This window comes from Dyadobacter sp. CY345, assembly GCF_021502725.1.
Lineage (GTDB): Bacteria > Bacteroidota > Bacteroidia > Cytophagales > Spirosomataceae > Dyadobacter.
In genome coordinates this window covers 403700-461370 of sequence record NZ_JAKFFS010000003.1, presented here as the reverse complement: position 1 = coordinate 461370, position 57671 = coordinate 403700, and the positions used below count along the sequence as shown (strand labels likewise).

Here is a 57671-nt window from a genome sequence, read left to right as displayed (position 1 = left end):
GTGGTAATGGCCTAGCTTACACTTTCATAAATGCAGCTTCGGCACAAAACTATGGTATCGAACTTGAAGCGCGCAAAGGGTTTGCAAATGCAACAAGTCCATTTATCCAAAACCTTTCATTGGTTGGTAATGTGTCCTTTATCAAGAGTACTGTAAACCTTGGAGATTTTATTCAAGGACCTGATTTGGGCGGAGAAATTCAGAATTATGACCTGACTGGTCTTACTGACAAAAAACGTCCGATGGCAAACCAGTCTCCATATCTTATCAATGCTGGACTATACTACGCTGATCCGGCATCCGGATGGCAGTGGAATATTCTTTACAATGTTTTTGGACAACGCATTTTTGCAGTTGGAAACCAAAACAACCCGACAGTTTACGAGACGCCAAGAAATGTGATTGATCTGAATATCAGCAAAAGAATAAAGGAAAATCTGGAAATCAGACTTGGTATTCAGGACATACTCAACCAACCGGTTCGCTTTGCACAAGACTTCAATCGTGATGGTAAAATCGGAAAAGACGTTACTTCGACTACTGCAAACGCAGATCAGGACATACGCAAATTTAAACGCGGAAGTTATTTCACCCTGACTGCTGCTTACACATTCGGAAGAAGAACAGTAATTCCTTAATAAGTACTTCAATCAAATTAATTCAACCAGTCAATAATAATTATCCTTTTTGCAAACCAATTTAAATTCCCTATGAAGATTTTAAAAAAACAGTTGTACTTTTTATTCCTCCTGGGAGGTATGTTTGCCGCAACGACGTCATGTAAAAATGATGATGAACCAACTGCAAGTGAAGAAGTACTTGCTGTTAAATCCATTGCTCCCGCTAATGGACCGGCTGGTACAAAGGTGACAATCACAGGTACAAAATTTGACCCGACACCTGCAAACAATACGGTGTTATTTAATACAACACCAGCAGTAGTTAGCGCTGCAACAACGACAACTCTTGAAGTTACAGTTCCTGCGGGAGCTACAAGTGGTCTTGTATCAGTAACAGTAGGTGGAAAAACAGTTAAAAGTGCTTCTAACTTTGAACCAACAGCTCGCGCAGTTGTAGAAAAAACAGGTGAGATCGCAGCTAACGAAACTTGGACTAAAAACAATATCTATTTGTTGAGAGGTTTTGTGTACGTCAAAAGTGGTGTAACATTGAAAATCGAAGCTGGTACAATCATTAAAGGTGGTGGTATCGCATTGGATCCAGCCGGACAGGGCAAAGGTGGTACGCTTATCATCAATGCTGGCGCTAAAATCGATGCAGTTGGAACTGCAACTGAACCAATCGTATTTACTTCAAATGCAGCACCGGGTGCACGTAAGTATGGTGACTGGGGAGGAATTGTAATCTTTGGAAAAGCCCCTCACAACCAGTTGGCTAGTAAAGGAGCAGAAGGTGGAATTTCAGGACAGTTAGGTGCTGATAACATCGCTGATGACAACTCAGGTAAATTACAATATGTACGTATCGAATTCCCAGGTATTGCACTTACAGCTGGTAATGAGATCAACGGTTTAACACTTTATGCAGTTGGTTCAGGTACAACAATTGACCACGTTCAGGTTTCATATGCTGGTGATGATTCTTTCGAATGGTTTGGTGGAACAGTAAACGCTAAAAATTTGGTTGCTTTCCGTGGCTTTGATGACGATTGGGATACTGACTGGGGTTTCACTGGTAAAGTACAATATGCTTTGTCATTACGTGACCCTGAGTATGCGGATCAGTCTGGTTCGAATGGTTTTGAATCTGATAACTTCTCTGGATCAGGTGAACCTGCAACCGGACCTAACAACGGTATGCCGTTAACTGCTCCTGTATTTGCTAACGTAAGTAACTTTGCTTTCTCTGGTACGCCAAGCAATACACAGGCATCAGGAAGTGGTCCATACCAATCAGCAATGCACCTTCGTCGTAATACGAATATCTCCATCCTTAACTCTGTTTTTGCAGGATATCCAGAAGGTCTTCGTCTTGACGGCGCAAACACATTGGCACATGCGACAGCAGGAACATTGGATCTGAGAGGAATTGTTTTGGCAAACACTACAATACCAGTACGCGGAGATCGTGGAGCAACTGGGGTATCTGATGCACAAGCAACAGCTTATTTCAGCGATGCAGTTCGTAAAAATACTATTCTTACGGACGCTTCTACATTGCTTTTGAATGCTGATAACTTCAAACTTGCAACTCCTAAATTCTTGCCACAAGCAACATCTCCTCTATTGAAGGACGCTGTTTGGGATGGCAAAGGAGCTGATGCATTCTTTACAAAAGAAGTGTTCAGAGGTGCGTTTGGAACAACAGACTGGACTACAGGCTGGACAAATTTCGATCCACAGAACACAGTTTACAACTAATCAGAATATTAATAATCTTATATAATTGGTGTCAGAATTTAAAAAAACCGGAGGCGTTTGCTTCCGGTTTTTTTTGTTGTTTGATAAACCCTGTAACTTCCAATTTCTCTCAAACTTGTTTTCCTCTGCCGAATGAAATAACTTCGGAACTTTGTTTTAACAAGTATGCGAATGGCTACATTCCTTCTCACCTAACCCATCAAATAAATTCCTTTTCATGTCCGAATTTCAAGCCTACCTGCAATTGGGTTTCGATCATATTACAGATTCCAATGGTTACGACCATATCCTGTTCATCGTTGCGCTTTGTACCATTTACACGCTGATTGACTGGAAAAAAGTTATCATTCTTGTTACAGCTTTTACGATCGGGCATTCCATCACGCTGGCATTGTCGACCATGGGTATGATTTCGATCCGCCCTGATGTGATCGAATTGTTGATTCCGATCACGATACTTTTTACGGCTACCCTAAACTTCTTTCACAAAAACCCTAAAAGCTCTTACGTAAGAGAAAAAACGTACAGTTCACGTTATCCGATCGCGCTGACTTTCGGACTTATTCACGGTCTTGGATTTTCCAATTATCTCCGAGCACTGCTTGGTAAGGAAGCCGATATTGTTGAGCCGCTTTTAGGTTTCAATGTCGGACTGGAATTAGGACAACTCATTATCGTATTTGTAATTTTGGCAATCGCTTTTGTAGCCATAGAATTACTCCGGTTATCCAAACTAAGATGGAATGATATTATCTCGGGAATTATTGTTGGTATGGCAATATCATTGATCATTAATAATCAGCTTTTTAGAGAAATCTTAGGATTATCCGTAAATTAATCGCACAATTAATAACACTCCAATTATTTATGAAAAACCTGTTTCTACCCTTTTTACTGCTGCTATCTCTGGCAATTAATGCTCAGCAGTTTCCCACTTCACCAAACTACAAGGCCAACGACCGCTTCGAGCAGTTGGGGACAGTACTTCCAACACCAAATACCTACCGGGCAGCATCTGGAGCACCAGGAAAAGAGTACTGGCAGATGCGTGCGGATTATGACATCAAAGTAGAACTGGATGATGACAAACGTCGCATCATCGGTTCTGAAAACATTACATTTTACAATAATTCTCCGGATGAACTGAAATACATCTGGCTGCAATTGGAGCAAAACCTGTTCAAAAAAGACGGTATCGGCGCGACAAGCCGCACGGGAACGATCAATGAAAAAGGGATGAGCACTACCCAGCTTCAGGGATTAAATAACGGTCGTGGTTCTAATCTTGATCCTAAAACTGAATACGGTTACGAAATCTCGAAAGTAAAAGACAAGGCAGGAAATCCGCTAAAATATACCATCAACAACACGATGATGCGTATCGATTTGCCGACTCCTCTAAAACCAGGTATGAGCGTTGTTTTTGGTGTGGATTGGGCTTACAATATCACCGAATACTATGGCCGCAGCGGATATGAGTTTTTCCCGAAAGACGGAAATGCAAATTATTTCATCGCACACTGGTTCCCTCGTCTGGCACCTTATGATGATGTAAACGGATGGACCCACAAGCAGTTTTTAGGACAAGGTGAATTTGCTTTGATCTTCGGAAATTATAAAGTTGCGATTACCGCGCCAGCCGATCATATCGTGGCAGCTTCCGGTGAATGCCAAAACTACGCGCAGGTATTGACCGCTACGCAGAAACAACGTTTGAAGCAGGCTGAAACTTCAAAAACACCTGTAATTATTGTTACGCAGGCTGAGGCTGAGAAAGCTGAGAAACGTGAAAATAAATCGGTTGGTAAAAAAACATGGTTATACAAAGCGGACAACGTTCGTGATTTCGCGTTTTCAAGTAGCCGTAAATTTATCTGGGATGCTATGCAAAGCGACGTTTATAAAAACGGTAAGAAAATCTGGTGTATGTCATTTTATCCAAAAGAAGGAAATCCGCTTTGGGAACAATATTCGACCCGTGCCGTTGCCCATACTTTGAAATCTTACGGTAACCGTACTTTTGAATATCCTTATCCGGTTGCGATTTCCTGCCATTCCACATCTGGCGGTGGTATGGAATATCCGATGATCAGCTTTAATGGTGGTCGCCCGGAAGAGGACGGAACTTATAGCGAGCAGGTAAAATATGGTATGATCGGGGTAATTATTCACGAAGTTGGTCACAACTTTTTCCCGATGATCGTGAACTCTGACGAACGTCAGTGGGCCTGGATGGACGAAGGTTTGAATACTTTTTGCCAATATCTGGCTGAAAAAGAATGGGATTTCAATTATCCGACACGCCGCGGCGAGCCGATGTTTATCACAGACTATATGTCTTCCGACAAATCGGTATTATCTCCGATTATGTCATCTGCCGAAAATGTGATCGGTCTTGGGCCAAATGCGTATGCGAAACCTGCAACGGCTTTGAATATTTTGCGTGAAACCGTCATGGGCCGTGAATTGTTTGATCATGCTTTCAAGGAATATGCAACACGCTGGAGATTTAAAAGCCCGACGCCATCAGACTTTTTCCGTACTATGGAAGATGCTTCCGGTGTTGATCTTGACTGGTTCTGGAAAGGCTGGTTTTATGGTGTAGAACCTGTTGATCAGGATTTGGTAAGTGTTAATTGGTTTAGTGTGGATACGCAAAATCCTGAAATTGAAAAGGAAATTGCGCGTAAAGAAGCCATGGCGAAAGGACAGACGATCAGTAAAATCCGTGATGCGGCTGATAAGTCCAAAACCGTAGTTGCACAGGATTCAACGATGAATGATTTTTACAATTCATACGATCCATATAAAGTGACTGAGGCAGACAAGCAGAAATACGAACAATATCTTGCTTCATTATCACCTGCGGAAAAGGACCTGGTTCAGAAACATACCAATTTTTATACGCTTGCAATCAAAAATAAAGGTGGTTTACCAATGCCTGTAATCGTTAAAATGGGCTTTGAAGATGGAACAGATTCATTGGTAACTTTCCCTGCCGAAATCTGGCGCTTCAACGATCAGCAGATTAATAAAGTTGTTTCGACATCTAAAAAAGTGGTGCAGTGGACATTGGACCCTTACTATCAGATCGCCGATATCGACACTGAAAATAATTCATTCCCTCGTGTTGCAAAACCAACGCGCTTCCAGATCTTCAAACAATCACAAATGCGCCGTCCGCAAAATCCTATGCAGCAGCAGGGAGCAGGTGCGGGCAAGGTTGGCGGAGAGCCTAAAAATTAGTAGAACTTATTTCAATTAATAAAAAAATCCCTTTTGGTGCTGATCATACCAGAAGGGATTTTTTATGTAATTTCAAAGTTGTACTTATGTAATTTCAAAATAGATTTTATGTAATTTCAAAGTAGAAGCTATGTAATTTCAAAATAAGAACCTATCTTTATGAAAAGAAGCAGGACCCATGAGCTTTATAACCAGAGATATAACATCAGTAATCAATCAACAAAAGGACAAATATCCTGTCATTGCTGTAACTGGTCCACGGCAATCAGGAAAGACAACACTTTTAAAAAATATATTTAAGGATTACGAATATATTTCCCTCGAAAATCCGAATAACAGATCCTTCGCAACAGATGACCCGGTTGGATTTTTGAATCGGTATAACAAGAATGTAATCATTGACGAAGCTCAGCAAGTGCCGGTTTTATTTTCTTATATACAAACCCTGGTTGACGAAAGTCAAATAATGGGTCAGTTTATAATTTCCGGATCTCAGAACTTTCAACTGTTGAATAATATAACCCAAAGCCTGGCCGGCAGAGTTGCGTTATTCAAATTACTACCATTTGATTTCGGAGAGATGAAGTCAGAAAATTTGCTTGCAGATAATTATTTGGACGTTTGTATCAATGGATTTTACCCTGCAATCTATGACCGTTCCATTAATCCGACAATTTTCTATGCCAACTATATTCAAACCTATGTAGAGCGCGATGTCACAAAGCTGGTAAATATCAGAGACACCAGGCAATTCAGAGTATTTTTAGGTTTGTGTGCTGCCCGTACCGGACAATTATTGAACCTCAATTCCCTGGCCAACGAATGCGGCATTTCGCAACCAACTGCCCGGGCATGGGTTTCCATTTTAGAAAGCAGTTATATTATTTTTCAGCTTCAGCCATTTTACCAGAACTTCAATAAACGAATTGTGAAAAGTCCCAAGCTTTATTTTTATGATACAGGCCTGCTTTGTCACATTTTAGGAATTAAATCAAGCGACGTATTAAGCAATAATCCGTTAAAAGGCAATATATTCGAAAACCTGATCGTGGCAGAATTCCATAAGAAAAACGAGCATAAGTATCTTCACAAAGACTACTGGTTCTGGCGCGATTCTAACGGACACGAAGTTGATCTTTTGAATCAAAATGGAAATTCGTTTGACATTTTTGAAATTAAATCAACCGAAACGATCATGTCTGAACAGTTTAAGGCTATGAACTATTTCGAAGAAATTGCCCGTCCAAATGTGGGGAAAAAAACCCTTATATATGGCGGAAATGAAAATCAAGAAAGAACGAATCATCTAGTTTTAGGATGGAAAAATATTTAAAACGCCAATCAGCTACCCTATGAACATTGTTATCCTCGACGGCTATACATTAAATCCGGGCGACCAGGACTGGGCGCCCATTCAATCTTTGGGAAATGTAACAGTTTACGATCGCTCTGCCCCTGAACAGATTGTTGAAAGAGCAATTGATGCCGATGCTGTTTTGGTCAATAAGGTAATTATGAACGATAATATTTTAAGTCACTTACCCAAGCTGAAATATATCGGCGTTTGCGCCACTGGATATAACAATATCGACATAAAATCAACGAGCAAACTTGGGATCGTTGTCACAAATGTCAAGGCGTATGGCACTAAATCAGTCGCGCAGCATACTTTTGCTTTACTCTTAGCGCTGGTAAACCATATCGAACTACATAGTCAAAGTGTCAGAGATGGCGACTGGGCAGCCTCCGCGGACTTTTGTTATTGGAAAACGCCTTTGGTAGAGTTAGCAGGAAAAACAATCGGTTTGGTTGGATTGGGAGATATTGGTTCACAGGTAGCGAAGATTGCGCTAGCCTTTGGAATGAACGTGATTGCTTATCGCAAAAATCCTGAACAGACTCACGATACCGATATAGAAATGGTATCTCTTGAAACGCTCTTTAAACAAAGTGATGTGATAAGCCTGCACTGTCCACTGACTGAAGAAACTAAAAACCTGATCAATGCAGAAAGGTTATCATGGATGAAACCGACTTCGTATTTATTAAATACCGGGCGCGGCCCACTGATCAATGAAGAAGATCTTGCAAAAGCACTAAACAACAAAACGATCGCAGGCGCAGGACTGGATGTGCTTTCCTCGGAACCACCAAAAGCCGACAATCCATTATTAACAGCTCCGAATTGCATCATCACGCCACATATCGCCTGGGCGTCATTTGAAGCAAGAAAAAGGTTATTGCAAATGGTAGCAGATAATCTGGCTGCTTTTATAAGTGGAGAAACTACTAATGTCGTGGAATAAGAGCAGAAAATGATACGGATCAGTTAACTATTCGTATCATTTCCTCCATCCACTTTTTGGTTATATGGCAGACTGACGATGAATTCAGAACCTACATTTTCTGTACTATTTGCGGTGATCGTTCCGTTATGTTTGTCCAAAATCTTTTTCGTAATAGCAAGACCGATACCTGATCCTTCGTATTTGTCTTTGGTATTCAGTCTCTGAAATAACGAAAATATTTTATCCCCATACTTCTCATCAAAGCCAATACCATTGTCGGAAACGGAAATCCTGCAAATAGCTTCTTCAAAGCCTGACTGCTTATTTTCTTCGACAGTTTTGATTTTAATAACAGGTAATCTATCAGGTTTTGAGAATTTCAGTGCATTCCCGATAAGGTTCTGAAAGACCTGTCTGATCTGACCTTTGTTTGCTTCAATGGAAGGAAGTTCTCCTACTTCAAAAGTCGCTCCTTTTTCCGCAATCAGAATCTCAAAATCTTCTAAAACTTCATTGATAACGACATTTAATTCAACCGGTTCAAAGTGATTGTAATTCACTGATAATCCAGAGTAAGTCAAGATATCAATGATCATGGTTTTCATTCTGCCCGACGAAGCGATGATTTTTTCCAGATATAGACGGCTTTCTTCCGGCAACTCGTGCGTATGGCGACTTTTTAATAACCCGGAAAAAATAAGAATTTTTCTCAGAGGCTCTTGTAAGTCATGTGAAGCTACGGAAGCAAACTGCTGCAAATCATGATTACTTATCTCCAGCGCAGCATTCGTACTTTCCAGTCTTTCATTGTTCAGTTTAAGTAAACGCTGAATCTCTTTTTGGTAAGAAAGATCTGTAATAATGATACTCAGGGAAACTCCTTCGTCCAGTTCAAGCGTCGTCACAGAAAGCTGACAAGGGATCAGGCTGTCGTGGCTGCTGATAGAAATCTCGAATTTCCCGTCCTGCGACCAGCCTTTTCTAAATATTTCCTTATAAACGTCCAAACACTCCGGCGCTATAAAATTGTCGAATGAAAGTCCGATTACCTTGGAAAGTGGAACGTTAACCATCGTCGCGAACATGGAATTACAGTACATAATAATTCCATCGTGATTTAACGTAACAGCCCCCTCGTTCATTTTTTCTATAAATACCCGGTAAGTCTGATCAGCCGTTTTAAGCGTATAGAGTTCGTGCCCATCTTCCTTTTTAACAACCAGTGCATCGATCTGGCCTGTGCGTATAGCATGAATTATATCGGTAGCTTCTTCAAGTTGCCAATGCAGGCTTGAATTTTCCTCTAAAAGCTGATCGTACGTTTTTACTGGATTCATTAAATATTACTAAAAAGTCCTAACCCGTTTAGCACCCTCTTGGTGTCAGACATATCGCCAATAAGCCTCCTCTCGGGTAAAGGAAAACTTTTTATCAATAACGGTAATGCAATTAACTGTTCTCTCTCTGCAACCTCTTTTTGCTGATAAACATCAATTATTTCTAATGTATATCGATCTGCAATGTACTCCTCACATATCTGTTTAATATTACTGATCGCCCTGACAGAATTTGTCGAGGCTCCGGTTATAAATAACCGTAAAACATATTTGTCGTCTTCGCCGATAATATCGTCCATTTGATATGGGCCTAGAGGTTCATTCATTCAATTCTCCTCGCAGGGCGGTTTTCGCCGGGCGGATATTCAAGCCGACCAGCACCTTTTCCTCATTAGACAGGTCACCAATAATCTTTCTGATCGGTTCCGGTACTTTTTTTACCAACGTCGGAATGGCCAGAATCTGGTCTCCTTCCGCAAGCTGAGGGTGAACCAGCAAATCTATAACTTCAATGATATATTTATCTTTTAAATGCTCTTCGCAGTATTTTTTCAAATTGCTTAAAGCATTGACCGACTTTGTTGTCTTACCGGCTACATAGAGTCGTAACTCCCAAATTTCTTCTGTTGATTCCATAGGTTTTTCTGACTGCCAAAATTATTCTTCTTCGCCAGCTTTACGGATTGTTTGCTCTTTTTGTTTTTCTATTATTTCCTTTTTAAGCTGATCCTCGACATAGCTTTTATTCAGCTGATCCTGCACCGAGTCAAACTCTTCCATTAAACTGGCGATTTTTGCTTCCAGTACTTTTCTCTTCCTGTCAATTTCTATGTCTTTCATATTTAGGGCATGCTTGCGTAAAACGTCGCCCGTTACTTCCTGTAAGCGTTGCGCTTCTCTCGCCGATCCTGTCAAAACACCTTCCGGGCCCAGATAAACATCAACCAGACTCAATCCTTCATCAGAAATAACAAACTCCCGTACCTGGTTTGAGTGTTTCATCCCTCTTGATTTCATTACATACATACCGCGGTTCCGCTCACCGTTAAATTCAAGATCTCTGACCAAAAGCCAGGCATCAACCAATGATGATACACCTTCATCCGTCTGTTCATTGATGATATTGTTGAGCGTAAGCGCTGTAAACATCACTGTAATTTGCTCCGATTGTAGAAAATCGATCAACCGGATCAGCATTGTTTTCACTTCACTGACCGATCCAACCGTAATGAGATTGGTTATTGGGTCTAGTATAACCGTTTGAGGTTTGAACTCTTCGACCAGATTATGAATCACAACCAAGTGCATTTCCAGTCCATTCAATGTCGGCCGAGCAGCATGAAATTTAAGCAGTCCATTATCTACATGATCTTGAAGCTGTATGCCTATTGACTTCATATTTCGGATAATCTGCTTCGGCGATTCTTCAAAAGCAAAAAAGATACATCGCTCTCCGCGGTTGCATGTCTGATTAGCGAAATAGCCTGCAATACTCGTTTTTCCAGTACCAGCCGTTCCCGAAACCAGTATACTGCTCCCCTTAAAAAAGCCCAACCCTCCCAGCATAGAATCGAGAGAAGGAATTCCAGAAGATATCCTTTCAGCTGAAACTTCATGATTTAAGGTCAGCGACGTGACCGGCAAAACAGAAATACCATTTTGATCAATCAGGAATGGATATTCATTGGTTCCATGTACCGAACCTCTATATTTTACAATACGCAATAATCGCGTCGAGATCTGATTGGTTACCCGATGGTCCAAAAGAATTACACAGTCCGAGACATATTCCTCCAAACCATGACGTGTGTATGTTCCGTCGCCTTTTTCTCCTGTAATGATTGTCGTGACATTCTTACTTTTTAACCATTGAAACAGGCGTCGCAATTCTGCCCTGATTATTGCCTGATTATTTAAACTGGCAAAAAGATTCTCAATAGTATCCAAAACCACCCTTTTCGCACCAATGCTATCAATAGCATGGCCTAGACGGATAAAAATCCCATCCAGATCATACTCTCCGGTTTCTTCAATTTCGCTTCTTTCGATGTAAACGTGATCAAGTTTAACCAACTTATCTTCCTGTAATTTTTCAAGATCGAAACCTAACGACGCCACATTTACAGCAAGCTCGTCAGCCTTTTCTTCAAAAGCCATAAACACACCCGGTTCGCCAAACTCCATAGCTCCGCGAACAATGAATTCCATGGAGAACAAAGTTTTCCCACAGCCTGCTCCGCCACAAACCAAAGTTGGACGATCCTTTGGGAGACCTCCCTCTGTGATTTTATCAAACCCAACAATACCCGTTGGAGATTTCGGCAACAGCTTCACCGTTGCGTCTGGATTATGAGAATATTTTAAACTCATTTAAGTCAGAATTTTGCAGTTTTAGAAAGGCTTACGCGTTGTAACAATTCATTGAACCCTGTGGCAATAATTATGCCTGGAGAAGATCAGCCGCATAAAAAGACCAATACGGTGAGATTCGAAAATACTGTTAACGAGTTTTAATCTGAGTTTCAACAGCTATTGATAAACCTAAACGTTCGCCAATTTGTCTTGATATTTGCTTTTGAAGTTCAAATTCGAAAAATATGGCCGTTCCGGTTGATTATTCTGTTAAATAAAACGCTTTCTCGATTTTTCTGAGGCATATTGTTTGGCAAGACAATGGTAAATAATCAACTCATATGCCCGCGGCTTAGATGGGAACAACCGATTAACCGTCATGTGAATTAGGCTTCCTATAATCGCCGACAGTTGAGTTTTTTCAGGAACGTTTTCTACCAGCTGTTTTAAGTAACGGTTTTCACTATTTGTAACCTGCTGATCTTTTATCAAAATTGTCTCCATCATAGGTCTGAAGAATCTGTACTTCTCACCTAATTGCTTCCTCAGATCGCTATGGCCATTAAATTCATTGAAAAAACTTTCTTTCAATTTTTCTAACAGCTCATATCGTGCAGCAAAAGTGAAGTCAGCACCTGATAATAATTGATTGATCTGTTTTATCGCGAAAAGGAAGCGCTCATGCTCGTCAAAACCGATGTCAGAATAATGCAAGAATTCTAAAATAGTCATACTGTCCTGGTGGAATAGCGTTTCGCATAATGCTATTTGTTCTTTCCCATACCGTTCTAACTCTCTCGTATAGGTGTCTACCTGAATTTTGTAGACAATTTCCCCAGTTAAATTTTTTTGTAACGCATTCTCGATAACATTGATTACCTGCTGGTAAAAATCCTTCCGATGACTGTTATAAAAGCGTAATCTTAAATGCGAATCGGGATCAGCGAAGCGTATAAAGAAAAATTTTTCTATGATGTTTTCATCCAACAACTGTTTGATAACAGGATACAAATCACGGATTAAAATAGCTTCGCCTGTTTTCTCGCCGGAATAAATTTTTAGGTATAACCATTCGCTTCCGATCGAAAATCTTCGCTGCACTTCGTTATTATTTTGGATTGAAAAACCAGGAATTGGCGCAGCCTGATCGTTCCAGAACGGGATAACAATTTCACTTACATATTTACGTCCATTATGTTCAAGAAAACAATTTTCCCGAATACCCAAAAACTCTTTGATCGAGACTATTTTTTCTCTCTGAAAAGCCTGAATAAGTAATTGCAACGAGAAAGGAATAGCCCTATCGACAAACAATTCATTATCTCCTGAAACAATTACAAACCTTTCCGGTACTCGCTTCTGAGCCAGTTTTTGAACAACCTCTGCCAGGCTTATGCCTTTAAATTCACTTGCGCTTAAAACCCAACTGGCCCGGTTTAAAATAGTTCCCTGATATTTTACTTGCGGAAGAAAATTCTGGTCCGACAAAAAATCCCAGTCAAATTTTAAGTTTAAATGCGCATCCTGATGCTGCAAATCGCATAAGAAACGATAGATTGGCAAGCCCGTTTTGTAGTTATGCGCATTTGACAACCGAGGTATAACCCGTTTATTCAGCCGCTTCGACCTTAAAACCACTGTTCCCCGCCGAACTGAAACCAATAAATCCTGAACTGGTATTTGATAATCGGTCTCTACAGAAGCTTTTCCCATATACGGAATCTCATATTGATACAAGGATGGCCGTGCCATGATGTTGCCCGCGCGGGAATCCGGGCAATAGATAATTTCAGCAAAGATCACATCAGGATTCTGAAATTGCTCCTGTTTTGCACATTGCTCCAAATGAGCCAGCAAATCCGTACTTCCCTCGTAAAACCTACTGATAATGTTAACCGCCGAAGGTCCGTTGCAAACAACCAAATTAAATGTGAAATCGCCTTCATCCAGATTCTCAGAAGAGTTGGCTAACAGATTGCCAAACGCATAAAAGTTATGGGCTTCCGGTATTTTATCTGCCTTGTGTCTGGCAATAAAAGAAAGATCTTCATCCGTCAATTCTACAATAGCCGAATTTTCTTTAATGGCTCTGGTATACTTTTCGAGAACAAATTTTTGCCACCAGCCAGCGGTATTTTTAGTTTGAGAATTTTCTGCGGACGGGAATATCAGGTCGTCAATCATGGGTGTATATCCAGCTCCCAAAGCTGATAAAGAGCCATATCCAACCCCTGTTTCCTGGTCAAGAACTGTTACAAGCGAAATTTCCTCATCCTCATACCGAGCACTGAATTTTTGTTTAAAGTCCTGCAAATCCTCATTTAAATATGGCTGATTCAGAACCATTAATTTGGCCAGTGAACGCTGAATCTGCTCAATAACAATCGTCTTTATCTGGCTTTTTGAATAAGAGAAAAAAGTATCTACCTGAATAAAATCCTGTTTAATTGGTCCGGAAATCAGGTTGGTAATGTCCTTCTCGATCTGACGATACATTGCGATCCGATCGCTCTGTTGAGTCAGCGCGGTTTTAACATTTTTTAGTTCAGTAACAATCCCACCGGTATTTTGGAGTGAAGCAAGTTTTGATATGAGCACGTCCAGAAATGCGGGACCGGTAAGGACAGTCTCCAGATCAAAAACGAGAATTTTATTATCTACAAGTTCCTGTATAAATGCCACAGCCTCCGCCGGGTCAATTTCTTCGATAACCAATAAATTCGTTAATTCCCCGATTGTAACTCCATCAGTTGCAGCATTAAAAATCTTTTCTAAATATTCATTCCCCTCAATTGAACTAATAAAATACGTCCGCTGCGAATCCTGAAGAAGCTCTTCAACATATCGAAAATTCTGGCCAATTTTATAGAGCGATGAATTGGGGAAAAGTTTAAGCTGAGACTGAATCAGAGGTTGCTGAAGAATCCATTCCTTGATAGCAATAAGGCATTCAAAATCAATACGTGAGTTTCTTAATAGATGGCTTGATTCTGAAATTTGAAACTGAGTATCAGACCCGATTGCACCTAAAACGCAACCTGAGAATAGGCCATAAGGAGTGCTGCGCGTGCTTGACCTGACAAAATATTTGTATAAGGTACTTTGCAGCTTATCATTTTCAGAAATTTCTCCACCGTTCAGCCAAATCTGGAAGCGCTCGAATAACGCCGGCGAGGCTACAAAAATAGATTCTTGCGCCAGTGGATCCAGATAGTACTTTTTTAATAACGTCTCGGAAGAATTGTCTGAGAGTTGCTTATGAAATTCGTAGAGCTGATCAGCTGACAACGCCGGGCGTCGCAGCAAAAAGAATCCAAAGTGGCGAATCATAACGTTTGAAGTTTATCACCACTAAGTAACAGATATATCTTGTCATTTGTAAACTCAGCAAAGCATAAATGCTGACCTAACTACAAGATACCAGATTTTGAAATTTTCCGATGGCCGACTGAAAGTTGGCCATCGGAAAAGGTTCTTTTAAAAAACATATAGGATTTAAATCATATCCGGTAAAAACATACTCCGGATACGAGGCAGTGATCACTAAGGATTGTTGTCTTCGGAATTCAAATAACATATCTTCTGTAATGATACGGTCCGGCGATGGCAAACTGGCAAAAACCAGGTCATAATCATCCGATTTTAGCATTTGTAGCGCTTCCTCCGAGTATGCCCCTGACCAAACCAGGTCAAGACAATACGTCCGGCGAATATATTTTTCTAAAAGGCTGTCAGCTAGCCACCATCGATTAATCAGAATACAGCGATACATATAATAGTGAGAAAGCTATCCCTTTTATTAGTATAAGAATGAACTCATTGTTGTGATATCCGGCTGTTTCTTACCATTGTTTGAAGCGCTAAGATTTACCAGTCTTTCTTTTTTCAAAACAAGACGGGAAGAAGTAATAACGGGAGTAGCTGATTTGGTTTGCATCGTTTCTTTGGGTTGAATGGGTTGAATAATAAAATGAACGTATATCAGCAGAACCATTTCCGCTGGTTGATGAATCAAATTTATTGGACGTGGTTCCCGATTTCAACTTATTTAGACCTGTGGGTATACGTTTTTCGACCAACTGGGAGGAAATTGGGTTGGTTGATTCGTCGATAGGTCAAAGCTCAGGCCCTGTCGAGTCTGATTCCCATCATAACTTCATACTCATCAGCGGTGTGACGAATGTTAAGGTCATGACGACTTGAATAGAGGAGATTTAATCGCTTCCGGGTGTTGACGAGACCAATTCCACCGGATTTTTTAATTGAAGCCCCGACCGTAAAACTTTTGACACGATCGGGTAAACTGTTTTGTACTGTAAAATATAATATATCATCTTCAATAACGGCAGATACATAGACGTAGGATGATTTTCGACTCAGATTGACACCGTGCTTAAATGCATTTTCAACAAATGAGATTAGTAAAAGTGGTGCGATTTTCAGACCTGCAACGTCTCCATCCATAGCAAAGGAAATCTCAACAAGATTCTGAGGGTGTCTATATTTTTCCAACTCGAGATAGTTTTCAATATATTCGAGCTCTTCCTTCAATGGCACTTTTTCTTCATTCACGCCATACAAACTATATCGCATAAGGTCTGAAAGTTTCAAGACAAGGTCCGAGGCCTGTTCATCAACATCAACTGTTCTGGTATAAATGCTATTGAGCGTATTAAAAAGAAAATGAGGATTGATCTGCGACTTTAAGAAATCCAGCTCCAGGGCCAGGTTATCACGTTCGAGGATCAGGTTTTTTGTCTGGATAAACAAAATATCAGCAAATGCCTTAACACATAAATAGAAAGTTACAATTCCAAAGCTGAAACTGTAATTCCAAAAAGCTATCTTCTGATCCGTGAAACATCCAAACCAGCCATTGTTTTTAATATAACCATAAACATTTTTTACCCAGGTTTCCTGCGTTTTATTAGTCAGATCAAACTTATCGCTATATGGATAAAGCTTGATTATTGAGGCATAATTTGTCCAGTAAATGATAAGAAAGCTCACCAGAAGCCAAATTAAAAAGGGGATGACTTTCTTTTGATAAAGAAATCTTGGAAATACAAAAACGCTTAGGAAATAGTAAATAGTGATAGTTTGAGCAAAAAAGAGAACGCAAAGGAAATTTGTTACAAAGGCATTGTCTTTTGTCAACGGCCCCACTGCCAGGTATTTGCCAATAATCCACGTAAGGATTATCAACAAACCATGCGGTATGATCCGATAAAGATTTTTTTTTGTAAATGCAAAACTCCTCAAACGGGCCATCTTCAGCATTTGGGATCAGAATTGTTTATTTTTTCAATGTTTCCATTACAATTTCCCTGTAGGTAATCCCGATATCAACCTTTTTGCTGTCTGTCGTTACGATCTGGTTACCATCAATTTCTCTGATTGCATTAATTCGAACAATAAAAGACCGGTTGATTCTTAAAAACCTGCCTTCTGGCAGCATACTTTCCATTTTCGACATAGTACTGTGCGTGATAATGGTTCGCTGCGGCAAATGAATTTTTATATAGTCTTTCATTGCCTCTATCAACACAATTTCGTCGGCGATAATCCTTACAAGTTTTTTATCTTCTTTGATAAGCAGGAAATCTCTCCCCGAATTTGTTTCTTTTTTTTGTTGGTTCAAAACTCTTTCCGCTTCTAAAGTATTGGCGTTATAAGATTTTGAAGGAGAGCTTTCACTGGAAAACGCGGGTAACAGTTCTGTCACTTTATTAACAGCGCGTATGAAACGTTCGAATGATACAGGTTTCAGAAGATAGTCTGTTACATGGTATTCAAAACCTTCCACTGCATATTGCGGATAAGCTGTGACCATAATAATCTTGGGATTGTGCCCCTGCATAGCCCTCAAAAACTCAAATCCGGTCATTTCCGGCATTTCAACGTCGAGAAAAATAAGTTCAGGTTTACTAACCTGAACTTGAAACAAAGCATCCACTGCATTGCCAAATTCCCCGGCTAGTTCAAGGTAAGGCACGCGGGAAATAAACTTTTTTAGTAGCTCTCTTGCATCCGGCTCGTCGTCAATGATAAAGCAGTGTATTGTTTTATTCATCGCTTGATTTAGTGTATTCATCTATATTTTTATGGCTATTGATCGAAAACCGTTATAAATCAGTCGAAATAGTTATAAAAAGGCTTCCACAGTAGCTTTCTTTGAATCAGAACTCAGAAGCTACATTAAAATACTTAAGGTCATGAACACTATGAACTCAGTTAGCGTAAATAATACATCAAGTCCTTTTACGATGAACTTGATGGGTCTTAAAGTCCGTAAGTTACGCGAGATATATGGATACTCCCAGGAGTTTGTTGCTTTTCAAATTGGAATTAGTCAGGCTGCTTACAGCAAGAAAGAATCAGGAAGAACTGACCTTTCTCTAAGTTGCCTAAGCAAGCTTGCAAATATCTATTGCATATCCATGATCGATCTTATAAGTTTAAATACTCAAGAACTACTGTTAAAAGTGATACAGACTGACTCTAAGATGGGCAGCCTTGTATAAACTAATAATTTATAGAATTTGATTGGGGAAAGATGGCAAATCTTACAGCTTCCTCAGCAACCACTTAATCAACGTTTTTATTACATTTGGAACAGCAATATCTGAAAAGGGTAACGGGAAATATTCCGATTACCCTTTTTAGTTTTTAAACTACACTGCTATTATTTAACGCTTTGGTAATCTTATACCTTAACCATGGAAAATTAGCTACGAACGGGTCGGAGCTTTTCTCCGTCTGCGGTTGGTGGTCTTCCCTAGGCATTCGACTGGCCTCTTCGCTTTGTAATGAGGTTATGAATGAAGCTGGTTTTTTTATAATAACACATCCAGATAGATTTTTAGACAAATAACAGGCTTGTCGCTTGTCGATCACTGCGTAAAACTTAATCTGGAAAAATTCCTTAGGTAATATTTGTCCTGACTCCCCCCTGCTGTTGTCCGTTTTGAGGGTTATAAAAAACAGACAGGTATTTTAATTTTGGATCATAGTTTTAAGCTAATAAAACCAAATTAATCTTTTAGTCATGCCGAAAATAAACACTTACCTTAACTTCGATGGAAAATCGGAGGAGGCTTTCAATTTTTACAAATCTGTTTTTGGTGGAGAGTTTTTAATGATAAGCCGCATGTCAGATATGCCGGGCGCTGAAGAGCTGGCTGACAACGAAAAAAATCGTCTTATGCATATTTCTCTCCCGATTGGCAAAGATGATGTGTTGATGGCATCTGATATTGTGCCTTCTATGGGACATACATTAAAAATCGGCAACTATTCTTACATATCTGTATTTACAGAAAACAGAGAAGAGGCCGATCGTCTTTTTGCAGGATTGTCGGAAGGAGGCACCATTGAAATGGCTTTGGAGGATACTTTCTGGGGTGATTATTTTGGAAGTTTTCAGGATAAATACGGAATAAACTGGATGATCAATTATCCTCAGCAGCCGGATTAATCAACTAACTAAAATAGGCAGGCTAAGAGATATTATCTGAGCCTGCCTGATTTAATTGTTATAATTTCTCTGCCTTAATGCATTTATTTCAAATCCAGCTCAATATTTTCATGTTCGGAAATGATTGATAATATTATATCAAAATAAGTTTCCCCTGTCCCGTTTTCCAGAGCCGCCAGTTTTTCCTGAAACATTTCTTTATTGAAACGAGAATTGGGTTTCAGTTTTTCTTCATAGTAAAGTTTAGTTGTTTGATAGCCAAGCGCTTCCCTGCTTTGGTTCGAATCAAGCCAGACCAGTTTTATTGGTTCCTTACCCTTTATTATCCCAAATCCTCCATATAACAAATCATTGAACGCATCCAGACTACAGCCTAACGTCCAATCCTCTTTCGACATAAATATGCGATTAATTTCTTCATAAAAAGTCGCTATATCTTTGACCGAGCTGCCATTAATAAATATTTCTTTCTTCATTCAGCTTTTCGGATTCAAAATATTCGGTTCCTGATATTAGGTTAACTAATGTTGCACTTTTATTAAAACAAATAATCTCAGCAAAAAAACTAACGTAGAATATAACGCAATCAATATCACTACCCCATTCGCAGATTGTCAAATAGCTGAATTTCAGTCTCAATGATGGACTAGATGACTCTGTAATAAAAGGAAATAACCTCCTGCCTACCGCCTAAAATCAACTGAGCCGTACAGACAAGTTATTTGAGCCGTAGAGGAAAATTATTACGGAGCCCATCGACCACCTTTGTATCGTTAAATTTATAAAAACAACAGCAATGACAACGATAACAAAAATAAATCTGGGAGTAAACGGACCACTTGTATCTAAACTAGGCCTTGGCTGCATGCGCATGTCGCCAGTCTGGGGAAGCGCATTGGGCGACGAAACTGAAAGTATTGCTACCATGCGAGAAGCACTGGACAATGGTATCAATTTTTTAAACACAGGAGACTTTTACGGCAGCGGCCACAATGAAATGCTGATAGGCAAGGCCATTAAAGGCCGGCGGGACGACGCGTTTATAAGTGTCAAATTTGGAGCTATTTTTTATAATAGCCAATGGATAGGGCTGGATTTGCGCCCTGTTGCTATCAAAAACTTTATCAATTATTCTCTGGTGCGCCTCGGAATTGATACCATTGATCTTTATCAGCCATGCAGACTTGATGGCAGCGTCCCTGTGGAAGATGTGATTGGAACAATTGCTGATTTGATCACAGAGGGAAAGGTCAGGCATTTGGGTGTCTCAGAAATTACCGCCGATCAGCTGCGCGAAGCAAATAGTATTCATCCTGTCACTGCGTTGGAAATCGCCTATTCACTTGCCGACCGTCAGATTGAAAATGATCTGCTTCCGACGGCCAAAGCGCTGGGTATCGGTGTCGTGGCGTTTGCCAATACCGCCGAAGGATTATTGACCGGCCAAATGAAATCGCCGCTTCCTGCTGACGCTTACCAAAATCATTTCTCACGTTTCCAGGGAGAAAATCTGATCAAAAATCTGGAAAAAGTAGATTTATTGAAACAAATGGCCAACGAAAAGGGATATTCCCCAACACAACTCGCGATCGCCTGGGTCAATGCTCAAGGCGACCATATTATGCCTTTGGTGAGCATGAGCAAAAGATCACGGTTACCGGAAAATATGCAGGCAATGCAGATCCAGTTTACGCCCGCTGAAATTCGTACACTTAATGACCATTTTTCCGCCGGTAAAATTTTGGGCGACACTTACCTTCAGAGGTAGTGCCCAACATCATCTCGTTTTTGATATCTTTACTTCATGACGAATCCTAATGAAATCCTTCCGGGAGTGATCTTTTTTTCTTATCTCTCAACCAAGAGAAAAGAAAAAGTGGCATTCCTGGAACACACCACTTTGGTATTGCAGGTTTCAGGAAGTTTTTCAATGGAAACTTCCAGTGAAAAAATTTCCATGAGGCGCGGTCAAATGCTGCTGATACAAAAAAATCAGCTGGCAGAAATTACTAAAACTCCGTTGGAAGACAATCAATACCAGACCATTGTAATCAGGTTGCAGGAAAACCTGCTCAGGCAGATAGCCCTGGAAGAACAGATTGAGACGGGAAGCAAGTATACGGGTCCACCGAATATTCTAATTCCCGGAAACGAATATCTTAAAGCTTTCTTCCAGTCTATTCTTCCGTATGTCCGCAATCCGGAGGAAAAAATTATCCGTTCAATGGGCATGCTTAAAGTGAGGGAAGCTGTTCATCTTTTACTTTACTCAATGCCGGAATTACAGGAATATCTGTTCGACTTTTCTGAACCTTACAAGATGGATCTGGAAAGATTTATGCTCAGTAACTTCCACTACAACATCCCGGTAGAAAAGTTCGCAGCACTTACCGGGAGAAGTCTGGCTGGATTCAAACGCGATTTTCAAAAAATATTTGGTATGCCGCCACGTCACTGGCTCCTTGAAAAAAGACTGATCGAAGCAAAGCATCTGATCGAAAATAAACATAAAAAACCATCTGCTATTTACTTAGACCTGGGTTTTGAAAGCCTGTCTCATTTTTCGCATTCCTTTAAGAAAAAATTCGGTAAGACGCCAACGGAATAGTCCGTTTAAAATTCTTATCACTGGGTTTTCATTTTTTCAATGGCTTCCCAGCCTTCCGGAGTAATGCCCATAATTTCGATAGCGACACCCAGCGTTTGATATGTATCAAAGAAAATCATTCTTGCAATTGGATGATCGACTTCACTAATAACGGCATAACCTTGCTCGCGCAAATTGCTGGTAACTTTTTCAAAATCGCTGACTGGCAACCTAAATGCGAGGTGCTGAGTGCCCCCGGCAGGGTACTTTTCAAGGTAATCGTGAAACATGCTTTGACCTGAAAGAGGCTGAACAAGTTCGATGAAGGAACCGCCGTTAAAAGTTTGGGTTGTGAGCCATTCACCTGCCACAACTGTTCCGTGATAATGCATGTCTAAATCCTGCGCACGAACGTGTTCCGGCTCCGGAAAGCCTGCGATACCCATGACACCTGAAAGGAATTTCAAAGCGACATAAATATCCGGCACGACCCATCCGATCTGGGCAAATTCAAGTTCTGCGATGGTCTTATTAATATCGTTCATTTTTCTTATCTTTTCAGATTGTTATTCACCAAAGTTACGATCAACAGATTTCTTATTTAAGGGGTATTTAAGCCGAATAAGATGGCTATTTATGACTTAATAAAATAACCAGAAGGCATCTCTATTTCTTTTATCATCTTTGTTTAGAAAATGACGACCAAATGCAAGAGACTACGGGATTATTAGAAAAGATCAAACACCATGATAAATTATCATTGACGGTGAATGAGAATTGCAAGATTGGCTTACCGGATGACATTTTAAAAAAACTTCTGAGGCCACACAAACTGGCTCATTATTCTTTTGTTTTCTTAGCACAAGGTTCGGAAACATACAAAGTTGATCTAAAAGATATTGATATTTCCGATGGCCAGATGATCATTGGGCTCCCCAATCAGATTTTCCTGAATCCTGCTAAAAGCGGTCAAAACTTAAATTACAAAATTGCCTTTGATGAAAATATTCTGGTGCTGCTTCCTAATTCATTTCCCTTCCTGTTAAACCCGCTTAATACAAATAAGATAACTTTTAATATGGATGCAAGGGAACGCGTAAAGTCGATTTTTTCACATCTATTCCACCTGCTTCATACGCCTGGAAAGCCAAAAAGCACGGAGATCATTTTAGCACATTTTAATACGCTGCTGACCGAGATTAACAGTGCTTATTTTGAGCAAAGCGATCATCACGTCACACCAAATTCTAAGTTATCCAAATACATTGCGTTTAAACTTGCTGTGGAAACACATCTGACCGAGCAGCACGATGTGCACACAATTGCAGAAAAACTAGCCATGACCACAAGCAGTCTTTATGGCGTCGTGAAAGAATTTTCAGGTGTTTCTCCAAAAGAATGGATGACAAACCGGCTTATGCTCGAGGCTCAACGGAAGCTTCAATATTCTACATTGTCTGTTAAAGAACTGGCTTACGAACTTGGTTTTAACGATCCTGATTATTTTTCCCGGCTGTTTAAGAAAAATACGGGCAAGAGCGTCAGCGCATTTCTGGCGGATCATCATGATTTGTCCAGTAATTAAAATGATTTGTCCACCTTCACAAATTTCTTGTCAGCTACTTTTGCTTTGTTAGATTTAAATAAACAATCAGATGAAAACAGCATTAGTAACAGGAGCAAATAAGGGTATAGGTTTGGAAGTTGTCAGAAAACTTGCACAAAACGGATTTTTCGTTTATTTAGGAGCCAGGAATCTGGAAAGTGGCCTTGCCGCCGTAGAAAAGCTTAAAACCGACGGCATCGACAACGTTGAAGCAATACAATTGGATGTCAGCAATCAGGATTCGGTTAATGCTGCCCATGAGATAATCGGAGGTAAAACACAGGTTCTGGATATATTAGTCAATAATGCAGGTGTGTCAGGTGGATTTCCACAATCTGCGCTTGATGCAACGATTGATCAATTTAAAACTGTTTATGAAACCAATGTCTTCGGTGTAGTCCGGGTCACGCAGGCATTCATTGATCTTCTTAAAAATTCGCAGGAACCGCGAATTGTAAATGTGAGCACTGCCATGGCTTCGCTCAGCCTGGCAGCAGATACTTCCAATCCCGGATACGATACCAAGCTGGCAGTATACCAATCCAGTAAATCGGCACTTAACATGTACACGGTTAATCTTGCCCATGCCCTCCGTGACACTTCCTTTAAAGTCAACGCAGTTTGTCCCGGATGGACGAAAACAGATTTCACAGGACATCAGGGTACAAGTACCGTGGAAGAAGCGGGAGAACGCATTGCTAAATATGCATTAATCGGCCAGGACGGGCCAACGGGCAAGTATTTCAGTGAAGAATATTTTCCGGAAAGCGAATGTCCCTGGTAGATTCGGATTGGATTATTTATTGTAAACAACCGGGTAAGCTATAATCTCTTCTATTTTGTGCAGCGTCAACACTTATTCCACATAAGGTAAGTTTGAGGCTGCACAATTTTTTTTAGCATAATTGAAGTTGAGCGCGCCATATTGCCGACGATATGTGACATTCCCCTACAAGATAAGTCATAGTAAAGCTAATGAGCTCTTTACATTAAATTTATCGTAGAGTGACGCTCAATAATTGAAATTAATACACACACTAAACAGCTTAAAGTATGAAAAAGATGATATTGCCAATGCTCTTGCTTGGACTATTGGCATGCAAAAATAACGACGAAGATACTACCGAACCGATCGTAATGTCAGGTGTTGACATAACTACGGTGGCTAAGGCAAAATTTGCAGGCAGTGCCACCGTTACGACCAGTGGCGATAATCTGGTAATCACAAGCGATGGACGGCCAAACCATAAGTCACCCTACTGGGGTACTAGCAGTGCTATGTATGAACCATTTCCAATAGGCCATCAGACTAATCCCAACGGTACAATAGGTATTCAGAATTATACCATGACCATCCCTGCTAAACCGGCTGCCGCAACCACACATGAAGCCACGGGACTTTTCGCTATCGGTATGGCATTGAATGGTGTTCCTATTTTTAATAATACCGAAGCAGGTGGTATCCCGCTTGATGCAGGTACAATTACTTCTTTTGATGGTGCCGGCGCACACCCTGCGCAGTCTGCAAATTACCATTATCACGTAACCGGCACCTATACTACGGTCGACGACGCCAATCTGGTAGGCTTTATCCGTGACGGGTTTCCTTTGTACGGCAGAAAAGATAAAGACGGTACTTATCCGAGCAACCTGGACGCTTATAACGGTCATACCGCTGCTACAACTGAATTTCCTGACGGCATCTATCACTATCATACCCGGAATGAAAACTATTTGAATACAGGTTATTATATTCTGAAATCAGGTAGCTATTATGGCACGAAAGGCACTTTTACAGAATAATGCGATCTTACTGGTAACCGGATGTTTTTTGATTGCGGCGACAAGCTTTTTGCATCAGGACAAAGCTCCGGCAGCAATGACAGTTGTACACAAATTCAGTTGTTTGCCAGATCTTGATCTATCAGATACGATTTCAGTAACCGAGCCGAAACTTGAAGTTCGCAATGGCATTTATTTTTTGGATAATAAAAAATTTACCGGCGTAGTCAGTGCGTTGTATCCAAACTCCCGGCCTAAATATTTCAGGTCGGTTATGGATGGCATGATGCATGGACAATATTTAAGTTTTCATGAAACCGGCGGTCAGTTTGAAGTTCGGCAATATATCCGTAACATGGCGACGGGCAGACACTATGGTTATTGGCCTGATGGAAAGACACTAAAATTTGACTATAACTACGATCAGGAAAAGCGGCAAGGCATGCAGAAAAAGTGGTATAAAAATGGGCGGCCTTATCTTTTCGCCCATTTTAAAGATGACCATGAAGACGGGCTGCAACAGGGATGGCGGGAAAATGGAAAACTCTTTCTCAACTACGTAGCAAAAGACGGACACACTTACGGATTACAGCAGTCTGCCTTGTGTTATACACTGCTAAATCAAAAAATAAAAGGTCAGCAATGACGTCGGTTGATAAGAACAATTTTAACGATCTGACATGATAAAATATCTGTTTTCTGCCTCGATCATGTTGTTAACCATTTCCTGTGGTTCAAACGCTGAAAATAATTCAGAGGCGCGAAAACTGCCATATTACAATACTGCTGATTTTACCCCTAATTTCGAAAAAACAGTTCCGGACAACTTTCACCAAATCCGTCCGTTTTCTCTGACTGCGCATACAGGACAGCCGTTCACAGAAAAAAACATGGAAAAATATGCGTTGCCAATTTCTTTTTTACAAGTTGCCCGGGAATTTGTCCGCGGATGACTGCCAATTTGAAAATATTGCAGGACAGCTTTCCCAACGACCAGGATATTCAGTTGATTTCTCACACCGTTATGCCCTATAAGGACGATGTGGCCGCACTACGCGTTTTTGCAAAATCACGCAAGGTGGATTCCAAAAGGTGGGTGCTGCTTACCGGAAGCAGAAGTGAAATTTATGACCTCGGACGCCGGTATTACTTCGTGGAAGAAGATGCAGGCGAAAAACGGGATTCCAGTGTTTTTCTGCATACAGAAAATTTCGTTCTTACTGATAAAAACCGCCATATACGGGGAATCTACAACGGTCTGAGCCTGCCTTCCATTCAAAATTTAATTGCTGATATAAGGGAATTGCAGCGGGAATGAAGTCTGACGCGGCATCACTTTCCAGGCAAACAGACCAATCTGATACAGCATTACAGCCGCCTTTACCATTCCAAAATTTTTCTCCCAAGACACTCCGGTTCCGGAATTGTCCTAAATATTGATGAAGCATCAAAAAACTAAACTTAACTTTTCCTTAGTTTAGTTTTTGGCCCCAAATCTAAACTAAGTGATTTCTTAGTTTAGATTTTACCCCTAAATCTAAACTAAGGATTTTTTTAGTTTAGATTTTGCCTATAAATCTAAACTAAAACTCAACTTTACCGAATCTTCATATCTTTAAACAGAACCAATGCAAATCAAACACAACGATTTAATAATTAATCAAGAGGCTCCGTTTGCTAATTGCAAATTGGACAGAGAAAAATACGCTCACGTTTTGACCAGTATTGTCAACAATTATGCAGATGGATTTGTACTCGCAATCAATAACGAATGGGGAACAGGGAAAACCACCTTTGTTAAAATGTGGCAGAAACATCTGGCAAAAAATGGTTTTGAAACCTTGTATTTCAATGCTTGGGAAAATGATTTCGAAAGTAATCCTCTTGTTGCGATCCTTGCAGAATTAAAAACTTTAACGGGAGATCACGATAAAACTAAGTTTAAGTCACTACTGAAAAAGGGAGCTGTACTGACAAAAAATGTTCTTCCGGCCTTCGCAAAAGCAATGCTTGATCGTTATGTAGACAATAAAATACTTTTAGATGGAATTGAAGGTGCAACAAAAGCCACAACTGAAATTCTTGAAAAAGAAGTGGAAAGCTATGCTACAAGGAAACGTAGTCTGGAAGAATTCAGGAAACAGTTAGAGGAATATTTGCAAGATACGGAAAGCAAAAAGCCAGTTGTCTTTTTCATAGATGAATTAGACCGTTGCCGTCCAAGTTATGCAGTTGAAGTTTTGGAGCAAATGAAACATTTCTTTGCGGTTCCAGGAATTGTATTTGTTTTGGCTATTGATAAAATTCAACTCGGGCATGCCATTCGGGGGATTTACGGTAGTGAACAACTCAATGCCGATGAGTATTTAAGAAGGTTTATAGATATTGAATATTCGATACCTCAGCCGGATACGAAGCAATTTTGCAACTATTTATTTAAATATTTTTCGTTTGCTGATTTTTTTGACACTGAGGAAAGGCAATCTTATGGAGATACCTCACGCGATTCGGAAGCGTTCATTTCAATAGCCAGTTCCCTGTTTGACAAGAAGAAAATTACGCTAAGGCAACAGGAAAAAATATTTGCTCACTCCCGCCTAGCTCTCAAAATGTTTAAACCAAACAGCTACCTTTTGCCCAATTTATTTTTTTTTCTGACTTATATCAATTCGTTACACAAAGATTTTTACAGACAAATTCAATCGAAACAGTTATCATTTCAGCAACTTACTGACGAGTTCTATCAAGTCATACCTGTCGGTTTGAATGAAGATGAGGCACATGATTTCATGTATTTACAGGCAGATTTACTGGTAACATTTAGCAGTTCTCAAAAACCATATTCGGGTAAGGAAACGCTAATGACAGGAAAAGCTGGTATTGATGAGAAACCATTAATACCTTCAAAATTTGATAAATCTGAAAATAATCAGCTTTATGCTTCAATTTTAAAATCAGTGATGAACACCCGAATGAGTCGAACACCTATCGACCACTTATTGAAAAAAATTGACCTCATCGAACCAGTAATAGCTTAAACATATCAATAACCCAAAACCGAAAACCCTACATTTGCACAAGTTTAAGCTCTTTCAAATAAATAAAAGAGCTTGGAAAATTATTTGATCAATTATTTATGAGTTGGAAGAAAGTTAGGTTAGGTGATTATGTTAATATTGTTTCTGGATTTGCATTTGATTCCCAATCATTTAATACGGATAAGTTAGGAATGCCACTGGTAAGGATTCGAGATGTTGGGAAGAATACGACTGAAACTTATTTTAGCTCAACTTACAGGGATGAGTTTGTAATTGACAATGGGGATATCTTAGTGTCGATGGATGGTGAATTTAGAATCGCAGAATGGAAAGGCGGTAAAGCTCTTGTCAATCAGCGAGTTTGCTGGCTAAAATCGAAAGACAAATTTAATTTCGATGAAAGATATATGCTTTATTGTCTTCCAAATAAATTGAAGTCGATAGAGAATTCAACTTCTTTTGTTACGGTTAAACACTTATCGGTTAAGTCGATAAATGAGATCCTAATCCCCCTCCCCGACCTCCAAACCCAAAAACACATCGCCTCCATTTTAGACAAAGCCGATGCACTGCGCCAGCAGAACCGCCAGCTTTTGGCTTACTATGACGCGTTGCTGCAAAGTACGTTTATTGAAATGTTTGGTGATCCGGTGGAGAATCCGAAGGGTTGGGAGGTAGTTAAGATCAGAGATTTAATTACAGAAGCTAAGTATGGGACAAGTAAGCCAGCCGAAGAATCAGGTAAGTTCAAGTACATGAGAATGAATAATTTAACTTACAATGGTTTTTGGGATTTCTCATCAATCAAATACATTAATTTAGAAAACTCGGAAATCCCCAAATACGTAATTCGTCGTGGAGATATTGTATTCAACAGAACGAATAGCAAGGAACTCGTCGGAAAAACGGCAGTTTACAATTTTGACGAACCTGTTGCCATTGCTGGTTATTTGATCAGAGTGCGAACTAATGAAAAGGCAGTTCCAGAGTATATCTGGGGGTACTTAAATTCTAGGTATGGCAAAGCAACGCTTAGAAATATGTGTAAAAGTATTGTTGGAATGGCTAACATAAATGCCCAGGAGCTTCAAGATATAGACATCTTTCTAGCTAACATTGCCCGGCAAATAGAATATGCAAAAATTGTTCAACATATCGAATCCCAAAAACAACAAGCAAAATCATCTTTAGCTGAAAGCGAAGCCTTATTCCAGGGTCTTTTGGCCAGTTATTTTGGGGATAATTGAGTATATTTGAAAGAACAAAACGCTCATAGCTATGCTTACTGTGATAGAAGGAGTTTACGAAAACGGTCAGATCGTGCTGGAACGCAAGCCAAAAACAAGCACCAAAACGAAGGTGATGGTGATATTTGAGGAAGTGAACGAAATTGAAAAAACTTTACAAAAACGCCCATTCGGTATAGCAAAAGGCACGATTCAATTAAGCGAGGATTTTAATGCTCCTTTGGACGACTTAAAGGATTATATGTAATGAAGTTATTGTTGGATACGCATGCTGTGTTATGGTTTATTGACGGCGATTTGCAGTTATCGGCAAATGCAAGAGAACTTATCGAAAATCCAGTCAATCAGATTTATGTCAGTGCAATTAGCTTCTTTGAAATATCCACCAAGTTAAAATTAGGCAAACTCTCCTTACAAAAACCCTTAAATCTGATTTTTCAGGATATAGCCGACGCTTACATTAAAGTGCTCCCCATAAGTAATTCACATTTGCTCGAATATCAGAATGTCCCATTGATAAGCGATCATCGCGACCCATTTGATCGCCTGATTATCGCTACTGCCGTTGCCGAAAATGCCGGTATTATCAGCATTGACCAAAAATTTCAAAACTACCGGTCATTGGTAAATGTCATCTGGTAATGCCATAACTTTTAAAAAACACAATGCTTACAGGCGAAAAACGCACCCAAATAGATAAAATATGGAATGCCTTCTGGACAGGCGGCGTTTCCAATCCGCTTACCGTGATTGAACAGATCACGTATCTGCTGTTCATCAAAAGGCTGGACGAAATCCAGACCGCGAAAGAATCCAAAGCCAATTTACTGCATCAGGAAATCGAGTCTCCTATCTACACCGAAGCGCAGTCAGAACTGCGTTGGAGCCGTTTTAAAGACCGGGAGCCGGAAGATCTTTTCTCGCATTTCCGGAAAGAAGCAGGCGTTTTTGATTTTATTAAAACAATGGGGACGGCCAATGATTTCAGCCGTTTTATGAAAGGCGCCACCTTCATGATCCCGACCGCGCGCGTTCTGGCGCAGGTGATCGACCTGCTCAGCGATGTAAAAATGACGGACCGGGATACCAAGGGTGATATTTACGAATATCTTTTATCGAAAATCGCTTCGGCGGGTACCAACGGACAGTTCCGCACGCCGCGCCATATCATCAAAATGATGGTGGATATGATGGAACCCTTGCCGCAGGATGTGATCTGTGATCCGTCGGCCGGTACTTGCGGTTTCCTGGTTGCATCCGCAGAATATGTCCAGCACAAATACGAGGACCGTTTCGCAGACCCGGATTTCAGAAAACATTTCAACGAAAAAATGTTTATGGGCACCGAGTTTGACGCCACCATGATCCGGATCGGCGCGATGAACATGATGATGCACGGTATCGAAAACCCAAACCTGATCGATGTGGATGCGTTATCGGAAGCGAACGGAAGTTTCACCGATGTGGCGACGCTGGTGTTGGCCAACCCGCCATTTAAGGGAAGCCTGGACCATGAGTCTGTTGAAAAAAATATTCTTGGAAAGGTAAATTCAAAAAAAACAGAATTGCTTTTTCTGGGACTGATGCTGCGAGGCCTGAAAATCGGTGGCCGCGCCGCCGTGATCGTACCAGACGGTGTTTTGTTCGGTTCTTCCAAAGCGCATATCCAGATCCGTAAAGAAATCAGCGACCGCCACCAGTTGAAGGCTGTGATTTCGATGCCTTCGGGTGTGTTCAAACCTTATGCAGGAGTGAGCACGGCCATTCTGATTTTCACAAGAACGGATTCGGGCGGAACGGATAACGTGTGGTTTTATGATATGCAGGCAGACGGATACAGTCTGGACGACAAACGCCAGGAAATATCAGTCAGTGACATTGACGATATCGTCGCCCGTTTCCGCAACCTTTCAAACGAAACCGAAAGGAAACGGACGGACAGATCATTTTTTGTACCCATTGGTGAAATCATAGCAAATAATTACGATCTTAGCATCAACCGGTATAAGGAGGTAGTTCACGAAGAAAAGTTTTACGACAAACCGGATGTGATCATTTCAAGAATAAAAGAACTGGACGAGGCGCGCCGGCAAAATTTGGCAGAATTAGAAAAATTACTCTCCGTTGAAATTTAGACAGACGATTGATGCTCAACTCAAATTTCTTCTTTCTTACGAATGAATGGGCCGGTATATACGAAACGGCCAGAAAAGCAGAAAGTTATGCGGTGACCGAACCAACGGTTTCCGCTTTTCTTTGTAGAAAGGCTTTGGAAGAAATGCTGTCGTGGCTTTATGACAACGACAGCTCACTCCGGCTGCCGGCCAAAGAGCAGTTCAATCTGAACGACCTGCTTCGGGAACCGGGTTTTCAGGCTTCGTGGGGAATGGAATATGGACGGGAGCTGATTATTTTAAAAAATACAGGAAACAACGCGGCGCATAAAAGTGTCAGAATTGGAAGCCAGGAAGCACTGGCCAGCATTAAATATTTGTTCCGGTTTTGTTCGGGCGTTGTCAGAACTTTCTCCAAAAATCCTTACAGTTACGTCCCTTTTGATGAAACCCTGATACCGGCAGATGGGAATTCGCTTTCAAAAAAAGCACTTGAAAGAATCCTGAAAGATGCTGCGCTCCATAACATTGAGCTGGAACGAAAGAATGCAGCACTTAGCGAGAAAGAAGAAGAACTCGAAAAAGTGAAAGCCCAACTGGCGTATTATGAACAGTTGAGCCAGCAAAATGGTATCGTTTCGGCACCTCAGGTTTTATCAGAAAAAGAAACAAGAAAGTTGTATATCGATGTTCTGCTTCGCCAGGCAGGCTGGGATATTGAAGGTGCCGATGTTCAGGAATTTGCTGTAAATGCCACAGAAGAACAAACCGGCGAAATCAAAAATCTAAAAGTGGATTATGTGCTTTGGGGCGAAGACAAAAAACCCTTGGCCGTTATAGAAGCGAAAAGAACGACCGCAGGAGTGGAACGTGGCCGGAATCAGGCTAAACACTATGCCGATGCCCTGGAAAAAACCTACGGACAGCGACCGGTTATTTACTACACCAATGGGTTTGACACGTACCTCTGGGACGATTTTCAATATCCGCCAAGAAAAGTACAGGGGTTTCTGAATATAGATGAGCTCATGCGGCTTATGATCCGGAGGCATCAACGTCAGGCATTGGGTACCCAAAATATAAATCAGTCTATTGCCAACCGGTATTATCAGGAACGGGCGATACGGAGTGTGGCGGAGCGTTTTGAAAACGACCATCAGCGCAGGGCATTACTGGTGATGGCTACCGGAACGGGCAAAACCAGGGTTTCTGCCGCGATAGTGGATATGCTCGTAAAAACGCAATGGGTGAAGCGTATTCTTTTCCTGGCCGACCGGAATGCGTTAATAACCCAGGCATTGAAAAATTACAACGAATATCTGCCCAATCTGACTGGTGTAGATTTAACGAAAGAGGAAGATCAGGGAAACGCACGTATTGTTTTTTCAACCTATCAGACAATCATCAACAAAATTGACAATGATTACCGGAACGGCAAAAAATATTACGGTGTCGGGCATTTTGACCTGATTATCGTTGACGAAGCACACCGATCCATCTATGATAAATATGGTGCTGTTTTTGAATATTTCGATGCGCTCTTTCTGGGATTAACTGCGACGCCGAAAAACGAAACAGACCGGGATACCTACGCGCTCTTCAACCATCAGCAGGGAGAGCCGACGGATGCTTACGAATATACCACAGCCGTTGCAGACGAATTTTTGACACCTGTAAAAAAAGTCCCGCTACAATTGAAATTCCCGACCCAGGGCATCCGGTATAACGATTTGTCGGAAGAGGAGAAGAGAGAATGGGAGCGTAAATTTTATGATCCCGTCACAGGCCAGATCATGGATGAAATTGATTCCGGAGCGATCAATCAATGGCTTTTCAATCAGGATACGGTGGATAAGGTTTTACAAACCTTTATGGAGTTTGGTTATAAAGTGGAGGGGAATGAAAAAATAGGAAAAACAATTATTTTCGCCCGCAGTCACAAACATGCTGAGTTTATATTTGAGCGATTTAACGCACTTTATCCACATTATAAAAACATATCTGATTTTGCGAAAATCATAGACAACTATGATAAAAACGCAGAAAAATCGATTCTTGACTTTAAGATAAAAGACAAATATCCGCAAATCGCGATCTCGGTCGACATGCTGGACACGGGTATTGACGTGCCTGAAATTTTAAACCTGATTTTTTTCAAGCCGGTTTATTCGGCGGCAAAATTCTGGCAGATGCTCGGTCGCGGCACACGTTTGTGCAAAGATATTTTTGGTCCCGACAATCATAAAAAGGATTTCTATGTTTTTGATGTTTGCCAGACCTTTGATTTTTTTGCAGAGAACCCCGAAGGTATCATCCCAAGCCGCTCAAAATCGCTGAGTGAAGACACGTTTATGTCAAGGGTTGAGCTTCTTTTCCTATTACAGACGCAGGGCGATCCTGTACCGGAAAGCGAAGATTTCAGACTTGCAAAATCGATTGGAGCATTGTTGAATAAACAAGTCGTGGATCTCGATCAGAGCGGTTTTGAGGTAAGGCTGCATTTACGACACGTTGAACATTACTGTAATCCGGACGCCTGGACCAACATTAAATCCAGTCAGGTTACCGAACTTGCCGGGCATGTTGCGCCATTGGTACGCAACGAGGACACAGATGAAAGAATAAAGAGGTTTGACCTGATGATGGTGAAGTTACAGCTGGCCATTTTGAGAAACGAACGTGCACAGGAAGGTTATGTCGAAAAGCTCAAAACGATGGCCTCGGAGCTGCTCAGAAAATCTGAAACTGTCCCGACAATTGCTGGTAAAAAAGAAACCCTGGTCAGGATTGTTCAGCCGGAATTCTGGGCTCAAACATCGATGTCGGCCCTTGAAAAAGTACGAATTGAAATCCGGGATCTTAGTAAACTTATTGACCCCAGCTCAGGAAAAGTTATTTTTTATACCAATTTTGCTGATCAGCTTACAGCTCCGGTCATGGCGCATGATTTTAGCGGAAACTTCGGCAGCTTCGACAGTCTTTACGCAAAACTGAAAAAGATTATCCTGAGCAATGAGAATAATCTGACCATACACCGGCTCCATACCAACCAGCCCATCACGGCTGCCGAATTGGACGATCTGGACAGAATGCTTTTTGAAGAGTCTGGCGTACAAACCCACGAAGAATTTAAAAGGGTGTTGGGTGAAAAGCCTCTCGGCGTTTTCGTACGCTCTATACTTGGCCTTGACAGCAATGCAGCCCAGCGGGCATTTTCAGCCTTTTTATCCAACGGGCCTTTAAGCTCAATCCAGATTGAATTTGTAAATGACTTAATAAAACAGCTCACACAAAATGGAAGAATTGATCCGATGATGCTTTTTGAAGCGCCATTTACCAAATTTCACGACAGCGGCGTTGGCGGCGTTTTTCCATTAAATGCCCGTGAGGTTATCGAAATCGTCAAAGAAACCAACCAACGAGCTGAGGTCGGCTGAAATACGGATACTATTCAAACAAGGGCTTTGTATCAAATTTGTTCACGCTTTCGACGGAACTGGGAATTGTCAAAGCAACTACTAAAGGCCCTCACTTACTGTTGTTTATTATCAACAATAAATATGTATTTGTTGATAATAAAAAACAAAATAATGAATTCCAGGAAACAAACACTACTTCCCCGGTTTTTAAAGACCCTTGAGCAGCTGGGTGAAAATATAATTCAATGCGCATTGATCTTCTACTGGGCGTTCATGACGAAAGTCGCATGGAGTGGAAGCGGACTATTTATTCCGAATTAGCTTTGATCTGCATAGCAAGATCATGAAAATACTGCGCATTCCAGATATCCAATACACGGGCATCAGGTATAAATCTACGGATATCATCCTTTATCCGGGTGAAGTTAACATGGTCGATTTTGGCATGTAGTAAATCCTGAAACGCGCCCGGGCTTATCGTTTCTTCGTCCCAATCACCACTGTTTTTGGCCCTTGACACAAAGTGCTTAAGATCCAAAACGATTCCTTTTCGGATATACCATTCCATATCATACCAGTCGCGCCCCTTGACGTTGTCTTTCCACTTTCTGAAAAGTAAAGCATGCATCTTCCCTGCGAACATATCTGATATACTGAAACATTTCACATAAAAGGAAAATGGTTTAAGCAGTAGCTTTTCCTCTGTCTGAAAATCCAGGGGCGGCACTGTATCCACTTCAAGCTTAATTTTGATACTGGCTGTTTGACCCAGCCCTTGCTGGGGTACTACGCTTTCCAGAACGAGTTCTTTCCAGATTGTTTCTGATTTCAGGAATGTGGAATCAATGTTGGTTTTAATCGCCTTTTGTTTTTCCCTGATCGACACATGCATGCCCAGCGCCTCAAATTCGTCGACAATGGCAGGCAGGTATGGATTAATGGAAAAATCCGGATCCACTTCCAACAGGGAAAAATCAAGATCCTCGGAGTAGCGGTCTAATCCGTAAAATATCCGAAGTGCTGTTCCGCCATAAAAAGCGGCCTTTTCAAAAAAACCTTTCCGGTACAACCCAGCCAAGGCTACTTCCTGCATAATCTCCCGCAATGCCTGTGTTGTTTCATCTTTGTTGGAAGGGTTATACTCATTAAGCCAATCCTTTATCATAATGCTCTGATCATTTTAATCACCATTTTCAAACTTTCCTGTTTAGGAGAACCTTCAATCCACGTTTCCATTGTTTGAACATCCAGCTGCTTCAATGAATCTGAATCCATTCTCAAATTATCCAACAGGTATTCACCGGCCGCACTTTTACTTCGCAGTTTCACACCGGATGTGGCTATTACTTTGTCAAACAATGCTTTCTCCGGTAATGCAATAAGAATGTTTTGCTTGTCTGCGATTAATAACTGGCGGATACCGAAGCTAAAATAAGGCAGCGGTAGCCGTGTAAAGCTGAAAGTCCCTATCACGGTATCGAATTGCCGGGAAGCTTTTGTCGTTGCGGATGCTAATTCAAATACCCGTTCGGGGATCAGGCCATAGTAAGACAATGCAGTATCAAAAGATATGTAGCTTGGTCCCAGCATGTGATTTGCCAGCAGGAACGGCTCTGTACGTTTATCTGTGATCTTGGCAGAGGGCATATACATCCCTTTTTTGACGGAAACAATAAGTCCTGCTGAAATCAGTTCATGAATTTTGTCGTTAGGCCGCTTATACTCTTTCAAAAGCGAGCTCAGCAGTTGATGAGTCAACGGCTGGCTGGAAACATCTCGTATTCGCTGCAAAAGGTCCATGTACAAATTTAATAAGATAATCGGAAATTTTCCGATTATCTTATTAAAAAATAACATCTTCTAAACACAGTAGCTTTCCTCGTTTCAGCCGCCGTAAAGAAAAACGTTAACATTCAAAACTATAAAACATTTTAGTACTATTGATTTTTGGTTCGGACATGAACACCAGCTGTCCTGCAAACTACGTTAAATAAAAACTCTTAACATCACATTATTCCATTTGTAAACACAATATTTTTCAAAAATTAAAACGCTGATATTCAGTAAACTGTAATAGATATCTCATTTTAATTGATATCTACTGCAATTAAGAATAAAATAAAGTAGTTATATTAACTGCAATTACGAATAATAGCAGATTATGAAGAAAACGAAACTGGGAGAGTTCGAAGAACTTGTATTGCTTACAGTAGCCGCCTTACAGCACGATGCGTACGGCGTGGAGATAAAACGGGAGCTGGAAACACGGTTAAAAGAAAAACTAAGTGTAGGATCCATTCAATCGGCACTGAAAAGAATGGAAGAAAAAGGCTTTCTCACCTCAGCCTTTGGCGAAGCCACTTTGAAAAGAGGAGGTAAACGCAAACGCATTTACCATACTACTTCTCACGCGCTTAAAGTGTTGGAAGAAATGAGAGCAATACGTGCAGATCTGTGGAGATCAATTCCTTTGACAGCCTCTGACTTGAAAATGATATGAGTGCGCCTGAAAACATTCAACCGCCGAAATGGCCATTGCGTTTGATGCGCGGCATTTTACGGACGGAATACCTGGAAGAAATTGAAGGAGATATGGAGGAGATTTTTCAGGATAATCTTCATCAGTATTCTGTAAGGAAAGCAAAACGAATTTATACATGGGAAATGTTCAAGCTGCTTCGCCCTGCCTTACTAAGAAATTTTAAATCATCTTACACCTTTACGCCTTATGCCATGTATAAAAATTATTTTCTGATTGCCTGGAGAAATCTGATTAAAAAGAAAGCGTATTCAGCCATTAATATTTTCGGATTGGGGGTAGGCATTGCCTGCTGCTTTCTGATTTTTACGTTTGTGCAAAGTGAACTTTCGTACGATACGTATCATACGAAGCGTGATCGGATTTACCGCGTCACACATGGAACGAGAATATCCGAAGATCCCCAAAATTTGTCGAAAGAAGGCCCTTCCTGGGTTTGGGGTAATGCCCCTGTTGGACCTTCACTTAAAAGCGAGTTTCCTGAGATAGAAAAAGTAGTTCAGTTTTCCGGCAGAGCAGACATTCTGCTGACCAATGATGATAAAAAGTATCAGGAGAACGGCGTATTTTTCATGGATTCAACCGTGTTTGATGTATTCAGTTGGGATTTGTTGCAGGGTGATCCTAAAACTGCATTGGTAAATCCGTATAGCATTGTACTCACACAGAGCACGGCCCGGAAATATTTCGGCAATGAAAATGCATTGGGTAAAACGCTAAAAGGCAGCGATTCGCCAGGGAGAGCAAATGCTGGTCAGTACATCGTGACCGGTATCATGCCCGATCTTCCCGGTAATTCTCATTTTAAATTCAATGCCATCCTTTCTTTGAGTACGTTTAAAAAATCGATTCCGGAAGTCTTCGATATGTGGGACTATGCTGATTTCTACACCTACTTTCTGGTAAACGAAAAATTCAATGAAGCTGCTTTTAAACAAAAGCTGCCTGAATTTGTAAAGCGGCAACGCAAAGACCCAAAAACAAGATATGTCATAGAGTTGGAATCGCTGAACGATGTTTACTTAAAATCTGATGCGGATCGTCAGCCGGGAGAAACCGGAAGTCTGTCAAACATGTATATCTTCTCTATCATCGGGTTGTTCATCCTGGTGATCGCCATGATCAACTTCATGAACTTATCCACCGCCCGTTCTATGGAACGCAGCAAAGAGGTCGGCATTCGAAAATCCATTGGTGCGGCCAGAAGCAGTTTAATCTCTCAGTTTTTAGGTGAATCGTTTGTTATCGTTTCCCTTTCGATGATTACTGCTGTAATTCTGGTGGTGATCTCCTTACCTTTTATGACAGACTTAACCGGAAAAGAATTTGAAGCAGGCATTTTAATCCATTGGAAAAGTATTCCTATCATTTTGGGAGCTATGATGTTAATCGCTTTTGTGGCGGGTTCATATCCGGCACTGGTTCTTTCGGGATTTAGTCCGGTGGATGTATTGAAGGGTATGACCAAGTCAAGAGGAGGTGCAAATATGAGAAGAGGATTGGTGGTTTTCCAATTCAGTCTTTCCATACTGCTCATCGCGGTAACGATTATCGTCTATACACAAATGAATCATTTGCTGGATAAAGATTTAGGCTTCGATAAAGAAAGTATGCTGGTAATTGACTACAACTACGATGAGGCCGTGAATGCTAAGTCGCAGCTTTTAAAAACAAGGCTGGAAGAAAACCCGTCGATTGTTTCAGCCGCTTTTTCACGAAGTGTTCCCGGAAGCTTTTTCCCATATGCCGGCACAGAGATAGAAACAAAGAATGGCGAAATGAAAACGATGGGACAACCCATCTTTGAGGTTGGGATAGACTTTATACCCCACTTTGGCTTGGAGCTCGTTGCAGGAAGATCATACTCCAGAGATTTTCCAGCAGACTCTAGCAGTTCCTTGGTTATTAATGAAGCAGCAGCAAAACAATATGGATATAAAAACGCGGAGGAGATCGTAGGTAAAAAATTCAGTCAGTGGGGAAGATCAGGCGTTGTGATCGGGGTCGTGAAAGATTTTAACTTCACTTCTTTGCATCAAAAAATCGAACCGCTCACCCTGCCTTTCCGGGCTTATGCAAGCCGGTATCTATCCATTAAAGTGAAGACAGAAGATCTGACCAAAACGATTCAACAGGTTAATGCCGTATGGAGTGAAATTGAACCGCACCGGCCTTTCCTTTATAGTTTTCTGGATGAAGATTTTAATCGCCAGTATAAGGATGATTTTATTTTCAGAAAGTTGTTTACCACATTTTCCTGCCTGGCCATAGCCATTGCATGTCTGGGACTGCTCGGACTGGCAACGTATATGGCAGAGCAGCGCACAAAAGAAATCGGTATCCGGAAAGTGTTGGGAGCAGATTTCCGCACCATCGTCCTGTTGCTTTCCAGCGACTTTATTAAATTGGTTGTGGTAGCTATTCTGATTGCGACTCCCGTGGCGTGGTACGTGATGAACCGATGGCTTGAAGCTTTCGCTTACCGGGTGGAGATCAGTTTCTGGATTTTTGTTCTGGCTGGGTTCATTGCCTTTTTTATTGTTGCGCTTACCATCAGCTATCAATCCATAAAATCAGCGTTGATGAATCCGGTAACGTCACTGAGAAGCGAATAAGGTAATGGTAATGTATCAGGCGTAGGTCGTTCAGTGTCGGATCGGCACAATTGAACGACTTGCGCCTGATATGCTGAAATAAAGTCCCTGACTATTCCACAGCTGTTAACAGCCGGCATATGCAGGACGGAAAACGCCGTTGATGGCGATGATTGTTTTTTCTACAATAGTTCTACCATCTTGCAGTTCCAGATAAGGATTAGGATCGTCCGGATAAATTTGCTTGATAATTCCTTCGGCCCGTTCCAGTCCGTTAATGTCCAGAATCATTTCCACCTTCGCTCCACGGTTTTTGTAATCTACGAGTATTTCCATAAAGCTCTCGTTGACCGATAATGTCGTACGTAAGTCCATATATTTAATTGATTACCTGCTTGTAAAACAGTTTGTAAAAAGCAGTTTCTCCCCTGAATACGCCGATAATTAACGATTGGTTCAATGACTTTTTCGTTATTTCAATTGTATCATTCTAACTTTGCCGCTTCAAAAAGCAGACAACTGATTACAGTTGAAAAATTTGGCCGTCGAGTTTAGCGGTTTTCACCTAATAAACCCTCTTTTTTTCCATGAATACCAGATTTTCATTATATGGACTGATATTATTTATCTCCATGGTCTGTGCCTGTGATGGTTCGTTACCATTGTTGAACGAAGAATTTTGCTGGACAATTGTGGATGAATATGGCAGTAACATAGGGCAGAAGTGCAATAAATCCGAAAAACAAATGAAGTCCGATTACCCGGATCCCTGCAGTTATTACAAATTGGGTAAAAACGGCTGCTGGCTGACGGAACAGAAAACTTTATACCGAAATGTACCTGAGGGCCTAATCGACTATCTTGTCCAATGCAAGAGAATAACCCAGCCAATAAAGGTTAATTGTGAAGACTGTCAGGTTTGGCTTACTCGCGAAAAGCATTTGTCCAAACGTGACAATGCTATGTTTTTTAGAAGCATCAGAGGCTTTGGCTATTGTGGAGATACACTGACAAAACTATATAACGGAAGGGAAATCGTACTTCGTGAGACAAGTGATTCACTGATTACGTTACAATTCCTTAACCAGGCGAAATGAGCCTGCGTCGATTGCTACCGGTTCTTCCAATAAAACTCTGCAAAGCGATACAAATTTTGGGAATTTATTAAAAATCTCAACCTCCATTTCAGGAGTTGAAATGGTAATTATCGAGTCTTCAATACAGGATATGTAATATTCGGAAGGTGTTTTATTGATGACACAGTGCGGTGTCAAAGCTTCCTTTTCCGTATAGAATCCGGATGTTTTTTCTACTCCGTCAATCAAGTAATAAGTCCGGATAACACCTTTCAATATAAAGTATGCTTCATTGGATTTTTGCCCTTCTCTTAAAAGAATTGTATCTTTTTTGATTGTCGGAAAAGTGTTCAAAGAAATGATGATATTCTTTTCATCTTCTGTCAAGAAACATATTTTGGTATAAAGTCAAATAGTATGTCCTGAATTTTCCGCCTTTCTTTATCTGTAACAGGTGGAAGATTATTTACGATTCTTGAATATACGGAGATTTGTAGGACCTCATTGTGCGTTGGGTTCTTTGAATAACTGCGTGGCTTGTATATGGACCGTTTGTAACCGTCTTTGGTTGAATGGAAATTTAAGAATAGACTGCTAGTAATAAATTTCCTAATTTCTGGACGCTGTTAAAAACTAAAAAAGAAAGACCGTAATGTGATTATACAGGCTTAAAACCGTTAAAAACGGTAGAGTATCCGCATTCGCATTTTTAAACTACGGATAGCGGGGAGCTAGGTGCAATACTCGAAAACTTAAAGTATTTCGGGTTGGTTCGGCGGTTTTGATTAAATAAAGAAGTCTAAATTGTCCAGCCGGAAGAGCATAGCCTGAGGACTAACCCAAAAATATTTAGCCAATTCTCCCGCCAAATTGTAATCCTCTTGCAAATGCTTTTTTTGGTCGCGGATAAACTCAATCGCGCTTAAAACAAGTTCATCTGGCATTAGCAGAGAGGCGGCAAATGCATTAGCCTCCTTTTCTTGCAGGAATTCACCTGTTGAAGAATCTCTGTCTCTAAATTTTGGAGGAAAATATTTTTCAGCCGTATCGACGAAAATTCCATGCCTTTGGTGGTTTAATACAAAATGTCCTAGCTCGTGAGCCATTGTAAACCGGCGTCGACTAGGTCCGTTGTCTTTGTTGTAGCCGATTGTTGCCTTAATTCCATCGTAAAGTAGTACGCCCGAAATATCATCACCAAAATCATATGGAACCAATTTGATTCCCTTTTGAATTATAATTTTTTCAACATCCACTGCCAAGCATCTTTCATATAGCGTAGCTGGAAGCGTTGGATATAAATCATACTCACGAAGCTGCATAATTGCAACCTCTTCAATATGGCTGCGTCGCTTGTTGTTCATGAACTACTGTGAGCTTTTAAATTTTAATACAAAAGATGCTAGTTTGTTTAGTCCATCGACTGGAACATTCTTCAAATCATCGTCAGATAGATAACTAGAAATTTCAGTTATGTAAATTTTTGGTAAAAGATCGTGCGCGGTTATCTCCAAATGTTCGGCAATAGAATAAAGCTGATGAATAGATGGATTTTGTCTTCCCTTCTCAATATTAACAACGGACGCCCTGCTCAGTCCAATCGCGTGAGCTAACTGTTCTTGCGTCAAATTGGCTTTGCTACGAGCATTCTTGATATTCTCGCCCACTCGCTGATATAGAAATTGCTGTTCTTGATCAGTCATATGTTAGTCATTTAAATGCTAAATGTAAGCTATTTCCAAAATTTATGGCTGTATTGACCAACAAATTATCTTTTACTAGAAAAATATTTTATAACTATGGCAAAACGTTTGAAATTCCGTACATTTGATTCTTATTAATGTAAGGTATATCAAACACAGTGCAAGTTTAATGCATAGAGATGATATTTCGATTGCCCCAGTAGGAACATTTACATAAAATTAAAGATTGGAAAGGAGGTGTAAAAAATGGCAGTTAATAAACCAACCGGAGATGGGCGCAGAATCGGTGCTGTGCGTCAAAGATCACAATTTGAGCACAATGGCATGTATTTCAAGCGCGACGCTGAAACGGGTCGTATAATGGACGGAAAACAGGACGGAACCCCGTTCAAAGGTGTTCGTCATGAGAAGTAATTTTTGTAACGAGGGCATCGCTTTCAAACTAAGCGGTGCTCTCCAAATGCATTGCAATTTTAGTTGACATTAGAGAAACTAAGAAAGATTGTTCAAAACCAATTCGTACAGAATTAGAGGGAAAATGATAGGGATTCAGATATTAATTGCCATTGCATGTTTCGTGTTAAGTATGATAGCATTCAAGCAGAATGTTGACCTTCAGGGTTCAATTCGGGATGTTGGTTTTGGCCTATTATCGAGTATATTGATATTGCTGATATCGAATGCATATGAGAGCAGAGCCTTCATCAAAATTTGGTTTCAGTCCTGGCTGAAACCATCAAAGCCTGTAAGGATCTCAATGGCTTATTTTTTTAGGATTCGGGTCAATGGTAAATATTTATTAATTGACAGTCATAGACGACCTGGCTCTGGCTATCAACCAGTTGGCGGAGTATACAAGTATCTCCCCAATGAAACAAGCACACTTTTTAACAGTCTTGGAATTGAAGATATCAACGGAATTCCTATCGATGTTGATAGTAAAAATGATCTGCGTTGCATAGTCAAGAAACGGAAGCACCTTCCAAAATTTATTAGGTGGTTTAATTCTAAGAAGGACCGGGAAACTGATCCTTGGCGGGAGTTCTATGAAGAGCTAGTGGCCAGCGGAATCTTACCACACAATAAATTTCCTTATTTACAATATGTCCATTGTGGTTGCAACTACGAAGGAATCAAAGACCCAGACTTTTTCACATATGATGAATTTCTTTATGCGGATATTTTTGAGCTAAAGCCGGATGGTCCAGAACAACTTGGGGCATTGATCGCCTTAGATCCACCTCAGTCAGATCAAATAATTTTTGCGACTCACGACGAAATACAAAATGGACGTACTGTTACCGGAAAAGTTATCCTGCCCCAGACAAAAAAAATTTTAACATAACTTGAAGATGACGACAATTGAAGATCCATCGACGCAGTTGGACGAGCTGCTTGACAAAATGGCCGAGGGCCTCCAATTAGATGATACAAGATACGATCGAATGAAGAGTGCCTACCGTGCAGTACACGAGTTTGTACTTGAAGATCCTTTTTTTAAAAGTCTTGTAAAAGAAACTTATCCCCAAGGAAGTGTAAAAACCGAAACAGCGAACAAGCCCTACGAGGGTAATGAGTTTGATTTGGATACAATAATTCAATTGAGACCGGATGCCGGAAGGTTCGGCCCACAAGAAATACGTAAACAACTTGAAAGACGGCTTCGTGAACCTGGGAGTAGATATCGAAATTCCCTTATATCGAAAAGTCGTTGCGTGCGAATAAAATATGCAGGCGATTTTCACATGGACGTTCTTGCGGCTAGCCAACGGAACAACTCATGCCCAAATACGGTTTTGGTATTAAATAAAGAGATGCAGAACGTCGATATAAGCAATCCTCGTGGTCATGCGGATTGGTTTATTCAACAAGCAAACAGTGTTGTTGAGTCACTTTTGGAAAAGGCTGATAGGAAACGGGCGATCGAAATAGAGCGATTGCCAAACGATAATTTCAGAAGAAAAAAACCGTTGCAGCGCGCTGTGCAGTTGTTAAAGCGATATCGCGACATTTATTTCAGCAATGATGATACTTTCAAAACCTCAAGTGTAATACTGACTACAATAGCGGGTCAATATCATAGAGGAGAGCCTTCAATTTTTGATACCATGGATGGCATTGTCGGTCGCATAGTTTCCAACGCAAACTTCTATCAGAGCATTCCTGGGCAAAGAATTAAAGTGTTGAATCCAGTAAATCAGTTGGAAGATTTCACTTCTAAGTGGGACACGCAGCCAGAATACTACAACGCCTTTATCGATTTTGCGAGCCATCTAAACAACGAGTGGCAAAAATTTAAGTTACAACAGGGAGTACTTACCGAAAGCCGAATACTGAAGGGTTTGTTCGGTGAAGACATCTATAACGATGCGACATCCGCGGCAATGAGCCAGATTTCAAACGCCAGAGCTTCAAAAAGCCTCTATCAAATACCCGCTTCGGGAATATTGACTAGCCAGCCGGTTAGTCGTAGTATCATTAAGCCTAACACTTTTTTTGGAGATAATGCATAATAGTATTAATGGAATTAATGTAGCTCGACAGCTTGCTTATATCAAGCAAAAATATCCGCAGTTTGAGACAGAACTCTCAAAAAGTGGGAAGCTGCTTCTTGTGAAGGGCGCCCTGAAACCAACCGCTCGGAGCTGCAACTACAAATTTAGAATTGAATTTCAGGTAGGAAGACGGCCCAAAGTATATATTATTAGCCCTGTTTTGATAAAAAATAATATTGGAAAAATGCCACCACACCTTTATGGCGATGGTTCGCTATGTCTGTATCTTCCACGGACGGGTCAGTTCTCTGACGGACATTGGCTTGGAGACACCATTCTTCCTTGGGTGTCATTATGGTTAATATATTACGAAAACTGGTTGGTTAATGGGTATGTTTGGAATGGGGGTGGAGTTCACTCGGGAAAAATAGAGGATTACTAAATCGAGATTTACGAATTGCAGACCGTTAAAAACGGTAAATTATTTAGATTCGTAGTTTGGAAACTACGAATAAAGTCAACAAAAAAAGGTCCTGAAATTCAGGACCTTAATGTTTGGGAGGGAGACGGGTCTCGAACCCGCGACCTCTAGAACCACAATCTAGCGCTCTAACCGACTGAGCTACAACCTCCGTTTGAGGACACAAAATTAGGAAAAGGTTTACAGCTTCCAAACAAAAGTTGATATTTTTTATGAAAACTGTAAACCTTTTTTATCTATTTTTTGACTATTTCGCTGCAACATAAAGAGTGTCAGCAGCTTTCCAGTCTACTACGTTCCAATATGCCTCGATATAATCAGGGCGTTTATTTTGATATTTCAGGTAATAAGCATGTTCCCAAACATCCAGTCCGATTACAGGCGTACCTTTCGTTTCAGCGATATCCATTAATGGATTGTCCTGGTTAGGAGAAGAAGTGATAGCAATTTCACCGCCATCTTTCACGATCAACCAAGCCCATCCTGAACCAAAACGTCCAACTGATGCTTTTTTGAACTCATCTTTAAAAGCTGAAAAAGAACCGAACTTCTCAGTGATAGCCTTTGCCAATTCTCCAACTGGTTCTCCACCGCCGTTCGCAGAAAGAGATTTCCAGAAAAATGTATGGTTCCAATGCCCACCACCGTTGTTACGAACTGGTGCCGGTGCTTTGCTGATATTTTTGATAATCTCTTCTATACTTTTACCTTCCAGCTCGGTGCCTGCTACTGCTGCATTCAAGTTGGTAACATATGCCTGGTGGTGACGATCATGATGAATTTCCATTGTAAGCGCATCAAAATGCGGTTCTAACGCATTGTTTGCGTACGGTAACGGATCAAGTGTAAATGCCATTATGAATAAGGTTTATTGGTTATTGAATATGATTTTCTAGTTGGTTAACAGCAGAAAACTGCTTTATGTTCTTAATCCTTTAAAAAACTTATGTAACAACGCCTGACTTTCTTCCGCCAGAATTCCTTTTTTTAGCTGGGTTTTCGGGTGTAAAATGTTTTTACCAAGGCCTGAAAACCCTCTTTTTTCATCCGATGCTCCAAACACAACACGTTTCATTTGTGTCCAATATAATGCTCCTGCGCACATCACGCAAGGTTCCAGGGTAACATACAAAGTACAATCCTGAAGATACTTTCCACCCAGATACTCAGACGCCGCCGTGATTGCCAGCATTTCCGCATGCGCAGTTACATCTTTTAATCGCTCAGTCTGGTTATATCCCTTGCCTATAATTCTTTCACCGATTACAACAATCGCGCCAACAGGAATTTCCCCATCATCAAAAGCCCTTTCTGCCTGACGCAGTGCTTCGGCCATGAAATAATTGTCTAAAAAATCGGAAGTCATCTTGATCGGTTCGGTTGAGAACTACACCTAAAACAAAAGCGGGAAGCAATATACTTCCCGCTTTTTTAATATTTGCTATACATTTTACGGTTTAAAAATCCGCTGCACCGAAGTCCGGTCGCCATTTTGAACCTTTAAAAGATACATGCCTGGTGGTCTTGACGTAAAGTCAACTTCTGTAACTTTCTGACGTATAGATCTTTTCGCCAATGATCGACCGTTGAGATCAAAAATTTCAAACAGCGCCTCTTTGGCAGAAATTGCAGAAGTAATTTCCACCGTACATTTATTCTCAATCATTGTCGGGTATATTTTCAACCAGTCAGCCGCAACAACCGGAGGTTCTGTACCTAACACGGGATCAACCTGAACACGGAATGTCCCCGCTCCCCGACCTACGCCACAGCCGTTTGATATCGAAGTGATCTGGTAAACCGACGTCGTTTTCGGCGAAATCCTGACAGATATAGGGCTAATACTTGAAGATATCAGCGTATCCTTAGCGCCATCATTCAAGTTAAATGTCCAAGGCGCATCACCCGTGATTGCAATGCTCAACGTTGCACTCTGACCCATTAACACATTCGACGGGCCCGTAATTGTAGCGACCGGCAATGGATTGATAGTCATTTTTACAGAGCTTACGCTTCCCGGAAGTGTGTTTCCCTGTCCGGCGCTTACAACCCTGATAAAATAACTTCCTGCTTTAACTGTGTCAGGAACTGTGGCAGTCAGGATAGTTCCGTTATCCGTCGAAGGAATAGACACAAATTTCGTTATATCATTCACCGTTGAAATCTGAGCCGTGAATTTATTTCCGGTTGGGAAATCACCTGACTTTTGGAATGGGACAGTAAAACTTCTTCCGGCGCATATCTGCGATACGGACGGGCTACCAGTAGTAATAGTTGGAATAAGAACTGTAACCACCGCAACTCCATTTGAAAGCCCTACCCCACAAGCATTAGAAACTCTCGTCACAACATAGTTCGTCGTTGCTTGCGGAGTAACGGTCACCTGAGTTATGGCATTGCTCGACGTTCCTGTTTGTCCGTTTGACAGGGTATATTGCCAAGGCGCATCACCGGTAAATTCTATTGTAATCGTAGTCGATTGCCCTGGTGAGACAGCATTGTTTCCTGAAATCGTTGCTGATGGCAATGGTTTAATATGAACTTTTATCTCAGCCTTTTGACTTTCGCAAGTGTTAGCCCCTGTCTGTGTAACATAAAAAGAATAATCCTCAACTTTTTCTGTAAACGGAGTTAATGCCGATGTACGTGGATTAGTATCCGTTAACGTCAAATACCATTTAAGTGAGGTACCGGTAGCACTTAGCGGTGAGGCAGTAGCGCCCTGGCAATATTCAACAAAGGATGTTGCCAAAGCTGGCTTTGGAGTAACGTTTATTTTAACGTCGATCTTAGCACGGCTGCTTAGGCAACCATCTGCATCTTTTTGATTCACGTAGTAGGATGTCGTTCCTTCAGTTTCGGTAGATGGAGTTGGCGCCGTGGCAGAAGCAGTTCCGCCAGTAGCATTTGTTCCATACCAATTTAACTCCCCACCTGTTGACGGGGTCGCAGTAAGTGGTATTGCTTTAACAGATTGGCAATATTCGATCGCTGCGGCTGCAATGGTCGGAGCCGGCACGGCAGGTTTTACAGTCACATCAACCTTTGCACGAGTACTCTCACAAGTATTTAGTGTTTGGCTCACATAATAAGACGTTGTGCCAGCGGCAGAAGTTGATGGCGTTGGCGCAGTCGTTAATACTGTTCCACCAGTTGCGGCTGTGTACCATTTTAAAGCTGTTCCAGTTGCAGTTAATGGTATTGCAGTTTCGTTGAAACAATATACCACAGCCGAGCCAACTGTTGGAGCAGCTGTTGGAGGATTTACAATCACATCAATTTTAGCACGCGGACTTTCGCAGCCATTTAAAGTTTGGGTCACATAATATGATTTAGTGCCGGCAGTAGTAGTTGCAGGTATTGGAGCCGCCGCTACACCGGTTCCACCCGTTGCAACTGTATACCATTTAAGGGCTATTCCGGTTGCAGTTAATGCTACCGCAGTTTCAGATAAACAATAAGTAACATTAGCAACGGTTGGTGCAGCCGTTGCACAAGCAGATATAACAACATCAATTTTTGTACGAGGTCCTTCGCAGCCATTTAAAGTCTGGCTTACATAGTAAGAAACTGTTCCTATTGTTGTTGTTGATGGCGTTGGTGCGGCCGCCAAAGCAGTTCCACCAGTGGCAACAGTATACCATTTCAAAGCAGTTCCTGTGGCAGTAAGAGCCACAGCAGTTGCTCCTACGTTATATGTAACAGGCGTTGTTACCGTCGGTACCGGTGTTGTACACGTTGCAACACTTACAACAATTTCCGCACGAGGCCCTTCACAGCCGTTTAAAGTTTGGCTTACATAATAACTTGTTGTCCCCGCAGTTGTTGTTATTGGTGTTGGGGCTGTTGTTAATGCAGTTCCTCCTGTTGCTGTAGTATACCATTTTAAGGCGGTTCCTGTGGCGGTCAAGGGGACTGCGTTGGTAGCTCTGACTATATAATTTACTGGACTAACAACTGTTGGTATTGGTGGAGCGGGCAGTACAGTAACGGTAATCTTTGCCTTGGCGCTTGGGCAGCTATGACCTGGATATCTATAAACATAATAATCCTCAGTTCCTGCTACTGCAGTTGATGGAATTGGAATAGTTGTAGATCCTACATCTGCATTATCGGTTTCCGACCATATATAGTCGGTTGTTCCCCCATATCCATTAATTGCACCTGTAAGAAGACTCCCTGTCACAACGGAGTTTTGACAAATAGGAGCAGGATCGGTAATAATTGGAGTTGGTGTAAAATTTAAAACAACAATCCAAAAATCTAACCTTGCACTTTCACATCCATTTATAGTTTGAGTGACATAATAAGTAGGTCCAGTTAAAAAAGTTGCTGGTGAACTTGTTGATGGCGTTGGAGCCCCTGGTAATAAATGTCCAATTGAACCTTCATAGGCATACCATTTTAAATTTTGTCCATTTGCTGAAAGTTGCTGAGGAGCATCACCTACACAAAACTGAGTTTTAGAACTACTTGTTGGTGCAGGCGGAGGAGTACAAGTCCCACCAGTAACAATAACATCAATCTTCGCACGAGGACTTTCGCAAACTCCAACAGTTTGCGTAACATAATAACTGGTAGTGCCAGCAACCGCGGCAGATGGCGTTGGAGGCGTTGTTGACCCTACACCATCAACAGCTTGAGTGAACCAAAAAAATGAACCTGTTCCTGTTGCTGATAAAGGAGGAATATTTGTTTGCCCAACTGTGTAAGTTCTGTTAGTCACTGTTGGAGCAGCAGGTGCTTCTGTAATAACGATCGTAATTTTGGACCTTGGACTTTCACAGCTCCCAGTATTGGTTTGTGTAACGTAATAATCAGTAGAACCGGGGGTCGTTACAGAAGGACTTGGAACTGTTGTTGAAGGATTACCATCCGCCGTTGAGTACCACTGATAGTTTGTTCCAGCGGAAACAATAGCCTGTCTTAATATTTCCGAGGTAATAATTTTTATATTATTCTGACAAATTGGAGCAGGAGCTACAACTGTTGGAGCGGGGGTTGTAGCTTTGACATCGATAGAAATAGGAATTCTTTCGCTTTCACAGCCATTCACTGTTTGGCTTACAAAGTAAGATGGATTTCGGGCGTTGTGAGCTACGGTTGTAATGGGTGTTGGTGCTTCGGAAAGTGGTGTAACACCGTCACCACTGTACCATTTTATACCCGTTCCTTGCGCAGTAAGTTTTCCCGCAACGGCACCTACACAATAAGCATAGTATGCCTGTACTACGGGACCAGCAGGCGGTGTGCACGCACCAGCACTTACAACAACATCCAACTTAGCACGAGGACTTTCACAATTGTCTACTGTCTGCGTTACCCAGTAACTAGTTGTTCCAGCCTTATCCGTCGATGGTACAGGCCCTGCCGTAACGCCTACACCACCAGATTCTTGAGTAAACCAATAGAATGACCCTGTCCCGGTAGCTGCCAAGGCTGGAATATTTTTTTGACCAACTGTATAAGTTTTATTTGTTACAGTTGGTGCAGATGGGGCTGGCTTAACCGAAACAGTTATCTTGGCGCGAGGGCTTTCACATCTATTAAGTGAATTTTCTCTACGCGTTGTTACAAAGTAATTTGTTTCTCCCGCTATTGAAGTTGATAGTGTTGGTATAGTGGGCGAACCAGTACCACCTGAGGGATCCGTATACCAAGTGTATTCTCCACCATAGATATTATAATTATTTATGGCATTTGTTAAAAGCGTAGTTGGTACTTCAGAATTTTGACAAACAGCCGCTGGATTAGTGATTGTTAATTGTTTAGCCACTTCATAACCTCCGACTATTATTTGCCCCGCTCCACTTTCACATCCATCCACAACCTGAGTAACATAGTACTCCACATGGTGCCTTACAGCATAGTCTGTATTAATGATAACATCTCCTTGCAATAGGATAGTCCCATTATTAATATAAAAATTTGTACCCCCACCGGATTGGCCTAAAACAATTGGTGGAGCTCCTACGCAATATGTATAAGTTGCTCCAGCGGGACTATTGGGAGTAGTTTTTACCAAAATGCTAGAACTGGTACTTCCATTTATTGCAGGTGTTAACGAAATCACCCGAACCTTATAACCAGCTCCTGCAGCAGAAGCAGGAGGAATCGTAGCGACAATCGGCGAAACAGTCCCCTTTCCTATTTCTACCGGGCTTGTAAATGCCCCTGAAGCATCCGATAACTGTACAGTAAACTCTGTCCCAGCTGTAAAACCAGTCGGCGTAAATGCGACGGAAACAGTTCGGCCGGTACAGGCACTTGCATCAACTGCTACATTGGTGATTGTTTGAGCAAACGAAGAAGCTATCCCAAGAATAACCGCAATGCATGTAAAAATTCCTTTTTTAATAGATGTTCTTTTCATGTATATTTCAAAAATGTCTTTTCACTAACCTTTGTCAAGGTAAAGTTAGAGATATTTTTGAAATACATTTGTAACTGATTAATGAAGAATGCTTTTCCTTTCCAGAAGTGAGGTATATACTACATCGTGAATTCTACGACGGGTGCGTTGTGTCGTGATGCCGTTATTTTCAGGATCAGGGTTGATACGGTTAGATAAAAAGACAAACACCAGGTCTTCATCCGGATCTACCCAGACAATTGCGCCTGTAAAGCCGGTATGCCCAAATGAGTTCACAGAGGCTTGCGCAGAAACATAAGAACTATTTCCATCTACCGGCGCCTTATCCCAACCCAAGCCGCGGTGGTGTGCTTCGTCGTACATACGTGCAAACAACTGAACAGTACCCGGTTGAAAGAACACTTTTCCGCCATATCTACCTTTCCACAAATCCATTTGAAAAAGAACGGCCAGGTTTGTTGCGGTTGAAAATAAACCTGCGTGACCGGAGACGCCACCCATAACTGCCGCCATCTGATCATGAACAGTACCTTGAAGCAGTTGGTTACGAAAACGGCAATCCTGTTCGGTCGGTGCAATTTGTTTTTCAGAAAACCGTCTTAGCGGATTAAAACCCGTATAATTAAGACCAAGCGGTTCGTAAATATTCGTTGTCACAAAAACATCCAAAGGCTGTGCTGTAATTTTCTCTACAATTTTCTGCAATGTCAGAAAACCCAAATCGCTATATAGATATCCATATTTTCCGGACTTGTCTCTGGTGTTATTCATCGGAGATTTCACAACCCATTTCCAGACTGAATCACGCAGCGCGGGTTTTGCAAACAACCTCGGAGCCACCTGAAGAATGTAAATACTATCCGGCTTGGAACTATAATATTCAGGCAACAGTCCTCCGGCACTTGTTTTTGTCCTGTCCCACAAAGTAGGGTAAAAGGACACAAGGCCCGAACGGTGCATCAAAAGATCCCGGATGGTGAAATTCTGTTTGTTTGTCGCGTGCAATTCTGGCAAATAATGAGAAGCGCGTTCATCCAGATTGATCAGTTTCCGATCATATAACAACATGATCGATTGCAAAGTCGCGGCCATTTTGGTTACCGAGGCTACATCATAAATCGTTTCAGAAGTCACTCGTTCGGGCGTGCGATAACTGAGCCCGCCAAATGATTTGTCATATACCACTTTTCCTTTTCTTGCCACAACCACCTGACATCCCGGGAAAATTCGATCGTTTACAGCTGCATTTGCGATTTCATCAATATTTTTAAGCGTCGCGCCATTCATCCCGACACTTTCCGGAGTTCCAAAACTGATTCGATTAATCGTCTCCGTTGTTACCCCGTCACCTGCCTTATAAATCGATACCGAGACAGGCAATCGGCCTTGCGATGCCAACGCTCCAAAAATAATCTGCGGGACAATTTCCTGCTGGTCAGTTCCATCCTGATTGGCACAGATCAAAGCATCTGTTTCAGGGAAAAACTGGATACTGTACGGCGTACCAAACAGACAAAGTATTACCTTTTTGCCTTGCTGTTTCAATTGTCTGACAAACTCTGCTGAGCCGGACGAAACGCCATAATTACGTTTTGGATTTGAAGCGATGCCGTGCACACCGACCACAACCGTTTCATAAGGCTGCAAGTAATTCAGCATTTCCGTTATCTGTTCCTGACTTGGCTCCTCCCAAAATGAATAAGGCCGGATTGGCTTGTAGGTCATCAGCATTTTTTGGAAAACCGAATTAACCCCTTCTCCAATGCTCACAGCTGCCATATTCTGGCCTTCTATCTCCCGCACCGGCAAAATTCCATTTTCGTTTTTAACAACCGTTACTGACGCTTCGCCGATTTCTCTGATCAGTTGTTTACTATCTTCCGTATTCAGGTCAGCATATAAATTGTTGATATCAATGGGTTGATATTCCCCTAAACCAGACCAATATTTGGCCTGCAAAATCCGCTTTACTTTATCATCCAGAAATTTCTGCGAGATGGTACCCTGATTAAGTGCCTCTTTAATTTTGGTGATCGTTTCTGCAACATTTTCAGGATAAAGCAAAACGTCATTTCCTGCAATCAAAGCTTTCAGGTTAACCTCAGCAGCACGCCCGGTTTTCAAAACACCACGCATATTCATCGCATCTGTAAAAACAAGACCGCGAAAACCCATCTGTTTTTTAAGTAATCCGTTGATCACTTTATCTGAAAGCGAACTTGCAAGCTGCGGGGTATTATCCAAAGCAGGAATAAACAAATGCCCGCTCAAAACGCCCATCAAACTGTCTGCAATCAGTTGGCGATAAGGATAAAGATCCACCTCGTTGAGTTGTTGCTCTGTATGAGTAAGTACGGGCAGTGTAAAATGAGAATCGGCATCAGTATCACCATGCCCGGGAAAATGTTTTGCAGTGGCGATCACACCGTTATGCTGCAAACCTTTCATATAGGCAACTGCCTTGCGCGTTACATTTTCACGATCTTCACCAAAAGAACGGATACCAATGACCGGATTGTTGGCATTACTATTAATATCAGAAACAGGAGCAAAATTGATCTGTATACCCAGGCGACGGCATTGTCTGGCAATATCGCTGCCCATGCGGTAAATAAGCTCGTCATCCTGAACGGCTCCTAAAACCATTTGTTTTGGAAAAGAAATGGTACTATCCAAACGCATACCTAACCCCCACTCTCCATCAATACCGATAAAAAGCGGAACTTTGGAACGGGCCTGGTAATGATTGGTAAGCTGTGCCTGACGAACCGGGCCGCCCTGGAAAAAAATTAAACCTCCTAAATGATATTCGTCGATCAGTCTGTCAATATATCTGGTCGTGGATTCATCGCGATTTGAGAAGGTAGCCACCATAAACAACTGGCCGATTTTTTGTTCCAGTGTTAGTGATGACAAAGTGCTGTCTACCCATTGATTTTCAGGCAAAACCACGACAGGATCGCGGCGACTTTTAGGTGTGCTTTTCACCTGCTTTTCTTTCACAGGTTCCAATATTTCCATAAAAGGCTGATCAGTCTGGATCAATTTCCAGGCCACCGCAACGGTACTAAACACCACAAGAACTACAATACCTACAACAACACGAAGATGGCTTCCCAACCTTTTTTCCATTTCTATTCCGACTTTTTAGAGGAAGTAATATTCAAGCAGTTTTCAGAAGTTGAGCTAAAATATATTTTCGATAATTACAATGATAACAATTTCCAACAGTAAAAAATCCGGTTTTTAATTGTTTTAAGGCAATTCTAATTATTTGGTGGCTGTCGGCAATCGGCCGTCGGCGATCAGACTTTTAAATTTTATTCACAAACAATTAACCCTTAATCATTAACCATTATTCAGACGGTAAGGCTTCGAAAAGTTTCTTCGAGCGATTTGCCTGTTTGTCTTAATGTTTCCAGTGAACTGTCACTCACTACACGTCCCTTGTTGATGATGATCACACGGTCGCATAAAGCCTCCACTTCCTGCATAATGTGGGTTGAAAAAAGAACGGTTTTGTTATGGCCCGCCGTCCGGATAAGCTCCCTGATTTCCTGTATCTGGTTGGGATCCAGACCAGTAGTTGGTTCGTCCAGAATCAGCACCGCAGGATCATGCAGGAAAGATTGTGCTAAACCCACACGCTGGCGATACCCTTTTGATAATTGTCCGATCTTTTTTCTTTTTTCAACTTCAAGTCCGCAAAGCGCTATCATTTCCTCAACTCTTGCTTTTAATGACGCGCCCCGCATTCCATATAATTTTCCTGAAAATAATAAGAATTCACGTACATACATATCCAGATAAAGCGGATTATGTTCGGGCAGATAACCAATGGAACGTCGGGCAGGCATTGGCTGCTCGTTCACATCGAAATCTGCTACCGTCGCTGTGCCGGAAGTTGCATTTAAGAAGCCGGTCAGAATCTTCATGGTTGTAGATTTCCCTGCGCCGTTTGGGCCAAGAAAACCTACAATCTCTCCGGGTTTCAGGGAAAACGAAATCCCGTCTACCGCCCGCTGCGTTCCATATACCTTCGTAAGATTCGTAACCTGAATTGACATTATAAATTCAATGCGTAAATAATTAAACTTTCAAAAATAATTTATTTCTCCATAACAAATACATAAATGTCCATTGAACCATGATAAATGCAATCACACCGCCAACAGCCTGAACCGGTTCCGGGAAGAATTCGAGCGCACCTCCGAAAAGCGCTTCTGCCGTATATTCAAAATTAATATACCGCCCAACCATGTAAATAACGATCGAATTCATACCGATAACCACGAAAAAGAATGTCCAGCGGCGGTAATTTAAGACATCAATAACCCAATAGAATAACGCAAGCAAAAGGGTACTGCAACCGCCAGCGCAAAGCACAAACGAACTGGTCCACAAATTCTTATTGATCGGAAAAACAATATTCCATACTTGCGATATTATTAAACTTACAATACCACCAGCAACCAGATAAAGTACTTTTTTATTTTGCGAAAGTTTTGCCGCATCTGTACGCAAAATTTCTCCGGAAAATATGCCCATCAGTCCGGTTGCAATCGCAGGAATTGTTGAAATCAAACCTTCCGGATCATGAATTTTAAGGTGCAGGCGACCAGGAAGAATAAGTCTGTCCAGATAACTTGTAGGATTACATTCCATCGTCATCATTCCGACCTCACAGCCTGGAACAGGAAAATACATCATAAATGCCCAATAACCCAGTAACAAACCTGCAAACCAAACCCAGCGACTTGTTTTTCCCGTGTATAAATAAATAATCTGCGCAAACATTCCTGCAAGACCGATACGCCCGAGCACACTTGGATAGCGCATATTGTGCCATTCGGTATGAAAAATTCCATTGTTATAAATGATACCTAAAAGTACCAGAACAATGCCACGCTGGATCACCTTGCGAATTAAATCAGAAGCAGGAACACCTTTTTCCAAACGGCTTCCCAGAGAGAACGGCGTTGAAACGCCTGCCATGAAAAGGAAAGTCGGGAAAATTAAATCATAAGCGCGAAAACCATTCCACTCAGGATGCGTTAGTTGATGCGCAATCAAAACGGCCCATGACCAGCCGGTAACTTTGGCTAAAACAGCAAAAATATCTTCGCCGCCGGAAATCCAAAACATGTCAAATCCACGCAGTGTATCAAGCGACAACAACCGGTGTGAAGTAGAGCTTTCTTTCATTGAAAAAATTAAGGTATAGGAAATTAAATTTGGTACAAACGACGGATAATAAAAGCTTTTTTGGTTTCCGACATAAACACAACTACAATTACTGGATTCTTGGGCAAAAATACTATCAGTGATTTGTCGCGGTTGTTATTTTATTTGAATCGACATATTATCTACCGGAATAAGAAAGAAGTTTTCAGGTATTCATTTTTTCAACCCTTGTATATATTCTTTGGAAAGTAATCTTCGTTAGTAGCAACAACATTTCATTCCAAACAAAAAAGCAATCAATGAAAAAACTAATTTTTCTTTTTCTTACCGTAACAGGCTTATTTTTCACAGG

At 41.2% G+C, this 57671-nt stretch carries 53 protein-coding genes and 1 tRNA gene (2 of these 54 running past the window's edge); 30 read left to right on the top strand and 24 right to left on the bottom strand.

Features of this window, described 5'->3' with window-relative positions:
• The 6 genes from L0657_RS15845 to L0657_RS15820 all read left to right on the top strand — a co-directional run.
• On the top strand, nucleotides 1-638 hold the final stretch of the coding sequence (locus tag L0657_RS15845) for a TonB-dependent receptor (RefSeq protein ID WP_235151758.1). 2257 nt of this gene lie to the left of the window's left edge; the window shows 638 of its 2895 coding nt (coding positions 2258-2895); its start codon lies beyond the left edge, outside the window; its stop codon occupies nucleotides 636-638.
• A gap of 72 nt (nucleotides 639-710) precedes the next feature.
• Nucleotides 711-2381, top strand: a complete 1671-nt coding sequence (locus L0657_RS15840; protein ID WP_235151757.1) for an IPT/TIG domain-containing protein — start codon at nucleotides 711-713, stop codon at nucleotides 2379-2381.
• A 217-nt stretch (nucleotides 2382-2598) separates the two neighbouring features.
• Nucleotides 2599-3219: a HupE/UreJ family protein gene (locus L0657_RS15835; RefSeq protein ID WP_235151756.1), complete on the top strand. Its 621-nt coding sequence runs from the start codon at nucleotides 2599-2601 to the stop codon at nucleotides 3217-3219.
• Between the two features lie 29 nt (nucleotides 3220-3248).
• Nucleotides 3249-5627: a M1 family metallopeptidase gene (locus tag L0657_RS15830; protein WP_235151755.1), complete on the top strand. Its 2379-nt coding sequence runs from the start codon at nucleotides 3249-3251 to the stop codon at nucleotides 5625-5627.
• Between the two features lie 178 nt (nucleotides 5628-5805).
• Nucleotides 5806-6960: an ATP-binding protein gene (locus tag L0657_RS15825; RefSeq protein ID WP_235151754.1), complete on the top strand. Its 1155-nt coding sequence runs from the start codon at nucleotides 5806-5808 to the stop codon at nucleotides 6958-6960.
• A 19-nt stretch (nucleotides 6961-6979) separates the two neighbouring features.
• Nucleotides 6980-7933 carry a D-2-hydroxyacid dehydrogenase gene (locus L0657_RS15820; protein ID WP_235151753.1) on the top strand — a complete coding sequence of 318 codons (954 nt, stop codon included), beginning with the start codon at nucleotides 6980-6982 and terminating at the stop codon, nucleotides 7931-7933.
• 23 nt (nucleotides 7934-7956) lie between these two features.
• On the opposite strand, the gene L0657_RS15815 is transcribed toward L0657_RS15820, so the two are convergent.
• The 9 genes from L0657_RS15815 to L0657_RS15775 form a co-directional block, all read right to left on the bottom strand.
• Nucleotides 7957-9252, bottom strand: coding sequence for an ATP-binding protein (locus L0657_RS15815; RefSeq protein WP_235151752.1), 1296 nt, complete (start codon nucleotides 9250-9252; stop codon nucleotides 7957-7959).
• On the bottom strand, nucleotides 9252-9578 hold the full coding sequence (locus L0657_RS15810) for a circadian clock KaiB family protein (RefSeq protein ID WP_235151751.1): 327 nt from the start codon (nucleotides 9576-9578) through the stop codon (nucleotides 9252-9254). The genes L0657_RS15815 and L0657_RS15810 overlap by 1 nt, the downstream gene beginning before the upstream one ends.
• Complete coding sequence (locus L0657_RS15805; RefSeq protein WP_235151750.1) at nucleotides 9571-9888, bottom strand: circadian clock KaiB family protein; 318 nt, start codon at nucleotides 9886-9888, stop codon at nucleotides 9571-9573. Before L0657_RS15805 ends, L0657_RS15810 begins: the two co-directional genes overlap by 8 nt.
• Before the next feature lie 21 nt (nucleotides 9889-9909).
• Nucleotides 9910-11622, bottom strand: coding sequence for a circadian clock protein KaiC (gene kaiC / locus L0657_RS15800; protein WP_235151749.1), 1713 nt, complete (start codon nucleotides 11620-11622; stop codon nucleotides 9910-9912).
• Nucleotides 11623-11874: 252 nt separating this feature from the next.
• Nucleotides 11875-14934, bottom strand: a complete 3060-nt coding sequence (locus L0657_RS15795; protein ID WP_235151748.1) for a lantibiotic dehydratase — start codon at nucleotides 14932-14934, stop codon at nucleotides 11875-11877.
• A 76-nt stretch (nucleotides 14935-15010) separates the two neighbouring features.
• Nucleotides 15011-15376, bottom strand: coding sequence for a hypothetical protein (locus tag L0657_RS15790; RefSeq protein ID WP_235151747.1), 366 nt, complete (start codon nucleotides 15374-15376; stop codon nucleotides 15011-15013).
• 27 nt (nucleotides 15377-15403) lie between these two features.
• The gene (locus tag L0657_RS15785) at nucleotides 15404-15541 is read right to left on the bottom strand and encodes a hypothetical protein (protein ID WP_235151746.1); all 138 of its coding nucleotides are present in this window, start codon (nucleotides 15539-15541) and stop codon (nucleotides 15404-15406) included.
• Nucleotides 15542-15726: 185 nt separating this feature from the next.
• Nucleotides 15727-16884, bottom strand: a complete 1158-nt coding sequence (locus L0657_RS15780; protein ID WP_235151745.1) for a sensor histidine kinase — start codon at nucleotides 16882-16884, stop codon at nucleotides 15727-15729.
• A gap of 16 nt (nucleotides 16885-16900) precedes the next feature.
• Nucleotides 16901-17677 carry a LytTR family DNA-binding domain-containing protein gene (locus L0657_RS15775; protein WP_235151744.1) on the bottom strand — a complete coding sequence of 259 codons (777 nt, stop codon included), beginning with the start codon at nucleotides 17675-17677 and terminating at the stop codon, nucleotides 16901-16903.
• A gap of 142 nt (nucleotides 17678-17819) precedes the next feature.
• On the opposite strand from L0657_RS15775, the gene L0657_RS15770 reads away from it, so the two are divergent.
• A complete protein-coding gene (locus tag L0657_RS15770; RefSeq protein WP_310588288.1) occupies nucleotides 17820-18128 on the top strand; it encodes a helix-turn-helix transcriptional regulator in 309 nt (102 codons plus the stop codon).
• A 524-nt stretch (nucleotides 18129-18652) separates the two neighbouring features.
• Nucleotides 18653-19081, top strand: a complete 429-nt coding sequence (locus L0657_RS15765; RefSeq protein ID WP_235151743.1) for a VOC family protein — start codon at nucleotides 18653-18655, stop codon at nucleotides 19079-19081.
• A gap of 83 nt (nucleotides 19082-19164) precedes the next feature.
• On the opposite strand, the gene L0657_RS15760 is transcribed toward L0657_RS15765, so the two are convergent.
• Nucleotides 19165-19557 (bottom strand): barstar family protein, encoded by a 393-nt coding sequence (locus L0657_RS15760; protein ID WP_235151742.1) that lies wholly within the window; start codon nucleotides 19555-19557, stop codon nucleotides 19165-19167.
• Nucleotides 19558-19877: 320 nt separating this feature from the next.
• Here L0657_RS15760 and L0657_RS15755 point away from each other — a divergent pair, with 320 nt between their 5' ends.
• Both L0657_RS15755 and L0657_RS15750 read left to right on the top strand, forming a co-directional pair.
• Nucleotides 19878-20849 (top strand): aldo/keto reductase, encoded by a 972-nt coding sequence (locus L0657_RS15755; RefSeq protein WP_235151741.1) that lies wholly within the window; start codon nucleotides 19878-19880, stop codon nucleotides 20847-20849.
• Nucleotides 20850-20885: 36 nt separating this feature from the next.
• A complete protein-coding gene (locus tag L0657_RS15750) occupies nucleotides 20886-21689 on the top strand; it encodes an AraC family transcriptional regulator (RefSeq protein WP_235151740.1) in 804 nt (267 codons plus the stop codon).
• 17 nt (nucleotides 21690-21706) lie between these two features.
• Here the strand turns inward: L0657_RS15750 and L0657_RS15745 are convergent, their stop codons facing one another.
• Nucleotides 21707-22213 carry a VOC family protein gene (locus L0657_RS15745; RefSeq protein ID WP_235151739.1) on the bottom strand — a complete coding sequence of 169 codons (507 nt, stop codon included), beginning with the start codon at nucleotides 22211-22213 and terminating at the stop codon, nucleotides 21707-21709.
• Between the two features lie 161 nt (nucleotides 22214-22374).
• On the opposite strand from L0657_RS15745, the gene L0657_RS15740 reads away from it, so the two are divergent.
• From L0657_RS15740 to L0657_RS15685, 12 genes are all read left to right on the top strand, one after another.
• Nucleotides 22375-23253: an AraC family transcriptional regulator gene (locus L0657_RS15740; protein WP_235151738.1), complete on the top strand. Its 879-nt coding sequence runs from the start codon at nucleotides 22375-22377 to the stop codon at nucleotides 23251-23253.
• Nucleotides 23254-23323: 70 nt separating this feature from the next.
• Nucleotides 23324-24058, top strand: coding sequence for an SDR family oxidoreductase (locus L0657_RS15735; protein WP_235151737.1), 735 nt, complete (start codon nucleotides 23324-23326; stop codon nucleotides 24056-24058).
• Between the two features lie 269 nt (nucleotides 24059-24327).
• Entirely contained in the window at nucleotides 24328-25077 is a 750-nt protein-coding gene (locus L0657_RS15730; protein WP_235151736.1) for a YHYH protein, read from the top strand.
• Nucleotides 25049-25702, top strand: a complete 654-nt coding sequence (locus L0657_RS15725) for a toxin-antitoxin system YwqK family antitoxin (RefSeq protein WP_235151735.1) — start codon at nucleotides 25049-25051, stop codon at nucleotides 25700-25702. Before L0657_RS15730 ends, L0657_RS15725 begins: the two co-directional genes overlap by 29 nt.
• A gap of 34 nt (nucleotides 25703-25736) precedes the next feature.
• A complete protein-coding gene (locus L0657_RS15720) occupies nucleotides 25737-26009 on the top strand; it encodes a hypothetical protein (RefSeq protein WP_235151734.1) in 273 nt (90 codons plus the stop codon).
• Nucleotides 25955-26374 carry an SCO family protein gene (locus tag L0657_RS15715; RefSeq protein WP_310588293.1) on the top strand — a complete coding sequence of 140 codons (420 nt, stop codon included), beginning with the start codon at nucleotides 25955-25957 and terminating at the stop codon, nucleotides 26372-26374. The genes L0657_RS15720 and L0657_RS15715 overlap by 55 nt, the downstream gene beginning before the upstream one ends.
• Nucleotides 26375-26684: 310 nt before the next feature.
• A complete protein-coding gene (locus tag L0657_RS15710) occupies nucleotides 26685-28094 on the top strand; it encodes a P-loop NTPase fold protein (protein ID WP_235151733.1) in 1410 nt (469 codons plus the stop codon).
• 98 nt (nucleotides 28095-28192) lie between these two features.
• Nucleotides 28193-29341, top strand: coding sequence for a restriction endonuclease subunit S (locus tag L0657_RS15705; RefSeq protein WP_235151732.1), 1149 nt, complete (start codon nucleotides 28193-28195; stop codon nucleotides 29339-29341).
• Nucleotides 29342-29372: 31 nt separating this feature from the next.
• Nucleotides 29373-29588: a DUF2281 domain-containing protein gene (locus L0657_RS15700; RefSeq protein ID WP_235151731.1), complete on the top strand. Its 216-nt coding sequence runs from the start codon at nucleotides 29373-29375 to the stop codon at nucleotides 29586-29588.
• Nucleotides 29588-29983, top strand: a complete 396-nt coding sequence (locus L0657_RS15695) for a type II toxin-antitoxin system VapC family toxin (protein WP_235151730.1) — start codon at nucleotides 29588-29590, stop codon at nucleotides 29981-29983. The genes L0657_RS15700 and L0657_RS15695 overlap by 1 nt, the downstream gene beginning before the upstream one ends.
• 23 nt (nucleotides 29984-30006) lie before the next feature.
• Entirely contained in the window at nucleotides 30007-31476 is a 1470-nt protein-coding gene (locus L0657_RS15690; protein ID WP_235151729.1) for a class I SAM-dependent DNA methyltransferase, read from the top strand.
• An 11-nt stretch (nucleotides 31477-31487) separates the two neighbouring features.
• The gene (locus L0657_RS15685) at nucleotides 31488-34892 is read left to right on the top strand and encodes a DEAD/DEAH box helicase family protein (RefSeq protein WP_235151728.1); all 3405 of its coding nucleotides are present in this window, start codon (nucleotides 31488-31490) and stop codon (nucleotides 34890-34892) included.
• 289 nt (nucleotides 34893-35181) lie between these two features.
• Here L0657_RS15685 and L0657_RS15680 read toward each other — a convergent pair whose 3' ends face one another.
• Nucleotides 35182-36039: a nucleotidyl transferase AbiEii/AbiGii toxin family protein gene (locus L0657_RS15680; protein WP_235151727.1), complete on the bottom strand. Its 858-nt coding sequence runs from the start codon at nucleotides 36037-36039 to the stop codon at nucleotides 35182-35184.
• A complete protein-coding gene (locus L0657_RS15675; protein ID WP_235151726.1) occupies nucleotides 36036-36674 on the bottom strand; it encodes a hypothetical protein in 639 nt (212 codons plus the stop codon). Before L0657_RS15675 ends, L0657_RS15680 begins: the two co-directional genes overlap by 4 nt.
• A 361-nt stretch (nucleotides 36675-37035) precedes the next feature.
• Between L0657_RS15675 and L0657_RS15670 the strand changes: the two genes are divergently transcribed.
• Together L0657_RS15670 and L0657_RS15665 are read left to right on the top strand one after the other, a co-directional pair.
• Nucleotides 37036-37374 (top strand): PadR family transcriptional regulator, encoded by a 339-nt coding sequence (locus tag L0657_RS15670; RefSeq protein ID WP_235151725.1) that lies wholly within the window; start codon nucleotides 37036-37038, stop codon nucleotides 37372-37374.
• Nucleotides 37371-40028 carry an ABC transporter permease gene (locus L0657_RS15665; RefSeq protein WP_235151724.1) on the top strand — a complete coding sequence of 886 codons (2658 nt, stop codon included), beginning with the start codon at nucleotides 37371-37373 and terminating at the stop codon, nucleotides 40026-40028. Before L0657_RS15670 ends, L0657_RS15665 begins: the two co-directional genes overlap by 4 nt.
• A 105-nt stretch (nucleotides 40029-40133) precedes the next feature.
• Here the strand turns inward: L0657_RS15665 and L0657_RS15660 are convergent, their stop codons facing one another.
• The gene (locus L0657_RS15660) at nucleotides 40134-40343 is read right to left on the bottom strand and encodes a hypothetical protein (RefSeq protein WP_235151723.1); all 210 of its coding nucleotides are present in this window, start codon (nucleotides 40341-40343) and stop codon (nucleotides 40134-40136) included.
• A 251-nt stretch (nucleotides 40344-40594) separates the two neighbouring features.
• Between L0657_RS15660 and L0657_RS15655 the strand changes: the two genes are divergently transcribed.
• Nucleotides 40595-41104, top strand: coding sequence for a hypothetical protein (locus tag L0657_RS15655; protein ID WP_235151722.1), 510 nt, complete (start codon nucleotides 40595-40597; stop codon nucleotides 41102-41104).
• On the opposite strand, the gene L0657_RS15650 is transcribed toward L0657_RS15655, so the two are convergent.
• The 3 genes from L0657_RS15650 to L0657_RS15640 all read right to left on the bottom strand — a co-directional run bounded on the left by L0657_RS15650 (nucleotide 41078) and on the right by L0657_RS15640 (nucleotide 42786).
• Nucleotides 41078-41470 (bottom strand): cyclic nucleotide-binding domain-containing protein, encoded by a 393-nt coding sequence (locus L0657_RS15650; RefSeq protein WP_310588287.1) that lies wholly within the window; start codon nucleotides 41468-41470, stop codon nucleotides 41078-41080. The two genes, L0657_RS15655 and L0657_RS15650, sit on opposite strands and share 27 nt — an antisense overlap.
• 398 nt (nucleotides 41471-41868) lie before the next feature.
• A complete protein-coding gene (locus L0657_RS15645; protein WP_235151721.1) occupies nucleotides 41869-42447 on the bottom strand; it encodes an ImmA/IrrE family metallo-endopeptidase in 579 nt (192 codons plus the stop codon).
• Between the two features lie 3 nt (nucleotides 42448-42450).
• Complete coding sequence (locus L0657_RS15640) at nucleotides 42451-42786, bottom strand: helix-turn-helix transcriptional regulator (RefSeq protein ID WP_235151720.1); 336 nt, start codon at nucleotides 42784-42786, stop codon at nucleotides 42451-42453.
• Nucleotides 42787-43032: 246 nt separating this feature from the next.
• On the opposite strand from L0657_RS15640, the gene L0657_RS15635 reads away from it, so the two are divergent.
• From L0657_RS15635 to L0657_RS15620, 4 genes are all read left to right on the top strand, one after another.
• Nucleotides 43033-43200 (top strand): hypothetical protein, encoded by a 168-nt coding sequence (locus L0657_RS15635; RefSeq protein WP_235151719.1) that lies wholly within the window; start codon nucleotides 43033-43035, stop codon nucleotides 43198-43200.
• A 172-nt stretch (nucleotides 43201-43372) separates the two neighbouring features.
• Nucleotides 43373-44131, top strand: a complete 759-nt coding sequence (locus L0657_RS15630; protein WP_235151718.1) for a hypothetical protein — start codon at nucleotides 43373-43375, stop codon at nucleotides 44129-44131.
• A 7-nt stretch (nucleotides 44132-44138) separates the two neighbouring features.
• On the top strand, nucleotides 44139-45299 hold the full coding sequence (locus L0657_RS15625) for a nucleotidyltransferase (RefSeq protein WP_235151717.1): 1161 nt from the start codon (nucleotides 44139-44141) through the stop codon (nucleotides 45297-45299).
• On the top strand, nucleotides 45292-45723 hold the full coding sequence (locus tag L0657_RS15620; RefSeq protein ID WP_235151716.1) for a hypothetical protein: 432 nt from the start codon (nucleotides 45292-45294) through the stop codon (nucleotides 45721-45723). The genes L0657_RS15625 and L0657_RS15620 overlap by 8 nt, the downstream gene beginning before the upstream one ends.
• A gap of 115 nt (nucleotides 45724-45838) precedes the next feature.
• On the opposite strand, the gene L0657_RS15615 is transcribed toward L0657_RS15620, so the two are convergent.
• The 7 genes from L0657_RS15615 to L0657_RS15585 all read right to left on the bottom strand — a co-directional run bounded on the left by L0657_RS15615 (nucleotide 45839) and on the right by L0657_RS15585 (nucleotide 57340).
• Nucleotides 45839-45914: transfer RNA gene (locus tag L0657_RS15615), tRNA-His, on the bottom strand.
• A gap of 95 nt (nucleotides 45915-46009) precedes the next feature.
• Nucleotides 46010-46618 (bottom strand): superoxide dismutase, encoded by a 609-nt coding sequence (locus L0657_RS15610; protein WP_235151715.1) that lies wholly within the window; start codon nucleotides 46616-46618, stop codon nucleotides 46010-46012.
• Nucleotides 46619-46681: 63 nt separating this feature from the next.
• Nucleotides 46682-47128 (bottom strand): nucleoside deaminase, encoded by a 447-nt coding sequence (locus tag L0657_RS15605; RefSeq protein ID WP_235151714.1) that lies wholly within the window; start codon nucleotides 47126-47128, stop codon nucleotides 46682-46684.
• Between the two features lie 84 nt (nucleotides 47129-47212).
• Nucleotides 47213-52135 (bottom strand): T9SS type A sorting domain-containing protein, encoded by a 4923-nt coding sequence (locus L0657_RS15600; RefSeq protein ID WP_235151713.1) that lies wholly within the window; start codon nucleotides 52133-52135, stop codon nucleotides 47213-47215.
• Between the two features lie 78 nt (nucleotides 52136-52213).
• Entirely contained in the window at nucleotides 52214-55267 is a 3054-nt protein-coding gene (locus tag L0657_RS15595) for a glycoside hydrolase family 3 N-terminal domain-containing protein (protein ID WP_235151712.1), read from the bottom strand.
• A gap of 227 nt (nucleotides 55268-55494) precedes the next feature.
• Nucleotides 55495-56202, bottom strand: coding sequence for an ATP-binding cassette domain-containing protein (locus L0657_RS15590; protein WP_235151711.1), 708 nt, complete (start codon nucleotides 56200-56202; stop codon nucleotides 55495-55497).
• Between the two features lie 22 nt (nucleotides 56203-56224).
• Nucleotides 56225-57340, bottom strand: a complete 1116-nt coding sequence (locus tag L0657_RS15585) for an acyltransferase family protein (RefSeq protein WP_235151710.1) — start codon at nucleotides 57338-57340, stop codon at nucleotides 56225-56227.
• A 278-nt stretch (nucleotides 57341-57618) separates the two neighbouring features.
• On the opposite strand from L0657_RS15585, the gene L0657_RS15580 reads away from it, so the two are divergent.
• A protein-coding gene (locus tag L0657_RS15580; RefSeq protein ID WP_235151709.1) for a hypothetical protein crosses the window boundary here: on the top strand, nucleotides 57619-57671 show its start. 352 nt of this gene lie beyond the right edge of the window; 53 of the gene's 405 nt are visible here — the first part of the coding sequence; its start codon is at nucleotides 57619-57621; its stop codon lies off the right edge, out of view.

What these genes read in the sequence shown, in the direction of transcription:
- L0657_RS15840 (WP_235151757.1), top strand. Translation starts at nt 711, where the DNA reads ATGAAGATTTTAAAAAAACAGTTGTACTTTTTATTCCTCCTGGGAGGT.
- L0657_RS15835 (WP_235151756.1), top strand. Translation starts at nt 2,599, where the DNA reads ATGTCCGAATTTCAAGCCTACCTGCAATTGGGTTTCGATCATATTACA.
- L0657_RS15830 (WP_235151755.1), top strand. Translation starts at nt 3,249, where the DNA reads ATGAAAAACCTGTTTCTACCCTTTTTACTGCTGCTATCTCTGGCAATT.
- L0657_RS15825 (WP_235151754.1), top strand. Translation starts at nt 5,806, where the DNA reads ATGAGCTTTATAACCAGAGATATAACATCAGTAATCAATCAACAAAAG.
- L0657_RS15820 (WP_235151753.1), top strand. Translation starts at nt 6,980, where the DNA reads ATGAACATTGTTATCCTCGACGGCTATACATTAAATCCGGGCGACCAG.
- L0657_RS15815 (WP_235151752.1), bottom strand. Translation starts at nt 9,252, where the DNA reads ATGAATCCAGTAAAAACGTACGATCAGCTTTTAGAGGAAAATTCAAGC.
- L0657_RS15810 (WP_235151751.1), bottom strand. Translation starts at nt 9,578, where the DNA reads ATGAATGAACCTCTAGGCCCATATCAAATGGACGATATTATCGGCGAA.
- L0657_RS15805 (WP_235151750.1), bottom strand. Translation starts at nt 9,888, where the DNA reads ATGGAATCAACAGAAGAAATTTGGGAGTTACGACTCTATGTAGCCGGT.
- kaiC (WP_235151749.1), bottom strand. Translation starts at nt 11,622, where the DNA reads ATGAGTTTAAAATATTCTCATAATCCAGACGCAACGGTGAAGCTGTTG.
- L0657_RS15795 (WP_235151748.1), bottom strand. Translation starts at nt 14,934, where the DNA reads ATGATTCGCCACTTTGGATTCTTTTTGCTGCGACGCCCGGCGTTGTCA.
- L0657_RS15790 (WP_235151747.1), bottom strand. Translation starts at nt 15,376, where the DNA reads ATGTATCGCTGTATTCTGATTAATCGATGGTGGCTAGCTGACAGCCTT.
- L0657_RS15785 (WP_235151746.1), bottom strand. Translation starts at nt 15,541, where the DNA reads ATGCAAACCAAATCAGCTACTCCCGTTATTACTTCTTCCCGTCTTGTT.
- L0657_RS15780 (WP_235151745.1), bottom strand. Translation starts at nt 16,884, where the DNA reads ATGCTGAAGATGGCCCGTTTGAGGAGTTTTGCATTTACAAAAAAAAAT.
- L0657_RS15775 (WP_235151744.1), bottom strand. Translation starts at nt 17,677, where the DNA reads ATGAATAAAACAATACACTGCTTTATCATTGACGACGAGCCGGATGCA.
- L0657_RS15770 (WP_310588288.1), top strand. Translation starts at nt 17,820, where the DNA reads ATGAACACTATGAACTCAGTTAGCGTAAATAATACATCAAGTCCTTTT.
- L0657_RS15765 (WP_235151743.1), top strand. Translation starts at nt 18,653, where the DNA reads ATGCCGAAAATAAACACTTACCTTAACTTCGATGGAAAATCGGAGGAG.
- L0657_RS15760 (WP_235151742.1), bottom strand. Translation starts at nt 19,557, where the DNA reads ATGAAGAAAGAAATATTTATTAATGGCAGCTCGGTCAAAGATATAGCG.
- L0657_RS15755 (WP_235151741.1), top strand. Translation starts at nt 19,878, where the DNA reads ATGACAACGATAACAAAAATAAATCTGGGAGTAAACGGACCACTTGTA.
- L0657_RS15750 (WP_235151740.1), top strand. Translation starts at nt 20,886, where the DNA reads ATGACGAATCCTAATGAAATCCTTCCGGGAGTGATCTTTTTTTCTTAT.
- L0657_RS15745 (WP_235151739.1), bottom strand. Translation starts at nt 22,213, where the DNA reads ATGAACGATATTAATAAGACCATCGCAGAACTTGAATTTGCCCAGATC.
- L0657_RS15740 (WP_235151738.1), top strand. Translation starts at nt 22,375, where the DNA reads ATGCAAGAGACTACGGGATTATTAGAAAAGATCAAACACCATGATAAA.
- L0657_RS15735 (WP_235151737.1), top strand. Translation starts at nt 23,324, where the DNA reads ATGAAAACAGCATTAGTAACAGGAGCAAATAAGGGTATAGGTTTGGAA.
- L0657_RS15730 (WP_235151736.1), top strand. Translation starts at nt 24,328, where the DNA reads ATGAAAAAGATGATATTGCCAATGCTCTTGCTTGGACTATTGGCATGC.
- L0657_RS15725 (WP_235151735.1), top strand. Translation starts at nt 25,049, where the DNA reads ATGGCACGAAAGGCACTTTTACAGAATAATGCGATCTTACTGGTAACC.
- L0657_RS15720 (WP_235151734.1), top strand. Translation starts at nt 25,737, where the DNA reads ATGATAAAATATCTGTTTTCTGCCTCGATCATGTTGTTAACCATTTCC.
- L0657_RS15710 (WP_235151733.1), top strand. Translation starts at nt 26,685, where the DNA reads ATGCAAATCAAACACAACGATTTAATAATTAATCAAGAGGCTCCGTTT.
- L0657_RS15705 (WP_235151732.1), top strand. Translation starts at nt 28,193, where the DNA reads ATGAGTTGGAAGAAAGTTAGGTTAGGTGATTATGTTAATATTGTTTCT.
- L0657_RS15700 (WP_235151731.1), top strand. Translation starts at nt 29,373, where the DNA reads ATGCTTACTGTGATAGAAGGAGTTTACGAAAACGGTCAGATCGTGCTG.
- L0657_RS15695 (WP_235151730.1), top strand. Translation starts at nt 29,588, where the DNA reads ATGAAGTTATTGTTGGATACGCATGCTGTGTTATGGTTTATTGACGGC.
- L0657_RS15690 (WP_235151729.1), top strand. Translation starts at nt 30,007, where the DNA reads ATGCTTACAGGCGAAAAACGCACCCAAATAGATAAAATATGGAATGCC.
- L0657_RS15685 (WP_235151728.1), top strand. Translation starts at nt 31,488, where the DNA reads ATGCTCAACTCAAATTTCTTCTTTCTTACGAATGAATGGGCCGGTATA.
- L0657_RS15680 (WP_235151727.1), bottom strand. Translation starts at nt 36,039, where the DNA reads ATGATAAAGGATTGGCTTAATGAGTATAACCCTTCCAACAAAGATGAA.
- L0657_RS15675 (WP_235151726.1), bottom strand. Translation starts at nt 36,674, where the DNA reads ATGGACCTTTTGCAGCGAATACGAGATGTTTCCAGCCAGCCGTTGACT.
- L0657_RS15670 (WP_235151725.1), top strand. Translation starts at nt 37,036, where the DNA reads ATGAAGAAAACGAAACTGGGAGAGTTCGAAGAACTTGTATTGCTTACA.
- L0657_RS15665 (WP_235151724.1), top strand. Translation starts at nt 37,371, where the DNA reads ATGAGTGCGCCTGAAAACATTCAACCGCCGAAATGGCCATTGCGTTTG.
- L0657_RS15660 (WP_235151723.1), bottom strand. Translation starts at nt 40,343, where the DNA reads ATGGAAATACTCGTAGATTACAAAAACCGTGGAGCGAAGGTGGAAATG.
- L0657_RS15655 (WP_235151722.1), top strand. Translation starts at nt 40,595, where the DNA reads ATGAATACCAGATTTTCATTATATGGACTGATATTATTTATCTCCATG.
- L0657_RS15645 (WP_235151721.1), bottom strand. Translation starts at nt 42,447, where the DNA reads ATGAACAACAAGCGACGCAGCCATATTGAAGAGGTTGCAATTATGCAG.
- L0657_RS15640 (WP_235151720.1), bottom strand. Translation starts at nt 42,786, where the DNA reads ATGACTGATCAAGAACAGCAATTTCTATATCAGCGAGTGGGCGAGAAT.
- L0657_RS15635 (WP_235151719.1), top strand. Translation starts at nt 43,033, where the DNA reads ATGGCAGTTAATAAACCAACCGGAGATGGGCGCAGAATCGGTGCTGTG.
- L0657_RS15630 (WP_235151718.1), top strand. Translation starts at nt 43,373, where the DNA reads ATGATAGCATTCAAGCAGAATGTTGACCTTCAGGGTTCAATTCGGGAT.
- L0657_RS15625 (WP_235151717.1), top strand. Translation starts at nt 44,139, where the DNA reads ATGACGACAATTGAAGATCCATCGACGCAGTTGGACGAGCTGCTTGAC.
- L0657_RS15620 (WP_235151716.1), top strand. Translation starts at nt 45,292, where the DNA reads ATGCATAATAGTATTAATGGAATTAATGTAGCTCGACAGCTTGCTTAT.
- L0657_RS15610 (WP_235151715.1), bottom strand. Translation starts at nt 46,618, where the DNA reads ATGGCATTTACACTTGATCCGTTACCGTACGCAAACAATGCGTTAGAA.
- L0657_RS15605 (WP_235151714.1), bottom strand. Translation starts at nt 47,128, where the DNA reads ATGACTTCCGATTTTTTAGACAATTATTTCATGGCCGAAGCACTGCGT.
- L0657_RS15600 (WP_235151713.1), bottom strand. Translation starts at nt 52,135, where the DNA reads ATGAAAAGAACATCTATTAAAAAAGGAATTTTTACATGCATTGCGGTT.
- L0657_RS15595 (WP_235151712.1), bottom strand. Translation starts at nt 55,267, where the DNA reads ATGGAAAAAAGGTTGGGAAGCCATCTTCGTGTTGTTGTAGGTATTGTA.
- L0657_RS15590 (WP_235151711.1), bottom strand. Translation starts at nt 56,202, where the DNA reads ATGTCAATTCAGGTTACGAATCTTACGAAGGTATATGGAACGCAGCGG.
- L0657_RS15585 (WP_235151710.1), bottom strand. Translation starts at nt 57,340, where the DNA reads ATGAAAGAAAGCTCTACTTCACACCGGTTGTTGTCGCTTGATACACTG.